The sequence below is a fragment of the Lactococcus sp. AK05 genome (assembly GCF_041026685.1).
GTDB classification, from domain to species: domain Bacteria; phylum Bacillota; class Bacilli; order Lactobacillales; family Streptococcaceae; genus Lactococcus; species Lactococcus lactis.
In genome coordinates this window covers 807,401-865,071 of sequence record NZ_JBFTEI010000001.1, presented here as the reverse complement: position 1 = coordinate 865,071, position 57,671 = coordinate 807,401, and the positions used below count along the sequence as shown (strand labels likewise).

The 57,671-nt window shown below is 33.9% G+C and carries 53 protein-coding genes and 1 riboswitch (2 of these 54 running past the window's edge); of the genes, 51 read left to right on the top strand and 2 right to left on the bottom strand.

The window, feature by feature from the left end:
- The 13 genes from thiD to AB6B24_RS04060 form a co-directional block, all read left to right on the top strand.
- Positions 1-313: the 3' portion of a bifunctional hydroxymethylpyrimidine kinase/phosphomethylpyrimidine kinase gene (gene thiD / locus AB6B24_RS04120; RefSeq protein WP_058204677.1), read on the top strand. 491 nt of this gene lie to the left of the window's left edge; 313 of the gene's 804 nt are visible here — the last part of the coding sequence; its start codon lies beyond the left edge, outside the window; it ends in the stop codon at positions 311-313.
- Positions 303-950 (top strand): thiamine phosphate synthase, encoded by a 648-nt coding sequence (gene thiE, locus AB6B24_RS04115; protein ID WP_311802687.1) that lies wholly within the window; start codon positions 303-305, stop codon positions 948-950. The genes thiD and thiE overlap by 11 nt, the downstream gene beginning before the upstream one ends.
- 189 nt (positions 951-1,139) lie before the next feature.
- Positions 1,140-1,271, top strand: coding sequence for a teichoic acid D-Ala incorporation-associated protein DltX (dltX, locus tag AB6B24_RS04110; protein WP_003130223.1), 132 nt, complete (start codon positions 1,140-1,142; stop codon positions 1,269-1,271).
- A 24-nt stretch (positions 1,272-1,295) separates the two neighbouring features.
- Complete coding sequence (gene dltA, locus AB6B24_RS04105) at positions 1,296-2,795, top strand: D-alanine--poly(phosphoribitol) ligase subunit DltA (RefSeq protein WP_311802685.1); 1,500 nt, start codon at positions 1,296-1,298, stop codon at positions 2,793-2,795.
- The gene (gene dltB, locus AB6B24_RS04100) at positions 2,795-4,018 is read left to right on the top strand and encodes a D-alanyl-lipoteichoic acid biosynthesis protein DltB (RefSeq protein ID WP_311802684.1); all 1,224 of its coding nucleotides are present in this window, start codon (positions 2,795-2,797) and stop codon (positions 4,016-4,018) included. The genes dltA and dltB overlap by 1 nt, the downstream gene beginning before the upstream one ends.
- A 43-nt stretch (positions 4,019-4,061) precedes the next feature.
- Positions 4,062-4,301: a D-alanine--poly(phosphoribitol) ligase subunit DltC gene (dltC, locus tag AB6B24_RS04095; protein WP_003130226.1), complete on the top strand. Its 240-nt coding sequence runs from the start codon at positions 4,062-4,064 to the stop codon at positions 4,299-4,301.
- A complete protein-coding gene (gene dltD / locus AB6B24_RS04090; RefSeq protein ID WP_311802682.1) occupies positions 4,291-5,577 on the top strand; it encodes a D-alanyl-lipoteichoic acid biosynthesis protein DltD in 1,287 nt (428 codons plus the stop codon). Before dltC ends, dltD begins: the two co-directional genes overlap by 11 nt.
- Before the next feature lie 62 nt (positions 5,578-5,639).
- Positions 5,640-5,800: riboswitch (M-box (ykoK) riboswitch) on the top strand.
- Between the two features lie 257 nt (positions 5,801-6,057).
- Positions 6,058-8,790: a magnesium-translocating P-type ATPase gene (mgtA, locus tag AB6B24_RS04085; protein ID WP_311802681.1), complete on the top strand. Its 2,733-nt coding sequence runs from the start codon at positions 6,058-6,060 to the stop codon at positions 8,788-8,790.
- A 92-nt stretch (positions 8,791-8,882) separates the two neighbouring features.
- A complete protein-coding gene (locus tag AB6B24_RS04080; RefSeq protein WP_311802680.1) occupies positions 8,883-9,536 on the top strand; it encodes a metal-dependent transcriptional regulator in 654 nt (217 codons plus the stop codon).
- Between the two features lie 154 nt (positions 9,537-9,690).
- On the top strand, positions 9,691-11,964 hold the full coding sequence (gene metE, locus AB6B24_RS04075) for a 5-methyltetrahydropteroyltriglutamate--homocysteine S-methyltransferase (protein ID WP_311802679.1): 2,274 nt from the start codon (positions 9,691-9,693) through the stop codon (positions 11,962-11,964).
- Positions 11,954-12,805, top strand: coding sequence for a methylenetetrahydrofolate reductase [NAD(P)H] (gene metF, locus AB6B24_RS04070; RefSeq protein WP_311802678.1), 852 nt, complete (start codon positions 11,954-11,956; stop codon positions 12,803-12,805). The genes metE and metF overlap by 11 nt, the downstream gene beginning before the upstream one ends.
- A 363-nt stretch (positions 12,806-13,168) precedes the next feature.
- Positions 13,169-14,191: a 3-deoxy-7-phosphoheptulonate synthase gene (locus AB6B24_RS04065; protein ID WP_017864532.1), complete on the top strand. Its 1,023-nt coding sequence runs from the start codon at positions 13,169-13,171 to the stop codon at positions 14,189-14,191.
- Between the two features lie 284 nt (positions 14,192-14,475).
- Positions 14,476-15,576 carry a lactate oxidase gene (locus AB6B24_RS04060; protein WP_311802676.1) on the top strand — a complete coding sequence of 367 codons (1,101 nt, stop codon included), beginning with the start codon at positions 14,476-14,478 and terminating at the stop codon, positions 15,574-15,576.
- A gap of 61 nt (positions 15,577-15,637) precedes the next feature.
- Here AB6B24_RS04060 and AB6B24_RS04055 read toward each other — a convergent pair whose 3' ends face one another.
- Positions 15,638-17,113, bottom strand: a complete 1,476-nt coding sequence (locus AB6B24_RS04055; protein WP_311802675.1) for an alpha-amylase — start codon at positions 17,111-17,113, stop codon at positions 15,638-15,640.
- A 237-nt stretch (positions 17,114-17,350) separates the two neighbouring features.
- On the opposite strand from AB6B24_RS04055, the gene AB6B24_RS04050 reads away from it, so the two are divergent.
- The 9 genes from AB6B24_RS04050 to AB6B24_RS04010 all read left to right on the top strand — a co-directional run bounded on the left by AB6B24_RS04050 (position 17,351) and on the right by AB6B24_RS04010 (position 28,241).
- Positions 17,351-18,253, top strand: a complete 903-nt coding sequence (locus AB6B24_RS04050) for a hexosyltransferase (protein ID WP_311802674.1) — start codon at positions 17,351-17,353, stop codon at positions 18,251-18,253.
- 216 nt (positions 18,254-18,469) lie between these two features.
- Positions 18,470-20,419: a sodium:proton antiporter gene (locus AB6B24_RS04045; protein ID WP_311804181.1), complete on the top strand. Its 1,950-nt coding sequence runs from the start codon at positions 18,470-18,472 to the stop codon at positions 20,417-20,419.
- Between the two features lie 209 nt (positions 20,420-20,628).
- Positions 20,629-20,940, top strand: a complete 312-nt coding sequence (locus AB6B24_RS04040) for a hypothetical protein (RefSeq protein ID WP_238991104.1) — start codon at positions 20,629-20,631, stop codon at positions 20,938-20,940.
- A 48-nt stretch (positions 20,941-20,988) separates the two neighbouring features.
- The gene (locus tag AB6B24_RS04035; protein ID WP_311804180.1) at positions 20,989-21,333 is read left to right on the top strand and encodes a hypothetical protein; all 345 of its coding nucleotides are present in this window, start codon (positions 20,989-20,991) and stop codon (positions 21,331-21,333) included.
- Between the two features lie 272 nt (positions 21,334-21,605).
- Positions 21,606-23,072 (top strand): helix-turn-helix domain-containing protein, encoded by a 1,467-nt coding sequence (locus AB6B24_RS04030; RefSeq protein WP_047206001.1) that lies wholly within the window; start codon positions 21,606-21,608, stop codon positions 23,070-23,072.
- A 367-nt stretch (positions 23,073-23,439) separates the two neighbouring features.
- Positions 23,440-24,936: a glycerol kinase GlpK gene (gene glpK, locus AB6B24_RS04025; protein WP_047206000.1), complete on the top strand. Its 1,497-nt coding sequence runs from the start codon at positions 23,440-23,442 to the stop codon at positions 24,934-24,936.
- Positions 24,937-24,972: 36 nt separating this feature from the next.
- Positions 24,973-26,802, top strand: a complete 1,830-nt coding sequence (gene glpO, locus AB6B24_RS04020) for a type 1 glycerol-3-phosphate oxidase (RefSeq protein WP_311804178.1) — start codon at positions 24,973-24,975, stop codon at positions 26,800-26,802.
- 52 nt (positions 26,803-26,854) lie between these two features.
- A complete protein-coding gene (locus AB6B24_RS04015) occupies positions 26,855-27,592 on the top strand; it encodes an MIP/aquaporin family protein (protein ID WP_038600887.1) in 738 nt (245 codons plus the stop codon).
- Positions 27,593-28,016: 424 nt separating this feature from the next.
- A complete protein-coding gene (locus tag AB6B24_RS04010; protein ID WP_311802663.1) occupies positions 28,017-28,241 on the top strand; it encodes a helical hairpin domain-containing protein in 225 nt (74 codons plus the stop codon).
- Here the strand turns inward: AB6B24_RS04010 and AB6B24_RS04005 are convergent.
- The gene (locus tag AB6B24_RS04005; RefSeq protein ID WP_153241783.1) at positions 28,225-28,410 is read right to left on the bottom strand and encodes a hypothetical protein; all 186 of its coding nucleotides are present in this window, start codon (positions 28,408-28,410) and stop codon (positions 28,225-28,227) included. The two genes, AB6B24_RS04010 and AB6B24_RS04005, sit on opposite strands and share 17 nt — an antisense overlap.
- 264 nt (positions 28,411-28,674) lie before the next feature.
- Between AB6B24_RS04005 and AB6B24_RS04000 the strand changes: the two genes are divergently transcribed.
- From AB6B24_RS04000 to AB6B24_RS03860, 29 genes are all read left to right on the top strand, one after another.
- Positions 28,675-29,352, top strand: a complete 678-nt coding sequence (locus tag AB6B24_RS04000) for a DEAD/DEAH box helicase family protein (protein WP_311802662.1) — start codon at positions 28,675-28,677, stop codon at positions 29,350-29,352.
- The gene (locus AB6B24_RS03995) at positions 29,336-29,509 is read left to right on the top strand and encodes an IS3 family transposase (RefSeq protein ID WP_369164223.1); all 174 of its coding nucleotides are present in this window, start codon (positions 29,336-29,338) and stop codon (positions 29,507-29,509) included. Before AB6B24_RS04000 ends, AB6B24_RS03995 begins: the two co-directional genes overlap by 17 nt.
- Positions 29,510-30,731: 1,222 nt before the next feature.
- Positions 30,732-31,667, top strand: coding sequence for a hypothetical protein (locus AB6B24_RS03990; RefSeq protein WP_311802661.1), 936 nt, complete (start codon positions 30,732-30,734; stop codon positions 31,665-31,667).
- Between the two features lie 256 nt (positions 31,668-31,923).
- Positions 31,924-32,379: a hypothetical protein gene (locus tag AB6B24_RS03985; protein WP_311802660.1), complete on the top strand. Its 456-nt coding sequence runs from the start codon at positions 31,924-31,926 to the stop codon at positions 32,377-32,379.
- Positions 32,348-33,241 carry a ParA family protein gene (locus AB6B24_RS03980; RefSeq protein WP_311802658.1) on the top strand — a complete coding sequence of 298 codons (894 nt, stop codon included), beginning with the start codon at positions 32,348-32,350 and terminating at the stop codon, positions 33,239-33,241. Before AB6B24_RS03985 ends, AB6B24_RS03980 begins: the two co-directional genes overlap by 32 nt.
- 45 nt (positions 33,242-33,286) lie before the next feature.
- The gene (locus tag AB6B24_RS03975) at positions 33,287-33,412 is read left to right on the top strand and encodes a hypothetical protein (RefSeq protein WP_268766202.1); all 126 of its coding nucleotides are present in this window, start codon (positions 33,287-33,289) and stop codon (positions 33,410-33,412) included.
- A 291-nt stretch (positions 33,413-33,703) separates the two neighbouring features.
- Positions 33,704-33,982 carry a hypothetical protein gene (locus AB6B24_RS03970; RefSeq protein ID WP_058208604.1) on the top strand — a complete coding sequence of 93 codons (279 nt, stop codon included), beginning with the start codon at positions 33,704-33,706 and terminating at the stop codon, positions 33,980-33,982.
- Between the two features lie 1,020 nt (positions 33,983-35,002).
- Positions 35,003-36,016, top strand: a complete 1,014-nt coding sequence (locus AB6B24_RS03965; RefSeq protein WP_369164188.1) for a hypothetical protein — start codon at positions 35,003-35,005, stop codon at positions 36,014-36,016.
- A 251-nt stretch (positions 36,017-36,267) separates the two neighbouring features.
- Positions 36,268-39,117: a SpaA isopeptide-forming pilin-related protein gene (locus tag AB6B24_RS03960; RefSeq protein WP_058208602.1), complete on the top strand. Its 2,850-nt coding sequence runs from the start codon at positions 36,268-36,270 to the stop codon at positions 39,115-39,117.
- A 54-nt stretch (positions 39,118-39,171) separates the two neighbouring features.
- The gene (locus AB6B24_RS03955) at positions 39,172-39,465 is read left to right on the top strand and encodes a YdbC family protein (RefSeq protein ID WP_058208601.1); all 294 of its coding nucleotides are present in this window, start codon (positions 39,172-39,174) and stop codon (positions 39,463-39,465) included.
- 11 nt (positions 39,466-39,476) lie between these two features.
- On the top strand, positions 39,477-40,208 hold the full coding sequence (locus AB6B24_RS03950) for a hypothetical protein (RefSeq protein ID WP_369164187.1): 732 nt from the start codon (positions 39,477-39,479) through the stop codon (positions 40,206-40,208).
- Positions 40,198-41,952 carry a VirD4-like conjugal transfer protein, CD1115 family gene (locus tag AB6B24_RS03945; RefSeq protein ID WP_311804548.1) on the top strand — a complete coding sequence of 585 codons (1,755 nt, stop codon included), beginning with the start codon at positions 40,198-40,200 and terminating at the stop codon, positions 41,950-41,952. The genes AB6B24_RS03950 and AB6B24_RS03945 overlap by 11 nt, the downstream gene beginning before the upstream one ends.
- Before the next feature lie 32 nt (positions 41,953-41,984).
- Positions 41,985-42,251 (top strand): hypothetical protein, encoded by a 267-nt coding sequence (locus AB6B24_RS03940; protein WP_311804547.1) that lies wholly within the window; start codon positions 41,985-41,987, stop codon positions 42,249-42,251.
- Positions 42,252-42,275: 24 nt separating this feature from the next.
- On the top strand, positions 42,276-43,094 hold the full coding sequence (locus tag AB6B24_RS03935) for a type IV secretion system protein (RefSeq protein WP_058208598.1): 819 nt from the start codon (positions 42,276-42,278) through the stop codon (positions 43,092-43,094).
- A 3-nt stretch (positions 43,095-43,097) separates the two neighbouring features.
- Positions 43,098-43,457, top strand: a complete 360-nt coding sequence (locus tag AB6B24_RS03930; protein ID WP_058208597.1) for a PrgI family mobile element protein — start codon at positions 43,098-43,100, stop codon at positions 43,455-43,457.
- Positions 43,411-45,765 carry a VirB4-like conjugal transfer ATPase, CD1110 family gene (locus tag AB6B24_RS03925; protein ID WP_058208596.1) on the top strand — a complete coding sequence of 785 codons (2,355 nt, stop codon included), beginning with the start codon at positions 43,411-43,413 and terminating at the stop codon, positions 45,763-45,765. The genes AB6B24_RS03930 and AB6B24_RS03925 overlap by 47 nt, the downstream gene beginning before the upstream one ends.
- 3 nt (positions 45,766-45,768) lie before the next feature.
- Positions 45,769-47,586, top strand: a complete 1,818-nt coding sequence (locus AB6B24_RS03920) for a CHAP domain-containing protein (protein ID WP_058208595.1) — start codon at positions 45,769-45,771, stop codon at positions 47,584-47,586.
- Positions 47,587-47,601: 15 nt separating this feature from the next.
- Positions 47,602-48,264, top strand: coding sequence for a hypothetical protein (locus tag AB6B24_RS03915; protein ID WP_311804571.1), 663 nt, complete (start codon positions 47,602-47,604; stop codon positions 48,262-48,264).
- A complete protein-coding gene (locus AB6B24_RS03910) occupies positions 48,257-48,514 on the top strand; it encodes a hypothetical protein (RefSeq protein ID WP_058208593.1) in 258 nt (85 codons plus the stop codon). Before AB6B24_RS03915 ends, AB6B24_RS03910 begins: the two co-directional genes overlap by 8 nt.
- The gene (locus AB6B24_RS03905) at positions 48,514-49,728 is read left to right on the top strand and encodes a hypothetical protein (protein WP_058208592.1); all 1,215 of its coding nucleotides are present in this window, start codon (positions 48,514-48,516) and stop codon (positions 49,726-49,728) included. The genes AB6B24_RS03910 and AB6B24_RS03905 overlap by 1 nt, the downstream gene beginning before the upstream one ends.
- Positions 49,670-50,818: a toprim domain-containing protein gene (locus AB6B24_RS03900; RefSeq protein WP_311805105.1), complete on the top strand. Its 1,149-nt coding sequence runs from the start codon at positions 49,670-49,672 to the stop codon at positions 50,816-50,818. Before AB6B24_RS03905 ends, AB6B24_RS03900 begins: the two co-directional genes overlap by 59 nt.
- Before the next feature lie 132 nt (positions 50,819-50,950).
- Complete coding sequence (locus AB6B24_RS03895) at positions 50,951-52,021, top strand: hypothetical protein (protein WP_311843552.1); 1,071 nt, start codon at positions 50,951-50,953, stop codon at positions 52,019-52,021.
- Positions 52,022-52,055: 34 nt separating this feature from the next.
- Entirely contained in the window at positions 52,056-53,588 is a 1,533-nt protein-coding gene (locus AB6B24_RS03890; protein WP_311805101.1) for a hypothetical protein, read from the top strand.
- Between the two features lie 92 nt (positions 53,589-53,680).
- The gene (locus AB6B24_RS03885) at positions 53,681-53,944 is read left to right on the top strand and encodes a hypothetical protein (protein WP_058208588.1); all 264 of its coding nucleotides are present in this window, start codon (positions 53,681-53,683) and stop codon (positions 53,942-53,944) included.
- 266 nt (positions 53,945-54,210) lie between these two features.
- The gene (gene mobC / locus AB6B24_RS03880; RefSeq protein ID WP_311804580.1) at positions 54,211-54,597 is read left to right on the top strand and encodes a plasmid mobilization relaxosome protein MobC; all 387 of its coding nucleotides are present in this window, start codon (positions 54,211-54,213) and stop codon (positions 54,595-54,597) included.
- A 2-nt stretch (positions 54,598-54,599) separates the two neighbouring features.
- The gene (locus tag AB6B24_RS03875; RefSeq protein ID WP_058208118.1) at positions 54,600-56,099 is read left to right on the top strand and encodes a relaxase/mobilization nuclease domain-containing protein; all 1,500 of its coding nucleotides are present in this window, start codon (positions 54,600-54,602) and stop codon (positions 56,097-56,099) included.
- Positions 56,100-56,117: 18 nt separating this feature from the next.
- Positions 56,118-56,735: a hypothetical protein gene (locus AB6B24_RS03870; RefSeq protein ID WP_311803358.1), complete on the top strand. Its 618-nt coding sequence runs from the start codon at positions 56,118-56,120 to the stop codon at positions 56,733-56,735.
- Positions 56,736-56,908: 173 nt separating this feature from the next.
- Positions 56,909-56,992 carry a putative holin-like toxin gene (locus AB6B24_RS03865; protein WP_143466232.1) on the top strand — a complete coding sequence of 28 codons (84 nt, stop codon included), beginning with the start codon at positions 56,909-56,911 and terminating at the stop codon, positions 56,990-56,992.
- Positions 56,993-57,430: 438 nt separating this feature from the next.
- Positions 57,431-57,671: the 5' portion of a DUF4238 domain-containing protein gene (locus AB6B24_RS03860; protein ID WP_311803359.1), read on the top strand. 809 nt of this gene lie beyond the right edge of the window; 241 of the gene's 1,050 nt are visible here — the first part of the coding sequence; the start codon lies at positions 57,431-57,433; its stop codon lies off the right edge, out of view.

The following is a 57,671-nucleotide window of genomic DNA, read 5'->3' as shown; positions in this document are numbered from 1 at the left end:
TATTCAAAAGTTAGGTGCTAAAAATGTGCTGATTAAAGGGGGACATGGCAATGGAGAACTGGTCAGAGATTATTTATTGATGACAGATGGTTCTGTCAGTACTTATGACTCTAAAAGATTACTGACAGAAAGAACACACGGAACCGGAGATACACTTTCTTCTTATATAACAGCTCATTTAGCTTTAGGAGAAGACTTAAAAGAAGTGATGCCAAAAGCTAAATTATTTATTACTGAAGCTATTTCACAAACAATTAATGTTGGTCACGGTCATGGACCGTTGAACCATTGGGTGACAATTAATGAAAAATAAAATTTTAGATCTGAGGGCCTATTTTATTGCTGGGCCACAAGATTTTCCAAAACTTTCAATTGATGATGCAGTCGATAAAATTTCTGTAATCATAAAAAGTGGAGTAACGGTTTATCAATTTCGTGATAAGGGAACAATTTATAAAAATAAAAATCAACGATTAGAAGTAGCGAAAAGACTACAAGGAGTAGCTCAGAAAGCGGCTGTTTCTTTTATTGTGAATGATGATGTTGAATTAGCGCGTGAACTGTCAGCTGACGGAATTCATGTCGGACAAGACGATGATTCTGTCAGTAAAATTCGCGAGCTGATTGGCCAAGAAATGTGGGTAGGACTTTCTGTCAGTAATGATATGGAATTAGAAAGCGCTCAAAAAAGTGGAGCTGACTATTTGGGAATTGGTCCAATTTATCCAACAAATAGCAAGTCCGACGCAGCAGAACCAATTGGGGTTGACCATTTAAGAAAAATGCTAGAGCATAATCAATTACCAACTGTTGGAATTGGTGGAATTACTGAAAATTCACTGACAGAGCTTTCAAAAATTGGTCTGGGTGGAGTTGCGGTAATTTCTTTGCTGACAGAATCCGAAAATTACAAAAATATGGTTCAAAAAATTAAGCAAAATATTAGATGAAAAAGATGTTGTACCCTTAAAAATACAACAAAACAAAATGATTCCGTTTTCTTTTTATTATATAAATTAAACTTACACAAATGTAAGTTTTTTTTCTTTAATAAATGTTATAATCAGAGTCATAAATGATATGAGATTAACTGAGTATTCTAAAAACCTCTTATTACTTTATATTTAAAAGGAGTTCCAATGGACAAGAAAAAAGAAATTCGTCTATTTTTGGCTAAAACAGTATTTTACTTTATAATTATTTTAATTCTGCTCTATCTTTATTCCTACAGTCATACTGGCGGAGCGCACTTTATCTATAACGAATTTTAGAGAGAATTATCGAAGGGGTTAATTATGAAATTATTAGAACAAATTTTTGAAATTGCAAAAAAAGAACCAGACCTTATCGTACTTGCCGAGCGTGAGCAGAAATTTACTTACCGTCAATTATTTGCCGCGGTTTCACATATCTCAGAACAAATCAATGAACGCAATTTAAATCAGCGTCCAATCTTGATTTTCGGTAAAAACGATTTTATCACTTTAGCAGCCATGCTTGCGACAAATTTAAATGGTCACGCTTATATTCCTGTTGATGCTCACACACCATTTGAGCGGACAGAAATGATTAAATCAGCGGCAAAACCAGCGGCGGTACTCACTACAGTTGAGCTGTCAGCAGATTTTGAAGCACTTTTTACTGACAGAATTTCTCTTGAACTTACTGACCAGATTTTGACTGATAAACTTCCAGCACTTGATTTTTCTAAAGCAGTTTCTGGAAATGACAGCAATTATATTATTTATACTTCTGGAACAACAGGAGTACCAAAAGGTGTTGAAGTCAGTCATGATAATCTTGTGACTTTCACCAATTGGATGAACAATGATTTTATGAAAATTGAAAATAATCAAATCTTGTCACAAGCCCTTTACAGCTTTGATTTATCAATTTTCAGCTTGTATCCAAGTCTTACAACTGGCGGAACATTAATTTCACTCTCACGTGACGAAACAACCAACTTCAAATTACTTTTTGAGCGTTTGAACAAAACGGTCATTAATACTTGGATTTCAACACCATCATTTGTTGATATTTGCTTATTGGACCCTTCGTTCACTGAGAAAGAACACCCTCAATTAGTTCAATTTATTTTCTGCGGTGAAGAATTAACAAAGAAAACAGCAGAAAAATTACTGACAGCTTTTCCGTCAGCAAATATATACAATACCTATGGTCCAACAGAAGCAACAGGAGCCATTTCGTCAGTAAAAATCACGAAAGAATTACTGACAGAAAATGACCGTGTCCCAATTGGTTTTGCCAAACCAGGTGTTGAATTAAAAATTATGGATAAGGAAATCATCATTGTTGGTGATTCGGTAGCCAAAGGTTACTTTGAAAATCCAGAAAAAACTGAGCAAGCCTTTTTCACAGTCGACGGAAAACCCGCTTATCATACAGGAGATGCCGGTTCAATTTCCGCTGACGGAATGCTTCGTTACCAAGGACGAATTGATTTTCAAGTTAAATTTAACGGATTCCGTATTGAACTTCAAGATATTGAAGCCAATATTCAGAACTTAAAAGAGATTGAAAAAGCAGTAGTCTTACCGAAAACGAATGACCAGCATAAAGTCACCGCATTAATCGCTTATTTAGAAACAGAAAAAACATTTGAAGACCGTGCAGCAGAACGCGCCTTCACAAAAGAACTCAAAGCTGAACTTTCAAAAACAATTATGGATTACATGATGCCAACTAAGTTTGTTTATCTTAAAAAGTTCCCATTGAATCAAAATGGTAAAGTTGACCGCAAGGCACTCGCCCAAAAAGAGCGAGGTGACAACTAGTGCAACCCTATTCAACACCCTTTTACTTCGTGATTTTAGGACTTGCTTTAATTCCTATCGTTATTGCCCAGCTTCTGGGCAAAAAACTCATGTGGTATCAAGTCCTATTGACCATCGCTTTTCTTTGGCTGACATTTTCGGGAACAGTGACAATTTGGGCATTAATCGGCTTCGGAGTCTTCCAGACTATCATTGTAAAATTCTATGAGTGGTATCGAGTAAAACAAAACAAGAATCAGAGTTTTGTTTTCTACCTCATCATTCTGCTCTCTATTTTGCCATTAGTGATTGTCAAAGTGCATCCTCTGTTCAATCCAGGACCTGGACCAGGTTCAATTCTTGGATTCTTAGGAATCTCTTACATCAGTTTTAAGACAGTAGCCATGATTATGGAAATACGAGACGGACTTATTAAAGCCGTTCCTCTTAAAGAATTTCTATATTTCCTCTATTTCTATCCAACGATTTCATCAGGACCAATTGACCGCTTCCGACGTTTTGTTAAAGAACTAAAAGCACCAGTTGTCACTGAGAAATACCTTGATTTATTAAATAAAGGAGTCTTTAGAATTTTCCAAGGTTTCCTTTATAAATTCATCATTGGATACTTGATTGACCAATATTGGCTACATGGCATTGCAATCTCTGCAACGATACACCCAAGCTTTTTGAATGTTTCATCATCAATGTATGCTTACGGACTCTATCTATTCTTTGACTTTGCTGGCTACTCACTCTTCGCTATTGGTGTCAGTAATTTAATGGGATATGACCTCCCACACAACTTTAACAAACCCTTCTTAGCTAAAAATATTCATGACTTTTGGCAAAGATGGCACATGACCTTGAGCTTTTGGTTCCGTGACTTTGTATTCATGAGATTAGTGAAAACATTCATGGTTAAAAAATGGTCTAAAAATATGGTAACCATCTCAAATATTGGTTACCTCGCAAATATGTTACTCATGGGATTCTGGCATGGTTTAACTTGGTATTACATCCTTTATGGTTTCTACCACGCCATGTTAATGATTGGGTATGACGCATGGAAACGTCTGAAGAAACGTAAAAACTGGAAAATTCCAGATAATAAATGGACAAATGCTATAAGTATTTTCATTACATTTAATCTAGTATTTATCAGTTTCCTTATTTTCTCAGGAATACCAAATCACATCATTATGCACTGCATAGATCCACATTTCCCACTTCCTAACTTCTAAAAGTCGTTAGGCATATCATAAAAAAACATTAGGAGAAACAAAAATGAAAGAACAAATTTTTGATATTATCGAAACCGTATCAGGCACAGACGAATTCCGTGAAGACTTAGACATGGATTTATTTGAAGAAGGAATTCTTGATTCAATGAGAGCTATCATGCTCATTGTTGAACTAGAAGGTGCTTTTGATATCAGTCTTCCACCCTCAGAAATGGACCGTGAAGATTGGAATACAGCAAATAAAATAGCAGCACGCGTTCAGGAAAAAAAGGATGAAAATTAAAATTTTTAGAGCCATTGGCCCATTAATTGCAGCTTTAGCCCTTGTTGGCTTACTGATATTTCTTCCAATAAATGTTGGTATGAAATATTCGAAAGACCAACTTGTTAAATTTGCTCAATCACCACTAAATACTCCAAGCTTTACAGGCTATTCAATTAAAAAACAAGCCTATTCAGACCCTGAGTTTTTACCAGTTCTTGGTTCATCAGAATTGGAACATGTGGATTCTTTTCACCCAAGTGCCTATTTCAAAAAATACAGTTCCGGTTTCACACCATTTTTAGTAGGACAACCAGGAACAACTACTTTAAGCCACTTTTTCTACATGAATTCTGTGGAAAATGAGTTAAAAAATCGTAAAATTGTTTTTGTCATTAGTCCACAATGGTTTTCAAAACAAGGAATTGTTGAAAGTGAATTGAAAAACTTTGTATCCAAAGGTGAAATTTACGGTTGGTTAAAAGAAGCAGACCCTAAAGCAGATACCACAACTCAACTTGCAAAACATTTATTAAGATTTAGATCGCTTAAATCTGAAGAGACGATTTATAATTCTCTTGAACGTTTAGCAGATAAAAAACCATTGACTACTCTACAAAAAATGACTGTGGCGACCAATCTTCAATTTTGGCGAAAAGAAGATTTACTCTTCTCAAGCATTTCACAATTCACTGCGCAACCTCTTGGACTTACACCAAAAATCAATAAGTTTGCTAAAGAATTACCCAAAGATCCAACCTCTGAAAACTTAGAAAAATTGGCAGTTGACCAAGGAAAAGATAGTTCAAATAACAATCCTTTCCAAATAAATAATCAAGTTTGGGACAAGAAAATAAAATCTAAATACAAACATCTAGAAAATTTCAAAAAACATGTTTCCTATTTAGAAAGTCCAGAATATCAGGATTTCCAACAGCTCTTAAATGTGTTTGCCAAAAATAATAATGATGTTTTATTTGTTATTCAACCAGTAAATGGCTCATGGTCATCTTACACTGGAGTATCAAAAGCAACACTCGAAAATTTCAGCTCTAAAATTAAAACGCAATTGCGTAGCCAAGGCTTTTATCAAATTGCTGATTTAACAGATATGTATAACACGCCTTATGCCTCTGGGGATACTATTCATTTTGGTACTAAAGGTTGGTTAGCCACAGACAAAGCGATTGAAAAATTCATGAAGACACCAAGTAAGGTCAACTATCATATTGATAATTCGTTATTTTTATCAAAAGATTGGGCGATGAATGGTGCAACAGAGTCTATTATAAATTAAATAATAAAAAAGATTGACAAAAATAGAAAGAACAGTTATAATTATTTTGGTTATGCCATAAGCATAGCCGTCGGTAGGTGAGGCTACCGCAGGGATACGGGTTGCTGCCGCAGAGTCGTGGAGACACGATGAGAGGGCCAACAGTTCACGTCGACAAACAAGGCGTGAAATAGTGCAACAACATTGCCCTGCGGAGCTAAAGCTTGAACGATAGCTTGTAACTGATTCACTCTATAGTAGTGGTATCTTTTTTGGAATTATTCCCTTGCCTACGTTTAAGTTTTGTAGGCAAGGTTTTTTTATATTTAAAAAGGAGGTGAAAACGGAAATGGAATCCCAGAGTATTAATAGTCCCGAGCCTGATAGGCCGCAGATAATTAACGTGATAAGAGCAATTTTCCGTTTTTATCACCTTCTTTAAAGTGCCTAACGTTTGGGACTGTACACGCAAAAATATTATAGAATATGAGGTACAGACCAATGAAAAAACTTAGAAAAACACTCGAAAACACAAAAAGAGCCACAACATTTGTAGATAACAACGAAATAAAAGCAAGATTAGAATTTGCAAAAACTTCTACAAAAGAAGAGCTATTTCAAAAATTTAAAACATCAAATAAAGGATTAAGTGAAGAACAAGTAGAAATCTCTCGTGAACAATATGGAGATAATACGATTACGCGTGGTAAAAAAACTTCACTCATCAAACGGCTTTATCAAGCATTCATCAATCCTTTTACCATTATATTGTTTGTCTTAGCATTAGTTTCAGCTTTTACGGATATTATCTTAGCAGCTCCTGGTGAGAAAAATCCACAAGGACTCATTATCATTACTACAATGGTTTTAATCTCAGGAATTCTGCGTTTCGTTCAAGAGACTAGAAGTGGAAATGCCGCTGAGAATCTTTTAAAAATGATTACGACGACGACAAACGTTCATAGATTAGAATCAGGAAGTCAAGAGATTCCTATTGAAGAGGTTCTCGTAGGCGATATTATCCATCTATCAGCTGGAGACATGGTTCCAGCTGACCTTAGGATTATTCAAGCAAAAGACTTATTTATCAGCCAAGCCTCTTTAACTGGTGAAAGCGAACCAGTAGAAAAACTAGATTTAGCTACTGATGAAAAAGATGATTCAATCACAGAATCAGTAAACCTAGCCTTCATGGGTTCAAATGTCATTTCTGGTAGTGCTTATGGAATTGTAATTGCTACTGGTGATGCGACCATTTTTGGTGAAATGGCAAAAAGTGTAACCGAAGACTCAACTCAAACAACTTTTGAAAAAGGCGTTAACTCAGTTTCATGGGTCCTCATTCGCTTTATGTTAGTTATGGTTCCATTTGTCTTATTGATCAATGGTTTCACTAAAGGTGATTGGATGGAAGCCGCACTATTTGCTTTAGCAGTTGCTGTTGGTTTAACACCAGAAATGTTACCAATGATTGTGACAACTTGCCTAGCAAAAGGTGCAGTCACAATGTCAAAAGAAAAAACAATTATCAAGAACCTAAATTCTATTCAAAATCTAGGTTCAATGAATATTCTCTGCACTGATAAAACTGGAACATTAACACAAGATAAAGTAGTATTAATGCGCCATTTAGATATTCATGGGCAAGAAAATATTCGAGTATTAAGACATGGATTTTTGAATAGTTACTACCAAACTGGTTTAAAGAATTTAATGGATTTGGCAATTATCGAAGGAGCCGAAGCCAAGCAAGATAAAAATCCTGAACTGGGTGGTCTAAGTAGTAAATATACAAAAGTTGATGAAATTCCTTTTGATTTTGAAAGACGGCGGATGAGTGTCGTAGTAAAAAGCAATACTAATGGAGCGACTTCAAAAACGCAAATGATTACTAAAGGTGCAGCTGAAGAAATGTTAGACATCTGTACTTTAGTCGAAGATAAGGGAAATGTTGTTCATTTAACTCCTGAACTCAGAGCATACATTCTGAAAAAAGTTGATGAACTTAACGAAGAAGGAATGCGCGTGATTTTAGTCGCTCAAAAAACAAATCCTTCACCAGTAGATACATTCTCGGTTCAAGATGAATCTGAAATGGTGTTAATGGGTTATCTTGCCTTTCTTGATCCACCCAAAGAATCTACAGCAAAAGCAATCAAAGCACTCAATAAATATGGAGTATCAGTTAAAATCTTGACTGGTGATAACGATAAAGTTACTCGTTCAGTTTGCAAACAAGTAGGGCTTCCAGTTGATAAAACTATTTTAGGTTCTGATATCGACCAATTAGATGATAATGAATTGGCAAGGGTTGCCAAGGAAGCTTCTGTTTTTGCTAAGTTATCACCTCAACAAAAAGCCAGAATAGTAACAACACTTAGAGATTCAGGCAATAGTGTCGGCTATATGGGAGATGGTATTAATGACGCAGCAGCAATGAAATCATCTGACGTTGGAATTTCAGTAGATAGTGCAGTAGATATTGCCAAAGAGTCAGCTGATGTTATTTTGTTAGAAAAAGATTTAATGGTCCTTGAAAAAGGAATTATTGAAGGAAGAAAAACATATGCTAACATGATTAAGTATATAAAAATGACAGCAAGTTCTAACTTTGGTAATATGTTCTCGGTTCTAATCGCTAGTGCATTTTTACCATTTATCCCAATGCTATCTATTCATATTCTCTTACTTAATTTAATTTATGATTTCTCTTGTACCGCTATTCCTTGGGATAATGTCGATGAAGAATATTTGGTTGTTCCAAGAAAATGGGATGCAAGTTCTGTAAGTAAATTCATGTTGTGGATTGGCCCAACAAGTTCCGTATTCGATATTACAACTTATCTCCTAATGTTCTTTGTGATTTGTCCAGCAACATTTGGACCATTTAGCTCTCTTGTTCCTGGAAGTGCAGCATATATTGGATTTATCGCGCTCTTCCATACTGGCTGGTTTGTTGAATCAATGTGGACTCAAACCTTGGTTATCCATATGATTCGTACTCCTAAAATTCCATTTTTACAAAGTCGTGCTTCGGCTCCACTAACAATCTTAACTTTCATGGGAATCATTGGACTTACAATTATTCCATTCACAAGCTTTGGACATTCAATTGGTTTAATGGCTTTACCAATTAACTTTTTCCCATGGCTAATTTTAACAGTAGTGATGTATATGATGCTTGTCACCATATTTAAAAAAATATTTGTTGCAAAATATGGTGAATTACTTTAAATAAAAAATAAAAGTGGTGATAATTTATCCCACTTTTATTTTACTTTGATATAGTCTATGCTATAATTAAATCAAGAAAAGTAAGGTAAAAAATGAAAACATCAAAAAATGAACAAGACTATCTAAAGGCTATTTATAGCCTAAAAAATGAAAGTAATGGATCTGTTAGTATTAATGCCATTGCTCAAAAATTATCAGTATCATCACCAAGCGCCACTGAAATGATTAAACGATTAGCAAAAAAAGAACTTGTTATCCATAAACCTTATTATGGGGTATCACTCACAGAATTAGGAAAGTACGAAGCACGATTTATTTTAAAAAGTCATCGAGTTTGGGAAACTTTTCTTTTTGAAAAGGTTGGGTACACAATGGAGGAAGTCCATGATGAAGCTGAAAATTTAGAACATGCTTCATCGCCTAGATTGATAGAATCTCTATATGTCTTAATGGGCTATCCAGCAACTGACCCTCACGGATCAGAAATTCCTACAGAATCATTTTGGCTGAAAAATGAAGTGGAACTAACGCTTGATGAGGCACAAGTTGAGCAGACCTACCATGTTACTTTGATAGATGAAGAAGGAAAAAACTTTTTCAAAAAATTAGAAATTTCACTTCCACATCTTATTAAAGTAATCGATATATTAGAAGATAAATCAATAATTATTAAAGAAGATAGAGAAAGTTCAATTGTTATTCCGCCATTTTTACATGATAAAATCCACTTAATGCAAAGAAGATAATGAAATACAAAAAGTCCAAGGAGTTTACTGGGGCTTTTTATTATTTTCTGATTAACCTATAGTTTTAAACTATAGGTCATCATATTAAAAATGTATTATTAAAGTTTTATTAAATTTGATAAGATAGACCTATTAAAAATTGGAGACTATGACTATGAAAAAATCAATTATTGCTTTCCCACGTATCGGTTCAAACCGTGAATTAAAATTTGCTCTTGAAAAATATTTTCGTAAAGAAATTACAGAAGAAGAATTACAAACAGTAGCCAAAGAAATTCGGTTGGAAAATTGGAAAAGCCAAAAAGAAGCTGGAATTGACTCACCTATTTCCAATGACTTTTCTTTCTATGACCAAACCTTAGATTTATCAATTGCTCTTGGTGCAATTCCAGAGTCTTATAAAAATTTAGAATTAAGTGAACTAGATACCTTATTTGCATTAGCGCGTGGTTTCCAAGATGAACAAAATGACGTAAAAGCAAGACCAATGAAAAAATGGTTTAATACAAACTATCATTATTTAGTTCCAGAAATTAATAAAGATACAATTATTAAAGCAAATTTTTCAAAATTATTAAATGAATATAAGGAAGCAAAATCAGCTGGCTTTGAAACCAGACCAACAATTATTGGCCCATATACATTTTTAGTTTTAGCAGATTACAAGTCAGGAGCCACGAAAGATACAGTATTATCTGATGTTATTGTAGCTTTTCAAACTCTACTAAAAGAACTTAATCAACTAGGAGTAGAATGGTTACAGATTGAAGAACCAGCACTTGTTTTAGACCAAACTGAAGAAGAAAAAAATTTATTTGTGACTATTTATGAAGAACTACTTAAGAGTAAAAACAACCTTAAGATACTTCTTCAAACATATTTTGGAGATGTTCGTGATAGCTATAAAGAAATAGTAAAGCTTGATTTTGATGGTATTGGTCTTGATTTTATAGAAGGAAGAGATTCGTTAGCTCTTATTCAAAAATACGGTTTTCCCAAAGAGAAAATACTTTTTGCAGGATTAGTAAATGGAAAAAATATTTGGCGTAATAATTATCAAAAGACACTTGAGCTACTAACCGCTTTAGATGAAGTATCAGATATCGTAATTAATACAAGCTGCTCTTTACAACACGTTCCAGTAACAGTTAAAAACGAAACTAAATTATCAAAAGAAATCCTTAAACACTTTTCATTTGCCACAGAAAAATTAAATGAAATTGATGAAATTTCCGATATTTATTTTAATAAAAACACTTCTTTTTTGAAGAAGAATGTCGAACTTTTTGAAAATGAAAGAGTTCGTGAAAATTCTAAACTTAAGCAAAAACTTGATAAATTAACAGAAAAAGACTTCACTAGAGAACCTTCACTAGTTGAAAGACGAGTAAGTCAATCTCAATCGCTTAATTTACCGCTTTTACCAACCACAACCATCGGTTCATTTCCTCAAACGGCAGAGGTGAGAAAAGTTCGGCTACAAAATAAGCGAGGAGAATTAAGCCAAGCAGATTATGACACATTCTTAGAAGAAAAAATAAAAGAATGTCTTAAACTCCAAGAAGATATTGGATTAGACGTTTTAGTTCATGGTGAATTTGAACGAAATGACATGGTAGAGTATTTTGGAGAAAAGTTAGAAGGTTATGTTTTTACTCAAAAAGCATGGGTTCAATCTTATGGGACACGTTGTGTCAAACCTCCAATCGTGTGGGCTGATGTCACTAGACCGGAAGCTATGACCGTCCGTTGGTCAGCCTATGCTCAATCTCAAACATCTAAACCAGTAAAAGGAATGCTGACAGGACCTGTAACGATTCTAAATTGGTCTTTTCCGCGGGAAGATATTTCGTTAAAAGCAAGTACTTTACAATTGGCATTAGCTGTTCAAGAAGAAGTTCTTGACTTAGAAAAAGCTGGCATTAAGATTATTCAAATTGATGAGGCAGCATTGAGAGAAAAGTTACCTCTGCGCAAAAGTGATTGGTATAAAGAATATCTAGATTGGGCAATTCCTGCCTTTCGTTTAGTTCACTCTAAAGTAAAACCGGAAACGCAAATTCATACGCATATGTGTTATTCTGAATTTGAAGATATTATTCCATCCATTGACGCAATGGATGCTGATGTAATTTCTTTTGAAGCAAGTAGAAGTGAGCTATCAATTATCGATGCATTGAAAGCTCACCATTTTCAAACTTTGGTTGGACCTGGAGTCTATGATATTCATTCTCCAAGAATACCTAGCGTAAAAGAAATACAAAATCAATTAGAAAAAATATTGGACAAATTACCAATTGAACAAGTTTGGGTAAATCCTGATTGCGGTCTTAAAACACGCGGTAATGCCGAAACCATTCCTAGTTTAAGACACTTAGTTGAGGCAACTAGGGTGTTAAGAAAGGGAAAGGTTGAATATGACAAGTAATTCCAAAATTCTTTCTTTTGAAGTTTTTCCACCTACAACTCAAATTGGAAGTACCAACTTGGTAAAGACCTTGGATAGCCTAAGAACTCTCTCGCCAGATTTTATCAGTGTAACTTGTAGTAACAATAATTATGATAATATTGGAGATACAACTATAAAGTTTGCTGATTATGTAAACAATACACTAGATATTCCAGCGGTTGCTCATTTACCTGCCGCTTATTTAGATAAAGCTCAAGTGATCGAAATTTTGGAACGGTTAAAAGATAAACAAATCAAAAAAATTCTTGCTTTAAGAGGTGATATCAGCGTTGAACCGATGAAAGATGATTTTAAATTTGCAAGTGATTTGGTTAAATTTATCAAAGATTATGATGATAGTTTTGAAGTTTTAGGTGCATGCTACCCCGATATTCATCCCGAATCAGTAAATCGAGTGAGTGATTTTCATTATCTTAAAGAAAAAGTAGATGCTGGTTGTGACAGATTAATCACGCAACTATTTTTTGATAATGATAGTTTTTATGATTTTCAAGAACGATGCGCAATTGCTGAGATAAATACTCCGATATTCGCCGGAATAATGCCAGTAATCAATCGAAATCAAATTCTTCGTCTATTAAAAAATTGTAATACGCCATTACCAGCAAAATTTATTAGAATACTCGAAAAATATGAACATAATCCTATCGCTTTAAGGGATGCTGGAATTGCTTACGCCATCGATCAAATCGTTGATTTAGTAACAGAGGATGTTGCTGGAATTCACCTCTATACGATGAATAATGCAAATACGGCACACTCCATCCATGCTTCAATTTCTTCTTTATTTACCGTTTGATACATAATAAAGTTTATGTAAAAAGAAATTTTGAAATAAAATTAAGAAAAAATAGATAAATAATTGACAAATCAAAAAATTTTAATTATACTAACTAATAATATTAAATATCGAGGTTCCAAAATGATTAACAACTTTAAAAAATTTTATTTTTTCTTTATGAATGATCCACATTAGTTTTTGGCTAATAAAATGTGGGTCCTCTTTGATGTTCGTTAATCATCTAGGGGATAAAGAAGACGTCCCCTGGGACGTCTTTTTTTATTATAAAGGAGGCACATAAAAAGTAAAATAGAAAAAATTTATTGCAAGTAAAATATTATTAAGTATTTTTACTAAAAAACTATAGAAAAAAGGTAAAAGATGACTTTTAAAGAACTCAGTAACAAAATTAACATTAAAGATGTAAAAGAGCTAAATCATTTAAATGATGAGCAACGAGAAAAGAAAGAAAAACGTGATAAGGAACTTGAAGCGATAATTAAGGGTGAAGACGATAGAATTCTCTTAGTCATTGGCCCCTGCTCATCAGATAATGAAGCTGCAGTTCTAGAATATGCTCACAGATTGTCAAAACTTCAAAAAGAAGTAGAAGATAAAATTTTTATTGTAATGCGTGTTTATACTGCAAAACCGCGGACAAACGGAGATGGCTATAAAGGTCTCATTCATGAACCTGATGCAGATGGACATACAGACCTTATCAATGGGATAAAAATGGTTCGTGACCTTCACTATAAAGTAATTACTGAAACTGGTCTGACTACAGCAGATGAGATGCTATACCCAGAAAATCTACCATTAGTTGATGACTTAGTAAGTTACTATGCAGTTGGCGCTCGCTCAGTTGAAAATCAACAACATCGCTTTGTTGCCTCAGGAATAGATGCCCCAACAGGAATGAAAAACCCGACATCAGGGAATTTAAAAGTTATGTTTAATGGAATGTATGCAGCCCAACAATCTCAAGATTTTCTATTTGGGAATGCTGAAGTAGAAACATCAGGAAATCCATTAGCTCATGCCATCCTTCGTGGTGGACAAGATGAAAATGGTAAAAACCATCCAAATTACTATACAGATAATCTTCTTGAAAGTATCGAAATATACGAAAAAATGGGCTTACAAAATCCATTTATTGTCATTGATACTAATCATGATAACTCTGGGAAGAAGTATATGGAACAAATAAGAATTGTTCGTCAAACATTAGTCAATCGTAATTGGGATGAACAAATTCATAAATATGTCAGAGGATTTATGATTGAATCATATCTTGAAGACGGTCGTCAAGACAAACCAGAAGTATTTGGAAAATCAATCACTGACCCATGTTTGGGTTGGGATAAAACAGAAGAACTTATTAATGAAATTTATAATTCGTGATTGTAAAATGAGAAGGGAAGAGTGAGAAACTTAATAGAATATTTTCATATTCTGTTCAAATAGAAAATAAATTTTTCTATCAAAAGTAAAGAACCAAACCTTATCGTACCACCTTTTAAAATAATAATATAAAAGAGTAGTTTTGCTACTTTTTTAATTTATCTTTTTATATAAGTTTTAGTTTATAAAAAAATAAATCTTTCATTTGTGTATTTTTTAAAAATAAGATGTATAATATATTTATCATCTACAGATGTAAACTTTACAAAAATAGGAGAACTAAGATGACTTATAAAACTAGTACTGAAAACAAAGCGTTAGAAATTGTAAATGTTAAATCACTTGAAGGTAAAGTGAAACAAAGTATGGAGGCTGCGGGAAATAAAGGTGCCTTTGGCTATATTCGTGGTGGCTCTGAAGATGAGTGGACACTGAATGAAAATACATCAGCATTTAACAAAAAACAAATTATGCCTCGAGTATTGAGAGGAATTGATTCTGCAGATTTAAGTACTTCACTCTTTGGTATAAAACTAAAAACACCAATTATCCAAGCGCCAGTTGCCGCCCAAGGCCTTGCTCATGAAGAAGGAGAAGTTGCAACTGCTAAAGCGATGGCTGAAGTTGGCTCAATCTTTTCAATTAGTACTTACGGAAGTACATCAGTGGAAGACGCCGCAAAAGCAGCACCAGATGCACCGCAATTTTTCCAATTATATATGAGTAAAGATGATAAATTTAATGAATTTCTTTTGAAAAAAGCTGTATCAGCTGGAGTTAAGGCGATTATTTTAACCGCTGATTCAACATTAGGTGGCTATAGAGAAGAAGACATTGTCAATCATTTCCAATTTCCTTTACCAATGCCAAATCTAGCTGCTTTTTCAGAAAGTGATGGAACGGGCAAGGGAATCAGCGAAATTTATGCAGCAGCAAAACAAGGTCTTGTTTTAGAAGATATTCAAAAAATTAAAAAAATAACTAATCTTCCTGTAATTGTTAAGGGGGTTCAATCTCCTATTGATGCAGATGATGCCATTAACGCTGGGGCAGACGGTATCTGGGTTTCAAATCATGGGGGACGACAATTAGATGGAGGACCTGCTTCAATTGATGTCCTACCCCTCATCGCCAAAAGTGTTAATCATCGAGTCCCTATTGTTTTTGATAGTGGAGTTAGACGTGGGGAACATGTCTTCAAAGCTTTAGCACAAGGAGCAGATGTCATTGCGGTAGGTCGTCCAGTTCTTTATGGTTTGAATTTAGGGGGAGCCAAAGGCGTTCAATCTGTTTTTGAACACTTAAACAAAGAGTTAAGTATTACTATGCAACTTGCTGGAACAAAAAATATTGAAGAAATCAAACATACCTCATTGATTGACTAATAGTTTAAATAAAAAAAGTACCTTATTAGAGGTACTTTTTTTATCCTATTTGATAAAATAGTTAGTTTTGAAAGTTCATTTGATCAATTTTTGAAACAATTTCCTTATCTACCCAAACCGAAACACTTCCATCATTGACATAAAATTCAGCTCCACCATTTTGATCCAGCGTAATAGGTATTTCATGTCTTCCAAATAAATCTATATAAACTTTACCTGCATACGCCTTATCAATTATCATATATTTTGAGCCACCATTTTTATTAGTTAAAATACATGATAGTCCATATTCCTTATTATCTATTTTTAAAATATTTGTCCATCCAATAACATCAGGATGATCAAAATAATCATTCTCCCTTAAAAACTCAGAGTCTTTACGCAAGGCTATCATAGTTCTTAAGTTATCACCTACAGGATTAACATTATGTGAGGGTATTCCATATAAATCTCCCCAAAAGACAGTAGGAGTTCCTTTTTTGCGAAGTAAAATTAAGCTATAAGCGTGCTCTTTAAACCAAGCTGGAATCCAAGATTGAAGAGCCTGTCCTTCTTGAGTATCATGGTTATCAACAAAAGTGACCGAGAGTTCTGGTTGGCTGGCAGTGAGTGTGTGATCAAAAAGAGTACGCATATCAAATTCTCCATTGGTTGAAGAGGCCTCTTTCAGATTAAAGTGTAGTGGTACATCAAATAATTGTATTTTATCACCGGATTGTTCTAGATAATACTCTAATTTGCCAAGATCATCAGACCAGTACTCGCCAACAATAAAAAGTTTTTTATCCAATTGCTTCGCTCTCTGTTCAAGCCATTTATCAAAATATTTGAAATCAATATGTTTAATTGCATCTAATCGAAAACCATCAATTTTTGTCATTTCTGAAAACCAATGTCCCCATTTTTCAAGTTGTTCTACTGTTTCGGAAACACTAAAATCAAGATCAGCCCCCATTAAATAATCAAAATTACTATTCTCTGAATCTACATTCTCATCCCATTCATGTCCTTCAAATTCAAGAATTTCTTCTTGATTTTTCCTTTCATCATAATCAATTCCCGTAAAGTTGTGCCAGGTCCATATATAATTGTCGTATTTTCCTTGTCTTCCTGGAAATGTAAATTTGGTCCAAACTTCAACAGTTTTATTATTTTCGATGTTATGAAGATGGTTATCTTCTGCTTTAATATCAGCTTCAATAGTTTCTGTTTCATCAGCACCCATCATGTGATTAAAAACGATATCGGCATACACTTCAATATTGTTGTGATGTAGTGTATTAATTAAATCAAGATATTCATCTTTAGTCCCATATTTTGTAGGAATTGTCCCTTTTTGATCAAATTCCCCTAAGTCGAATAAATCATAGGTCCCATAACCAACATCTTCAACTCCAGAAGCTGCCTTGGAAGCTGGAGGTAACCACAATCCTGAAAATCCTAACTTTCCTAAGTCAGGAATATTCTCTTTTATATTATTCCAGTGCTGAGAATCTGAGGGTAAATACCATTCAAAAGCTTGAAGGATTGTTTTCATAAAATCATTTCTCCTTTTTCAAATTGATACAATTCTTTTCTAAAAACTAGCGCTATTAATAATTAGTATACACAAAAAGGAATCTGAAGGACAGCAGAATGATCTAGAATTAATTAGAATATTCAAAAATATAATACTATCATCATTGGTGAATGTATTTTTTGTAAGACGATATTTTTGAATATTCTGAAATTTAATCATACAATGAATTTATACTGAATTGAAAGGAGTTAGAACATGAAAGAAATTTCTTACAGCAAAATACTCTTAGTAGCTAAAAATGCACATCTTTATTTTTTCGATACCTTAAATAATATTGATGTAATTTCAGGACGCCGATTAGTCCATTTTATAAAAAGTGATGTGGGGAAGCATCGGCTTGCCCGTTATCAGCTTATTATATTTTTAGATTCAGGTTTTAAAGCTAACTATCCTAATATTATAAAGGATTTTACCGAGGCAAAGATGATTCTATTTTTTTGGAATCATTTGACTCAAAAATATATTGATTTGCTACAAACCTCTAGAGAAATAGGAGTAATTGATTCCTACTATAGTTTTGACCCTATTGAAGCAAAAAAATATGGGCTCTATCATAATTCTACTTTTTATACTCCTTGTATAAATTTACCTCTTCAAATACCAGATTATGATTTGTTTTTTGGAGGAAATGATAAAGGAAGAACTCAACTTGCACATGTTATTTTAGATAAATGTGCAAGTTTAGATATTTCAATATTACTTTATATCATTAATGGAGAAAAAGGTTTTAAAAATAAAGGATATTTACCCTATCCAAAATTTTTAGAGTTCTTAATTAACAGTAATGGTATTCTTGAAATTATGCAAGAAAATCAGACAGGTTTGACCTTGAGAACAATGGAGGCTATTTTCTTTAAGAAAAAATTAGTTACAACAAATAAAGCCATCAAGCATTACCTATTTTATCATCCAGATAATATTTTTATTTTGGGAGAGGACTCACTAGAGAACTTATCTAAATTTTTGGAAAGAGACTATCATCCACTAGAACATGAGAAAGTCAATTTTTTTGAAAGTCAAAATTGGTTAGATAGATTTTTATTTCCTGAAAAGGAATTACTAAATATTGAATATCGCGATAGTTTACTGGATGGTTAAAATGTTTAGCAAAATTGCTAATGGCCAAATTAAAATAAATAAAAAGACATCAAAATAGATGTCTTTTTATCATTATATTAATAATCTAAATAACTTTTATATACTATGAAAATGACAAATCGTCTTGTATATTTCATAAATTTTAATACTAGGCTTGGAAACCCAATCTTGAACATGTTATACTGTAAAAGTATAAAAATTAGGAAATGGTGTTTTATGTCAGCTATTAGTTTTGTTGCTGTGATGATGATTGGTGTTATCGGGGCAAATATAATCAAAGAGTTTTTTCCACAAATTTCAGAAACTTTTATCTTGATTGGTGTGGGCCTTATTTTGAGTTTCCTACCAGAATTTCAAAATTTTGAATTGGAGCCAGAGTTTTTTATGATGTTAATCATTGCTCCATTAATGTTTTATGAGGGAAGTAAAACTTCATTAAAAAAAGTACGGAAAAATTTTAGAGGAATATTTTTTCTATCAATTACTTTAGCAGTGGTGACTGTACTTTTGGTAGCAGTGCTTACAAATAATATAATGGGTAGCTGGATTTTTCCTTTAGCTATCTGTTTTGCAGCAATTGTAACGCCAACAGATGCAGTTGCTGTAAAATCAATAATTTCTGGGAAGAAAATGCCCGAAGGGGTTAATGAAGCCGTTGAATTTGAATCTTTATTTAATGATGCAACAGGGTTAGTTTTACTGAGCTTAGGATTATCTGTTTTAGAGAGTGGGCATTTCAGTATTTGGGAAGGACTTGGTCGCTTTATATTTGTCTCAATTGGTGGAATTATAATTGGTTTAGTTGTCGGTGCTCTACTGGTACGAATTAGGACGGCAATCAATCTCAGAGCAACTCGGCCAGAAGCTACCATAATCCCTATTTCAATTCTAACCCCCTTCTTTATTTATTTGTTAGCAGAACATTTTGGAACTTCCGGTGTTCTAGCTGTAGTTGCTGCTGGGTTGATTCATAATTTTGAAGGAGATATGCTCAAACTGACTTCAACAAATGTTCAATTAACGAATAATACAATCTGGGAGATTTTAAGCGATATTCTGAATAACTTTGTTTTTATTCTCTTGGGTGTAAGTCTATTTGGAATTTGGGACATTTTTAAATCACTTGGTTGGAAAGAATCAATTGTACTATTTTTGATAAGCGTTTTAGTTTATTTGCTTATGTTATTTATAAGAAAATTTTGGACTAATAGAAAAGGAAATAGATCAATTGAACACTTTTTCTCTGATGTAAAAGAAGAGCGTAACAGTGATTCAACAATTTTTGCTTTGTCAGGTGCCCATGGAACAATGACATTAGCAATGGCTTTCTCTTTACCGTTGAATACTAGTATTTTGAGCAACGAGAATAGGGAAATTATTATTACAATGGCCGCTATCGTTATTCTTTTAAGTCTTATTATACCAACACTGATTCTCCCAAAATTATTACCGGCACTTGGAGGTGAAAGTACTGATAATATAAATCAGGTTCGTAACGATATGGTTGATTATGCGATTCTTCATATGGTAGAAGAAATTGAGGATAGTAAAGTTCGTAGTAGTCTTACCAAACAACTACAATCACAAAAAGGATTACAAATCCCTGACCACACTAAGAGTAGTAAATTAATGGATGAGATAATAAGTTGGCAGGAAACATTACTTGATACAACAACTATAAAAGCACAATTTTCATCTAAAGTTATTGACTATTTTAGAATTTATCTAGAAAACAGCAGTAAACATTCAACTAGTAAGAAAATAAGACGATTATTCTCCAAAAGACGACGTGGCAGAAGAATAGACTCAGTAGAAATGCAAGAATTTGCGACAATAAGAACTGATATAAGCCGACTAGAAAGTAGTTTATATCAACAAACAATCGAAAAATTAAGTTCTCTTGAAAAAGAGAGATTAGAAAATAAGATAACTGACTTTAGTGATATTGAAGAAGTAAAACATATTTTGGAAAACAGGCATTACCGTATTCGCAACGAAATTCAAGAAGATACAATTATTCCAAACGAATTACTCATAGAGGCATTTCAACTTGAATATCAATTTGTATTGAACCAGGTAAAAACTGATGTAATTTCTAAAGAAACAAGTAATAAACTTTTTAAAGAGATTAACAATGCGCAAGTCTTACAACTTCAAAAACAATAAAAAGCCTATTGAGGCTTTTTCTAAAATAACTAAATATATTACCGATAAAGTTGATTCGCTGTGTTGGACTGATTTTATTATTTCATTGATAATAAAAAAAACACTCTGTTCTTTTTAACAATATGCTACAGCAAGTAATGCTGCTTAATGAATTTACAAAAATTTAAAAGATTGTTGCTAGAGATATTGATGCATGGAGGTAATGATAAATGAAATTAATACTATCATCAATTTTGTTAGGATTCGGTGGATTTGATCCAGTAGGAGCAGTTCTTATAATGGCTGCACTAGCAAATGGAACAAAGAAAAAACAAGTATATTTATTTTCTTTAATGGCTTTACTTTCCACGGTTGTTTTCGGATTAATATTTTCATATGGTACTAGTTTAAGCATGAATTATTTTATAAATATAATGAATCATATTCCAGATATGGCTTATGTAATCATAGGTTTTTTGATATCCATTGTATGTGTTGCTTTGTTTATAAGATCTACCTTTCTGAAAGGAAATAAAGAATGAGGAGATGATCAGAAAAAATCGAAATTTATGAAATTTGCAAAGAGAAGTATGCCACTTACAGGTTTTATTTTTGAGTTTTGGGCTATGTCAGATCCTACTTTTTGGGCAATGGTTGCACTAAGTGCAAAAGAGGGGAATATATTATTAACAATATTGTGTTTAACAATTTGGATGTTGTTAGTACAGATTCCTTTATATATTTTAGAAGTATCATTAATATTTAATGTCAATGAAAAATTGATTAAAATAGCAAGTAGGTATTTAGACAAAAATAACCGAAAAAAATTAAGTAATGCCACTAGAATAATAATATCATTATTTTTATTAGGTATTGGTATTTATTTTTTTATTGATTCATTGGTATATTTACTAAAAGGGATTTGGTTATATTAGTTTATATATATTATAGTGAATTAATATAAAACATGTTTAGTGTTTGATAAAAAGATTATAATCTAAGTTTATCTAGTCACTTTTATAGTTTAGTCGCAAAATATAGAAGTTTAAAAGAAGAATAAGGCTTTTTGGTCATATTCTTTTTAGTGTCCAATTTACTATGTCCATACTGAGCAATTTTTAATAACAAAATATAGGGGAGTGATAAAATAGAATGAGAATATGAAAACTCCTACGAAAAATATTAATTTAGAAAAAGAGGAACGACTGTGAATATTGAAGTTTTACTTGAAAAGAAAGAACAAATACAGGTTAAGATTTTACGTCAGTTGTTCCTCAAACATGATAAGCTAACTGCGCAGGAACTATGTGATTGGGTAAACCTCTCTCGCCCTTCGGTTCAGAGTTACTTGGAGGATATATCTTATATAGGACAGATGATTGGGAAACCCATGGAAGTTATTCGTCAGAACAATAAACTCGTTCTAAACATGTCGGAATCACAAACTTTAGATGAAGTCATCAGTTTTTTAATTCAAGATAGTATCAAATATCGCCTGATTCTCTTATTTTTAGAACAAAAAAATTACATGATTTTTGAATTAGCAGAACTCTTGCTACTCAGTGAGTCTACTTTGTTTCGCAAAATCAAAGAACTCAATAAACTTTTATTGGAATTTGATATTCAAATCAAAAATAATAAATTGATCGGAGAAGAAAGTCAAATTCGCTATTTTTACTATCTGCTATTTGATTCGCTTCATCCTAAATTTAGACCAGATTTGCTGCAAGTCACTAAGTTTCAGGTTGAATTTGTACAGCAACTTGAAGAAACATTAAAAGTAAATTTTTCCGAAAGTAGCAAAGATAAACTTTATCGGTGGTTGGCAATCACAGAAAGAAGGCGGAAACTTACAGATATCCAAATTACTAAATCTTTGGAAATGAAGAAAATATACCAAGATGATCATCTCTATCAACTATTGGATTATCTTTTTTATCAATATATTTATGATAATCAGAGCAAGGATAACTGTGAGACAATTTTTTTCTACAGTTTTCTCCAATCTTTTTTCATTCTAGATAAAGAAAGTTATTACCGTTTTGATATTTACCGCAGTAAAAAAATTCCAACTGTTCTCTTGAATATTTCTTTAAGAGAGCGAATGTTAAACCACTATCGTCCCCATCGTTTAGGTTTAGAAGAGGAGAAATCCATCAGTTATCAGTTAGCTCAAGTAAACAATAAATTCACCTTTTTCCAAGGTAGCCTCTTTACCAAAATTCAAGAAGATTTGATGCTGCATAAACAAAACTGGGTTGATAAGAGTTTTCAAGATTTACTGGATAACCTCAAAGATATTGCTTTAAGTTATATACCCAAAGAGCAGGATTTACCAGAACTCATCTTTGGGTATCGCAATGCCTTGATGCTGCTGGAGCTCTTATCTGCTCAACAATTGACGGTGGCTTATGATTTGTCTGATACACCTGCCTATCAAATCCCAATGGAACATTATCTGAAAAATAACCTCAGATCTGTTGAAAAGATAAAATTGGAGCATTACCAAGAAAGCCAGAGCTATGATCTGCTTATCTCAAGTAAAAGAAATGACAGTCGAAAGCTTGTCTATATACTTTCCGAGTTTTCCAGTGATTATGATTTTGAAGAATTATTGTCGCATATTGAAAGCTTAAAAAAAGAAAAATTTCAAAAAAAAGCAATTTTGAATTAAGAATAAAACACGAAAGAGGGGTACTCTCTCCTCTTTTTTTATGTTTTCACGTGAATATTATTTTCCATTTATGAAGATATTACTACGGCCCCATTATTTAGCATTTTCTCGCTGAATTTATTACAGAATAGATGAAGAATTAAGAATAGTAACTCAAATAAGGTTAAAATTATTAGGGGTAGAGAATCTCTTTCATTATTTCCTAGTAAGCACAAACTACCCAAATTCGAGTAATTTTTAATATTCGAATCTGTTTTTTATTCTCGACTGCCATTTTTTTTTTGAAATTGATAAAAAATGAAAGTTTCTATTCATTTTAAAATGCTATAATATAAGATATAGAAAGCGTTTACAAAGGAGAGAAAACATGACAGAAACTTCTTACATTATGGCAATTGACCAAGGCACAACAAGCTCAAGGGCTATTATATTTGATAAACAGGGTAAACACATCGGAAGTTCCCAAAAAGAATTTACACAGTACTTTCCTAAAGAAGGTTGGGTGGAACATGATGCCAACGAAATTTGGAACTCTGTTCAATCTGTTATCGCAGGAGCATTTATTGAATCTGGTATCAAGCCTGTGCAGGTTGCTGGTATTGGTATTACTAACCAACGTGAAACAACCATTATTTGGGATAAAAAAACAGGTATACCAATCTATCATGCCATCGTGTGGCAATCACGTCAATCTGCCGATATTGCAAATGGTCTTAAAGATGGAGGACATGATGAACTCTTCCACAAAAAAACAGGACTTATTGTCGACTCATACTTTTCAGCCACAAAAATTCGTTGGATTCTTGACCATGTTGAAGGAGCACAAGAGCGGGCTGAACGAGGCGAGCTGCTCTTTGGAACAATTGATACATGGCTTTTATGGAAGTTGACAGATGGCGATGTACATTATACAGACTACTCTAATGCCAGCCGTACTATGCTCTACAACATTCATGAGTTAAAATGGGACGAAGAAATCCTGAATATCCTGAATATCCCAGCTTCAATGCTTCCAGAGGTTAAATCAAACTCAGAAGTTTATGGTGTGACTAAAGGCTTCCATTTCTTCGGATCTGAAGTACCAATCTCAGGTATGGCTGGTGACCAACAAGCGGCATTATTTGGTCAAATGGCGTTTGAACCAGGGATGATTAAAAATACTTATGGTACAGGTTCATTTATCGTTATGAATACGGGTGAGAAACCACATATTTCCAAAAATAACATGCTCACAACAATTGGTTATGGTATTAATGGAAAAGTTTATTATGCCTTAGAAGGAAGTATTTTTGTTGCAGGTTCATCAATCCAATGGTTACGTGATGGTTTGAAGATGTTGGATCGTGCCAGTGATTCTGAAGAAGTTGCACTCCAGTCTATGAGTCAAGATGAAGTTTATGTGGTTCCAGCTTTTGTGGGCCTTGGCGCACCATATTGGGACCAAGAAGCGCGTGGTGCAATGTTTGGATTGACCCGTGGAACGACAAAAGAAGATATTGTAAAAGCAACCTTACAAGGCATAGCTTATCAAGTTCGCGATGTAGTCAGCACCATGAAAGAAGATACAGGAATCGATATGTCTGTACTCAAAGTAGATGGTGGCGCAGCAAATAATGAATACCTGATGCAGTTCCAAGCTGATATTTTGAATATCCCTATTCAACGTGCGGGAGATCTTGAAACGACAGCGCTCGGTGCAGCCTTCCTTGCAGGTCTTGCAGTTGGTTTTTGGAAAGATTTAGAAGAACTTAAAGAATCTTATGAGCCTGGTAAAATTTTCCAGACACAGATGCAAGAAGAACGTAGAGAAGAACTTTATGCTGGTTGGAAAAAAGCTGTGAATGCAACACGCGCTTTCAAATAATAGTCAATCAGATAGTAACATAAAAGGAGAATAGAAATGGCTTTTTCTAAAAAAACAAGACAAGAAGCAATCACAAAAGTTCAGAATGAAGAAATGGATTTGCTCATTATCGGAGGAGGTATTACTGGTGCTGGATTGGCTTTACAAGCGGCAGCAACAGGCATGAAAGTTGCTGTACTTGAAATGCAGGACTTTTCAGAAGGAACATCGTCACGCTCAACGAAACTCGTGCATGGAGGTATACGTTATCTAAAAAACTTTGATGTCGAAGTAGTTTCCGACACTGTTTCAGAACGTGCTGTTGTTCAAAGCATTGCGCCACATATTCCTAAGCCAGACCCGATGTTACTCCCTATTTATGATGATGAAGGCAAAACAACTTTTGATATGTTTTCTGTTAAAATCGCCATGGATTTGTATGATCGGTTGGCAGGTGTTGATGAAGGTTCTCCGTATGCCAATTACACCATCTCACCAGAAGAAGTGCTACGCCGTGAGCCGCTCATTAAAAAAAAGGGTTTGCAAGGCGCAGGGATTTATCTGGACTATCGTAACAATGATTCACGTTTGGTGATTGATAATATTAAAAAAGCTGTAGATGACGGCGCACAAGCCATCAGCAAGATGAAAGTGATTGATTTTATCTATACTGATGGACAAATCTCTGGTGTTCGGGCACGTGACTTATTGACAGATGAAGTCATTGAAGTAAAATCTAAACTTGTGATTAATACAAGTGGTCCTTGGGTAGATAAGATACGTTACTTGAACTTTACTCGCCCGATTGTTCCAAAAATGCGTCCTACAAAAGGTGTCCATCTCGTGGTTAATGCTGCCAAATTACCTGTGCCTCAACCAACATATTTTGATACAGGAAAACATGATAAACGTATGGTTTTTGCCATTCCACGTGAAAATAAAACATATTTTGGTACGACAGATACGGATTATCATGGCGACTTTACCGATCCAAAGGTTACTCAAGAAGATGTGGACTACCTTTTAGATGTCATCAATTTCCGTTATCCTGGAGCAAATATCACGATTAATGATATTGAATCTTCATGGGCTGGATTGCGCCCATTGCTAGGTGGAAATTCGGGTTCAGATTATAACGGAGGTGATAACGGTGCAGTTTCTGAGACTAGCTTTAACGCTGTCGTAGAGGCTGTGCTTCGCTATAAAAATAAAGCAGCAACTAAAGCCGAAGTAGAGCATTTATTGAACAATATGGAATCAAGTCTTTCAGAAACGGCAGATGCACCATCTTCCGTTTCTCGTGGGAGCTCGCTTGAACGTGAGAGCGATGGTTTGATTACTTTAGCTGGTGGGAAAATCACTGACTACCGTAAAATGGCAGCAGGTGCGATGGAGCTTATTTGTCAAATACTTATTGAGGACTTTGATTTGAAATATGAACCAATCGACTCTAAAAAATACCAGATCTCTGGTGGTGAATTTGATCCAACTAAGGTTGAAGAAGTCGTTGCTGAAAACATGAAAATCGGTGTTGTTGCAGGCCTTACAGAAGAGGAGGCGAAATACATAGCGGACTTTTATGGAATGAACTCACTCCAAGTTTTTGCCTATGCTTCTGAAATGAAACCTTATGAAGGCTTATCTTTAGCAGAATCAGCGCGTCTGCGCTATGCGCTTGAGGATGAAATGATCTTGACACCGGTAGACTACTTGCTTCGTCGCACTAACCATATTTTATTTATGCGTGAAAGTATAGATACAATCAAAGTTCATGTCGTCAATGTCATTGCGGACTTCCTCGGTTGGTCTGTAGAAGAAAAAGCAGAACAAGAAAAAGCTTTGGAAAAAGCGCTTCGTGAATCTGACTTGTCAGACTTGAAGAAATAAAAAGAGTTCGAAGATAATTAAAACAAATAAAAAATAGAAATAAGGAGTCAATATGCACTCAGAAATGGTACAGCTACTTGGTGAATTTTTAGGAACATTTATCTTAATACTTCTTGGTAACGGGGTCGTTTCAGGCGTTGTCCTGAACAAAACGAAAGCAACAGGAGCGGGTTGGGTTGCTATCACTCTCGGTTGGGGATTTGCAGTAATGATGGGGGTTTACATTTCTGGATTTATGTCGCCTGCCCATTTGAATCCAGCAGTAACAATTGCAATGGCAATGATTGGGAGCTTTAGCTGGAGTTTGGTTATTCCTTATATTATTGCGCAAATGCTTGGTGCAATGGTCGCCAGCATTATCCTCTACCTAATGTTTTACCCTCACTATGCTGAAACAAAAAATCCAGCAGATATCTTGGGCACTTTTTCTACAGGTCCTGCTCTTCGTCAGACAAGCTCAAATTTGATTAGTGAAATTGTAGGTACTGCAGTATTGACGACAGGAATTCTCGCCTTCGGTCAATACGCTATTACGCAAACTTCGGGTGTCTCCCCCCTTTTAGTAGGTGCCATTATCACAGCCATTGGTTTATCACTTGGTGCAACGACAGGTTACTCTCTAAATCCCGCACGTGACTTAGGACCTCGCATCATGCATGCCATCTTACCTATCAAAGGTAAAGGAGATTCAGACTGGTCTTACGCATGGATACCTGTTTTAGGTCCAATCATTGGTGGTAGCTTAGGTGCCCTTCTTTTTAATATGGTTATTCAATTTGCAAGTAAATAAACTGAAATAATATACAAAAAAAGAGTTAGAAAGAGTTCTAACTCTTTTTATTAAAAATAAATGAGCCATAAGAAAAAATTTTCTATAATCAAAGTCACATAATCAATTGAGAAAAAATTTAATTCAAATATAATTATTGATGATTATGGAAAGTCTGCCCAGCATGTTTAAGTGTTTCCTACTTGTACTTGATTTCTGTTGTTAGATTATACAACCTGGTATTGGTAGTTATCTAAGGCCATTCCATAGAATCGACTTTTATTGATAAAGTAGGAGAAAATTTTGAGCTTCATCTTAATAATTTTTCAAAATTTAAGTTTTTAAACGAGAAAACCAAAACTATTCATCTATTCTTTTAGGAAAAGAAATTATCGGTCAACTCTCAAAAGAAAATGAACGTATCCCTGCTAGAAAAAATTATGGAATGAACTATGTGCATGACTTATTTGAAGCAACAAACTTACTAAGTCGTCATGGAATTAGTGGGCAAGAATCTTTCAAACATCTCGGAGAAGAGTTTATCACAAATATGGAAAAGGTAGAATTAGCACTTGAACAATTAGATAAAGAAATACTTACTCAAACAGAACGAGTGAAATTCAATCAAGGGAATCCTCAACTCATTGAACAGCTCAAACAATTACAATAAGAGCAACAATTTTGTCATTGCTTCCTGTGATTTTAGGGTTGGCTAGTCTTTTGGCAAGTGGCGTTATTTCACTTTTTTTGTCACAAATTGGCTTTAAATTGTTATGGACACTGTCCGCAATTTTAACTGCTTTAGCAATAATATTGCTAGGAATAATTAAAAAAATCATATAGCAGTATCTCAAATCACACTTCTTATCATAAATCATTATCCGTAATTTACTTCGTTACCTTCAGCGTAAGCAGCTTGGCGAATTGGTAAGTGAAATTATCAGGAAATAGATGAACAGATTATCGTGATACGAGGAAAGACGCAACCTTTCAACTAGTATGAAAAAGAAGTTAATCTTAGGCTTTAATGTAAAAAATCTTATACCACCAGTTTCTTCTCAACCTCTTCTTATTAGACAGATACTTACAGAGTAGAATTAGAAATGACTAGAACCTATGCGGTTATTGATAAATATGGTTATAGAAACTCACGGAAAAATCAAAGTTACCCTGCAGACAAATTAGCAACCACTCTATTAAATCAACGTGCTCCAAAAATTTATCAACCTGACCCTGATGACCCTACTGGCAAGAAAAGGACTCTTGATTCAGAAGTCACAGCAACTATTCAAGAAAGAGGGACTGAACTTGCGTCTCAATTTGAAGAATGGGTCATGAAATCGCCTGAAATAGTTAAAATTTATAATGAACGTTATAACCGTTCTATTGTAAAACCTTATGATGGTTCTTCTTTAACAGTCAATGGTCTTGCAAAACAATATCAACTCAGACTTCATCAACAAAATGCTTTTATGCGGATTGTTCAAGAACGACGTGCAGGGCTTGCTCATGAAGTGGGTTCTGGTAAAACTTTAACCTTGCTTGCTTCGTCGATGAGACTTCAAGAATTAGGTGTTATTTCTAAACCAATGTTCGTTATTCCTAAACCACTTGTAGAGCAATTTGGTAGAGAAATATATAAGTATTTCCCAGAAAGTAAGGTACTCATAGTAACTACGGATGACTTTACGAAAACAATAGAAAAAGATTTATTAGTAGAATTGCCAATGGAAACTATAATGCGATTGTCATTGTGGACTCTCAATAGGGAATTGTTATGATAATGCCTGTTGTGAAAACTTTTGTTCTCATCTTAAATCGGAGCATTTATATCTAAAAAAGGCGGAGAACGAAAATGAACTGATTGACGATTATATTGTTTGGTACAATGAAGATAGGCCACAAGAAAAGCTAAATGGAATGTCTCCAAAATTTTAAATATCAATACACTATATGATAAACTCTCCATAAAATTTAAAAATTTTGTTCCCCTATAATCTTCTCGCTTGACCTAAAGTTAGCTTTAGGTATTATAATAAAGTTGTAAATATAAATTCTTTAGATATATTAGAGGAGAAAGATGAGTAATGAAATAAAACTAACTTCAAATTGGGATAAAGTATTTCCAAAAAGCAATAAAGTAAGTCATAATAAAGTGACTTTCAAATTTTAGTATCCATTTTAACTGATGCTTGACATAATGGCTTGTAGAGGCATTTTTTGTTATAATAATGGAGTAGAGCTTATCATTAATACAAGTAATAAAAAATGACCGTTCTACTTAGCAGGTAATCGGTCATTTTTGATTGAAGTATTGCTACCGTTTTATGATTTAATTATATCATAAATCGAGATTTAGTAAAGTCAAATTTACTCAACCCTTTATGTGAAAAATCAAGTTTAGAAACTAAAAAAGTAAAAGTACGGTATTTAGTAATGGCTCAAAAAAGAAAAGACAACATTTCGTTCCTCAACATCTCCAAAGAAATTTTGCATTAGATAAAAAAGAAAATAGAGTTAGAATCTATATAAAAAAAGAAAAAAATTTGCTGATGTGTCAATTAAAGACAATCTTCAAACATCTTATTTTATGGAAAAACAAAAACTTCGGAAAAACTATTTTGAAAGATAATTAAAACAAAAAGCAGGAGAGTAACGTGTCACAAAAACCTTATAATATCAAGGTTTACGAAACCTTTTGAAAAGGTGTGACACAGAACTCCTATATGTTTTAAGTAACATCTTTCCGAAAAACTTTAATTACTTTTACAACCCCAAAAGAAGAAGAAGCTATAAGAATTACATAACACCCCTAACTGAAAATAATACAAAACACCATTCAATAATACTTTGAATGGTGTATTTTTATACACAAAATATACAAAATAAATCACAAATATACATTTTTCGATTTAATTGGTCATTATTACTTAAAATGCTAGGTTCGATTCCTACATAAATCATTGAGCAGTTGCTCATACTAAATGCTATCTGCCATAATAGCCTTGCGGGTCTGCGCCAACAGTACTTGCATTTGCGAAATTCTGTGTTGACTTAAGTCAATAAGGACGATAGAGGCTCGAATCCTCGATTTCGCTTTAAAACTTAATTCTTATCGTATCTTGGCGGATACGTTTAAGTTAGAAAATGGAAACATATTATGGCAGTTAAGAAATTTAAAAAACAAAAAGGCTATGAAAGTCTAAATAGAGAATTTTTGCAAAGAAATGATTTAAGTTTAGAAGCTAGAGGGTTACTAAGTTATATGGAAAGTATGCCAGATAATTATATTTTTCATAAAACAAATCTTTATACATGTTTTGAAAAAAATAAAAAAACCTCAGTTGAAAGAATTTGGAACGAACTTCTTGACCAAAATTTCATAATCGCATATTCCAAAGGAAAAAAACCTAAACAACAATTTGAGTATCTTTTTAGTCATGAAGGATTTTCAGAAGAAACGATTCAGGAATTAAATGAAGAGTACTTATCAACTGGTTGGGATATTGCTTATCGTTCTGGAACGAATAGAAAGCCTGCTTCATACTATCGAAATAAAAAATTGGTAGTAAATAAACAAAAGTCAAGTGACCCTAAACCTAATGTTAATCAGGGTGTTGAAAATCAACATACTGATAACCATGGGATTTCTATGGGTGTTGATTTTGAACAGCATAAAACGGACAGCACAAAATCAACAGGTATTAAATCTATTAATAAAGGTTTACTAATAAATGGTGAAGAAGAAGAAGAAAATAATAAAGAAATTTCAGAAGTTCAAAATAAACTTAAAAAAGCAAAAATGGATTATCTTGAATGTTTTCCATTTGAAAAAGAATTGATTGAATCTCTTTTGAGAACAAATTTTTCTGAAGATGTCAAAACCGACTTAATGGACTTCTTGTTTACCACACGAGTTGGATTTGATTTAGATTACTCTGACCCAGAACAGGCATCAATTGCATTTGCTGAGTTGGTTAAAGAACAGTTGATAGATAATAAATATAACAGTAGACAAAACTATTTGAGTTACTTCAGAATAGGATTACAACAGAAAATAGCAACAAGAAAGGCAGTCTCTTCTGTACATTATTAAAACAGAAAAATGATAAAGACTTTGACCTAAGTATGTCAATAAACTGCTTATCTAAACAATTGTTTAGAGATGCGGACATCGCTTAATAGCAAAAGCTCAAGCTCACTGGTGAGACTTCCTGTAATGTGGAGTACACCACTCTGTCTCACCACTGTGTAAGATAGCTTGAATGTGGGTTGGAATCCCTCTGTCTGCTTAGGAAGAATACAGGCTTCCTTGTCTAATCGACAGAAATCTTACACAAAGGAGTCATCAAATGGCTAATAACGAACAAGCAAATTCATTTCTTGATTTTATGCGAGGAGGTAATACTGATAGTGATACTGACCTCAATACTATTGAAGCAGGTCTACCTGCAAATCCGAAGGAGGACAATGGTCAAGAATTAAATCTAATTACATCAAATTGGGAAACAAGACCTCTTGTAGGCAAAAGTAATACTGATACTGAACTCGAAAATAGTGAATCGAGAAGTATCAAACCAGTTCTAATTAATCCAATTAGACCTGTTGAAAAATCTAAACAAAGAAATTTTGGGTTAACTGATAGACAATATAGTGAACTATTGCAAGCAGCCGCTGATTTTGGATTTGTTAGAACTGCCAAAGGTGGTGAAATAGTGCCAAATGCAAGTGCTTTTCTTCAGAAAATTATTGAGTTAAAAATATGGGAAAATGTAAATGGAAATGAAGAGGGCAGAAATCATGAATGATATAAAAAAAGTTCAAGTGATTTCAGCAAATATTACTAAAGGTGGAGTCGGAAAAACAACGATTATTTATAATAGTGCATATTTTCTAACGATGCTAAAGCTTAAAAAAGTATTAATTGCTGATTTCGATTTCCAGATGAACCTCACTAATAGATTTATTCCAGTAAGTCAACGAAAAGATTTAATCAAACCTGAAAATGATGTATTAAATTTCTTTAAAAATGACACTATTCCTGAGCCGATTCTAGTTGATAATAACCTTTGGTTGATACCAGGTAATCCAAAATTAGAGGAGCTACTGGATGATGTTAAGAATGGAAAACAGCGTAATTACCTTCTTCAATGGTATTACAGCAATATGGAAAAACTTTCTGAACAGTATGATTATATTTTATTTGATACCCACAATGACCATAATATGATTACTGATAACATTCTTGCTGTATCTGATAAAGTAATAGCAATAGCAGACGTTGACGGAGATAGCATGTCAATGCTTGCTGATGAAGTTAATCACATAAATAAATTGAAAAAATTAATTGTCAATCCAATAACTGGAGAGTCTTTCGTTAATACTAAAGTAGTAAAAATTGGTAATAAGATAATTGCGGATGCAGCTAAAAACCCTGATACATCAACTGCGAATGTTGACCATAGAAATTTCGTTAAAGCATTTAACCAAATGATGGAGGTTGATGATTCATTCCTGGGTTACTTCTGGGAAAGAGGGCCTCTTGCTAAAGCCAAAACAGAGAATAAATCTATGTTTCACTTAAAAAATGATGCAAGATACAACAAGAAAAATAATATAGAGTTCTATCAAAAATCAGAGGAGCTTTTTGAAAAGATATTTTCATCTTGATGATAAGTATTAATTGAAAGGGGAGCTGGTGAAAAACGATAAAATATGTACCCAATGTGGTCTCATCACTTACCAACGGATGATAACATTTGCAAATATTGTCAAAAAGGAAAACCAGAGAATGAGATGACTGATACAAGAGGTCACGTGGTTCCAATGCTTGGATTGTAAAAGAAAATAATGAAAAATATTAGTGAGCAGCTCTTAGAAATCTTCATCAGTATACTAGGGATTGTATCTTCGGGAGCATTATTGTTTATTATATCTATTTTATTTATAGATAATACTATCGATGAGATACGTTTTGAAATACGTAATAACAGCCTTTTAAAATTTTTGTTAATTGTTTTGCCTATCGTGATATGTTTTATTGCTATTTACTATCTACATATTATCAAATTAACTTAAAGCAGGTAATACAGACGATTTATTATAAAAAATAGTGAAGAAAAGGAGTTTTGAATGACAAATATATATTCTAAAGGTGCAATATTGCTTCCGAGACAATTAAGAAGTCTCAATGGAAAAAAAGTAATGTTCATGACTGGTGAAGAAGGTAACATTACTTATCCCTATATCCTTATCAAAAGAAAAAATCAATACCATCCAGTCAATATTGAAAATAAACGCGTTTTTCAAGAAATAAAACAAATCAAAAATGGTCGAGTGATTCTTGCTGAAAGAGTTAATCATAATTCTCCTTTATACTCTACAGGAAAAGGAAGAACTCAAAAAAAATAAATTAAACTAGGAAATAGGCTCAAAGGGAGCGCTAGAAAACTACTGGCAGAGGTTCGATTCCCTTATTTCCAATTTCCCTCTTTGCGGAATATTATACTAAAGAATATTACAACTTTTTATGCTGAATATTAAATAAAAAGAAGTAGGAGAAGCACAAGACTCCAAAGCAAATGGACTTTGAACTTTGACAATTGAATAGTCGGCATTGACTCGGTTAAGATGGTATTAATTGAGCTTGGTCAATGACCGCCCCCCTCATCAGCGTGACTACTAAAGGGGGCAAAAGGGGAGTGTTAATTGATTAAGTTATCTTCTTCCCTTTTGGATGAAATCACACCGTGCAAAAATTTAACACGTATATGTACAAGAGTACTTAGTCCACACAGAAAAGTCGGAACTCTAATTATTAGAGAATGAGAAAGACAGGACGACTAGATGTGAGAGAACATTGGGATAAAACCTACTGCCTGAGGGTAAGGGTGAACATAGTCACAATTGAGATTGCTGAAAGCAATGCTAGTTAATTCATGCTGTGAAGCATTGAGAGACAGGTAGACCATTCGTTTCAGTATATTATTTAATATATTTAGTTTCGGATAATATCTCTGAGTTTGGGGTTAGCTATAAACCTTGCGCAAAATTTTAATAACGTCTGATACAGACGACCAAAAAAATGTAATGATAACGATTAAATTTTAAGTTTTGTTTAAAAGAAAGATCAATATGATAGAATAAGAGGTGAAATTGACAGTACAAAACAATAAATGTTTTAATTTAAACTAAATGATGACAAATATGTTATCAACTTTAAAAGTGAGAGGAATCGAATATTATGAGAAGAAATGATGGATTTAGCCTATTTGGTCTAATTATTTATATGTTTTTGGGAGTGTTTATGATATTATTCTTTCTACTCAAACTCTATTACAAATTATTATGGAAACTTTTAAAGTTTATCTGGAAAAAATGTGGCGGAAAAACCAAAGAAGAAATTGATTTGTGTCATTAAGGAGAGATTTTATGAAAAAATTTACTAGAAAACAAATGATTACTGCAGGTGCAGTTGTAGTATTAGGGATTGGTGGAATCACTGTAGGGGTAGTTAATCATAATAATAATGTTCATGCTCAACAAGTGGCTAAAACTAAAGCTCATGATGCGCAAGTTAAGGTTGACAAAAAAGCAAAAGCTGAACAATTAGTTAAAGAAAAAAAAGTAGCCCAACAAAAACAAGTAACGGCACTACTTGCTACAGCGACCAAAAATCCTACTGATGCATCAATTAAAGCTGTCAATGATGCGATTGCTAAATTGACTGACCAAAAAGAAAAAACAAAAGATGATGATTTGGTTAAAGTACTAAATAATCGTCTTTCACTTATCAAAAAAGCTCAAGCAGCAGTTAAAGACTATCAAGCACATGCGACGGATGCCAATAAACAAAAAACAGCACAGGCGGCAATTAATGCTTTAACGGATAAAAATGATGCTAGCGTAAAAGCTCAACTCCAAAAACTGTTTGATGAAAGCAACAAACAAGCGCAAGAAGCTGCCAAAGCTGCTCAAGCCAAACAACAAACATCACAAGAATCTAAACAAACAAAAGTTGTAGATTCATCTGATCAAGAAATCGCTCCAACTCCTCAAGAAAACAACTCTAATAGTTCGGATAGCTCCACAAGCTCAAACGTAACTCCTTCTTACAACGGAGGCGGAACAAGCGCTAATACAGGTACTAACACCAATTCCAATGGTTCTAATCAAGGGAATAGTAATTCCAATAACGGAAATAGTAACTCAAACAACAACTCAAATAATAGTGGAAATAATGTTCAACCTACCCCAAGTCCTCAACCAACTGTTAAGTATATGGGGTGGGTATCAGTAGATGGCGTTGTAAAATATAGTCAAAACTTTGATAGTGATGCCCAAGCAACAGCTTATGCTTCTGGTGTTTATAACAGTAAAGAAGTCGAAGATTTGATGTTTGCAGGGCATTCCATCAGTTGGGGAGTTCGTCCAGTTCAAGTTTAGTAATCATCTAAAAAGAGTATATAGCTCAAAGGAAACAATCCTTTGAGTTTTTTTATTTCAAAAAGAAATCAAAGATTAATTAATAGATGTTGAAGAGTAGTTAGGAACTGTTAAATCTTATTGTTAAAGTTTAGTGAGGGTTCGATTCCCTCTACTCTTGTTGGTTCATAAGAGCCTAAAATAAAACTAAGCTGACCTTTGGTCAGTTTTTTTGATTGGATTCAATCAAAAATAGAAAGGAAATTTTTACTATGAGTAAAAATGAAAAACCCAAAGTTTATTTGGATTGGAAAACAGGGAAGCGATTCGCTTTAGTAGGTGGAATGTTACTTTTGATGACTGGGGTAGGAGTTCTTTCAGCTAATGCTAAGACTTCACAGGATACGAAAGCAAATATTAGTTCAGTCTTTCCAGATTTACCAACAGATTCACATGTAAATTACAAAGACGCTGAACCAATTCTTCATATCACCTTAGAAGATGGTTCTAATTCGACGTTAACAAAGTTATTCTTAGATGATAATACGCCAGTCTTTTGTGTAGGTCTCGGAATCGCTTTGGAGTCTAATTCTGTTACAGCGCAAGCAGATGCGACAAATCAGTTATTTGCTAAGCTAACTAGTGAACAAAAAGCTATCGTTAACAACGTTGCATTTATGGCTCGTCAAAAAGGAGATACAGAATCTTATGCTGAAGGTCGAGTTGCAATCTATTATTTGATGGATCAGTATGGTGTCGCAAAACATAAAGTTGCTGACTTGAAAGCTGTAGACGGTTCTGAAGTTCAAGACATGCAAAAAGTCAAAGATGGTGCAAATGATTTAATTAAAAAAGCTGAGAAAATGCGTGAACTCCCTAGTTTTAATGGTCAAACGATTCAATTAATTCAAGGAGTAGAAAAGACAGTTACTGATACTAAAGCAGTTCTCCCTAATTTCCCTTATGTAAAAAATAATGTTCCTGGTCTTACAGAGAGCGTATCTGGAAATAATTTAAAACTTAAAGCAGATAGTAGTGTTGCTCATGGTAATGTAAAAAACGCAGTACAATTTGTTAATAAAAGCAATGGTTTTACTGATAATGACCTTCCATATTTCATTTACTCTACCGATGGCGATAAAACTGGAGATAAGAGCCAGTCTGTTATTGCCACTAAAGACCCTTCAAATGCTCTAGCAGGCCTTAATGTAAATGTTATCGGTTTAGGAGAAACCACATTACTGAAGCATGATGCAGACACTTACAGTACAGATACTCAGGGTGAGGCTCAGTTAACTGGTTCAGTTTGGGGCTTGTATAAAGCAGGCACAGATACGCTTGTTAAGTATTCTGACGGACAAGATGGCTACCCTGTTACCGTGACAAACGGAGAAAAAGTCGATGATAAGCAAGTTCAATTGAAGTTGACTGATTTGACTAAAGGGGTTGGTGTTAAAAATCTCGATAACAGCGCTGATTATGAGTGGGGCGAAGTTAAAGCACCAGAAGGCTACGAATTATCAACAAAACGTTTTAAAGTACATTTTGATGATAAAGATAAGTTTGATGACAAAACAAGCAACTACATTGATGATGTGACTGCTCTTGACCGTGTGTTGCGCTTTAACTTTGGTTATATTAAAGCACAAGATGTCAATGGTTCATTGACTGGTTTAAATGGACGTGCCTTTCGACTTACTCCACAAGGAGATACAAAAGGTGACCCTATTGAAGTAACCTCATCTCAAAGTGAGGATGCAAGTGGGTTCATCAATAATGGACAAGTTAATTTTTCAAATATTAATTTTGGAGATTATTTGCTTGAAGAACTCCCTCAAGACAACGATAAACTTCAGTTAATCAATCCAATCTCCGTTACCACAAATACGAACAAGGACAAAGATGGTAATATTACTGGTTATACGGTTGAATTTAAAGATACAGTTACCCAACAAGTGATTACGACTCTTGATGTTCCAATTTCCAAGACAACTGATAACAATACCATGTTTAAAGTTAATCTAGGTACTTTGGTGGATAAACCTGTAACCCCTGTTGTTCCAACAATTAAGACACAAGCACATTCTAAAGACGGAGACAAGATTATTCAAATTAATGAAGTCTCTGAAAAAACTCCAATATACGATATTGCTGACTTTACAAACGTGCTTAAAGGGGATCAAATTTTATCATATGTTCATCGTGTAGTAACCGATAAAGATGGGAAAGTGACTTCTGATAAACTTCTCCAAACTATAAAATATGTAGCTGATGACGAAACGGTCAAAACACAACAACATCGCTTTGATACAACTGTTGACACTACTAAAGATTTTGACATTCCTGACGATTCTAAAGTCACTTACGTGTTTACTGAAAATGATTTTGATGCGTCCGCAAATCCTGAAATTGACGAACCTAAAGCCAAACATGATGACTTAAAAGACCAAGACCAAACGTTGACGGTTGATAAAGTCACTCCGTCTATTGATGTTGAGAAAGCAAATGCTAAAGTTCCTGATGCTGGGAATGGTAATCACACAGATAAAGATAACAATGTTGGAGTTAATGACCATGACACAGAAGATACATATTTTGAAGTTAAGCCAAATGCTGAAACCAAAATATTCTTCCGTGGTACAAATAATGGAACTGAGCCTTTAACTCATATTAAAGTTGTTGACAAAACTACTAATGGTTCAGTTAATATTAAAGGCATGACTTTTACGTACAATGATAAAAAGTTATCTGTCAATAAAGACGGAGAATTTGAACTTGACGGAAAACTTTTAGTTTTACAACCCAAAGAGTCTGTTATCGGTTCAGGAACGCTTGATGCACTACCAGAGGGCGAACTACATGGGGACAAAGTAACAATTGATGGAATTGGAGTTTACTCTAAGAAACATGTATCAGACGATGATAAATGGTATGGAAAAGTAGATGAAAAGCTAAAATCAATTGTAGAAAAAGTCGCAGGTTCACTTCCAACAACTGGTGAAGGCAAAGCTGCTTTAGGTATTTCAATCTTTGGTGCAGCTTTATTAGGTTTTGCCGCATATCTTAAACGCCAATGGATTGTTACTACTTATCGCAGGGTTATTGGTAAGATTCGTAAATAATTAATGTAAAGCTGAAGTATATTCAGCTTTTTAATTTCTGAAAGGAAAAATATTATGGTTTTAGATTTAACAAATAATAACACACAAAGTGATTTTAACTTTGAAAAAACTGAAGAAATTGCAATTCTTGACCGTTCAAGAAAAAATTGGACAACTGAATTAAATTTAGTTTCCTATAATGGCAATAAATCAGTGATTGATTTACGACAATGGTCTCCTGAAGGAAAAATGGGAAAAGGTTTAACTTTAACTGAACAAACCGCAAAAAATTTGCTGCTAGCGCTAGAATCATACTTCGGTAATGAGCCAATTCAAGAAGCGGCTGCTGAAGAAGGATTCAACTATTAGAAAGATAGAAAATGTCTGAAGAACAACAACAAGCCTTTCATGCTATGACAAGACAAGTCCCTCAAAATTTGAGGGATTTGTTTCGTATGTTGATGGCTGTTAGGCGGTCTGCCAATCAGCGCCAAAGACAAAGAGCTTCAGGTCAATTGGATAATAATCAATTTAAAGAGCTTAGAAGTAAGCTTGGGTTAGAAACAACTCCTGAAATGGAAGCTCAATTTCTAAGACAAAATGATTTGCAGCGAAGAGCAACAATGGATTCATTAAGCCGACAATTTAATGAAATGAAGCAAAGTTCTGGTGAAAAAGACTTAGATTTCATGATGCGTGATGGTAAAATGCTTGCTGAACCGCAGCTTTTAAATAAATCTGTGAATCTTGATCAAGTGAAACAAGTTCTTGCTGAATATGAGATGCAATTTCATATCAAAGAGCTTGAGAATGGCGAAAAAGAACTTCATTTTTTTGCTAAAGATGCCAATGTTTGTGCTAATGCTTTAGATAAAGCAATGGAAGATATCTCAAAAAATCCTGAAAAAGCGACTCAACCTAGCTTTGAATCTGAAGTTAAAGTCTCTAAGCAAAAAGAAGCTGAGGAAATTAAAGCAAAACAAGCTGAAAAACAAAAAGTACAAGAAGCTAATAAAACAGTTGAAAGCAATCAAAATTCAACTGTTGGTAGTGGAACTGTAGATGCCACTATTGAAAATCCATTTGAAGGAGGGATAGATATTGGCGAATAAAAAAAGCATTATTCCTCATTTTGTTTTAGGGATAGTCATTGGTTATCTAGTCAATCGTATTATTGAACTCTATCAGTCGGCTAAACCACCCAATCAGCTTATTGCTGCAATGGAGTTTCCTCAAGCCATTATGCAACACCCTTTATCATTCTCTCTTGAGAAAGCACCAATATGGGGCTTTTTAGGTACTTTAGCTTTAATTGTTCTAATCTATTTCTTGAGAGATAGTAGAGAGTATATGCCTGGTGCTGAATATGGGACAGATAGATTTGCAACCCCAAAGGAAAAGAAGCTATTTGCCAATAAAAATAAATGGGACAACATTATTTTGGGTAATGGCTTGTTTAAAAGCTTGAGTGAGCTATCTAACGCAATGTTTCAAAGAAATAATAACGTGATGCTTATTGGTGGGGCAGGTTCTTGGAAAACTACTTCATTTTCAATGAGCAATATTGCGCAGATGAACTGCAGTTTCTTGATGACAGACCCTAAAGGCCAAACAATCCATAAAGTAGGGGCTATGCTTGAATCTCATGGCTATAAAGTGCTACAAGTGGATTTTGACACTTTAAAAAATACAGACCATTTCAACCCCTTCGCCTATATTCACGATGAGGTTTCTCTTAAAAAAGTCATCAAGATGTTGATCGATGCGACAAATGCAGATCATGAAAAAAAGGGAGAGCCCTTTTGGGATAAAGCTGAGGAGCTACTGATTACTGCTTTAATGGCTTATCTTTATTATCGTTATCGAGGAGATGATGTTAAGCCAGGAGATGGCGTAATGCCTAACCTTGCTCAAGTCGGTGAGATGATTCGCCTGCTGAAGAGAAAAGACCCTGATGTAAAAAGTACACTTGAAAACATGTTTGATCGCTTTGCTGTGGTATTTGGTAAAGACAACTACGCATATTTACAATGGGAAAATTTCAAAAATAACTTTGAAGGAAAAACTCACGGTAGTATTCTTGCAATTTCAATCACACGCTTCAGTATTTTCGACTTGAAACAAGTTAAAGAATTTATTGCTGATGATAATTTGGAAATTGAAAAATGGTGTACCGAAAAATATGCTGTCTTTCTAAAAATTCCTGATATTGATGATACTTTCAACTTCTTACCGTTGATGGTGTTCTATCTTGCCTTTCGTATTTTGGAAAATAAAATTGATAATGATTTCAATGGAGAATCGCCAATTCCTATTCAGTTTTTCATGGATGAGTTTGCGAACCTTGGAAAAGTACCACTTATCAAAGAGGTGCTATCCGTCTTTAGGAGTCGGAAAATGTCGGTTGTTATTATGCTCCAAAATATTAATCAGTTAGTGAAAGTTTATAAAGACGATTGGAAGTCTTTCTTTGGAACTTGTGATAGTTGGGTTTATCTATCAGGTTCAACTGAGCCTGAAACGACAAAGTGGTTTTCAGAAGCTGCAGGGAACAAAACGATTTACAAGAAAACAAGAGATAGAAACGGAATTCGCTCTGAACCTATGAAGAGGGAAGTGATTCAACAAGGAGAGGTAGGGAATCTCCCTCGTAAAAAAGCTTTGGTCAAAATTGCAAGTTTTCCAATGTTTAAAGTTGATAAATACAACTATAAAAAGCATCCAAATGCTAAATATTTTGCTCATAAACCAACTGATAAAAATTGGTATGAGGTCAAACGTTATAAAAATGCCCTAGAGGCTTATAATGCAACGCATCCTACCAACAGCGAAACTATTGAAATTGAATGGATTTAAAGAAATAAAAAAAGAAAAGGAAACTAAAATAAATGAAAAATCTTACAGATAAATTGTCTACCGTAACACTTGCGACCAACCCAGGAAGTAACATTGCTCAAGACCTGGTGTGGTTAATCTCAGGAGGGGGGGTGATGCTTGCCATTTGGGGTATTGTTCAACTTGTTCAATCTGGTCGCCAAAACGACAGTCAAGGGAAAATGGAGGCATCCTGGTTAATCTTAGGTGGAATTCTTTTGATGGCTGTTGGTGCAGGTTCAATGATTACAGGTGTCTTTTCAAACCCACCAGGGAACTAAGAGAGAAAGAAAGAGGTGGCCAATATGAATTTGGTTGATATTTTTTCTAAGACACTAAGTGATTATAATAAGAGTTCTTTTGACTGGGTAAATAGTATTGTAACGAATGCAACGATGCAGGTGGGATTATATATTGTAGGAATTCTCCTAATGCTTGAAATTGCAAAAATATATGAACGTGTAAATAGTTCCAATTCAGGAGTTGTAACGCTAAAGATGTTTCAGGCTATTGCCTGGCAAGCAGCTTTAGCAGGGATTATGGTGGCACTTTGGCCATACCTATTCCAATTTTTAATGTTAATTGGAATAGGTTTTGTTAAGTTGATTGCCCTTTTTGCTGGTTCAACACTTGATCTAGTCAATCCGCCTTCTGTGGATGCGCCAAAAAATGTCTTAGATGGTTTAGCAGGATTAGCTTCACTTGTCGTGAATCCTGGTAATGCTTTGTCGTACGGCTTGGCTTTTGCGGTTGCTTTTGTAGTTCAGCTCGTTGCTTATGTCATGATTTGGGTTATCATAATTCTTCGATTCTTCCAACTTTATGTCTTATTTGCATTAGGGCCAATTCCAATGTCATCTTTTGCTTCAGAAGAACATCGACAAATTGGAATTACATATATCAAGAAAACTTTAGCTTATATCTTCCAACCTGCAGTTATTATGATTGTAATGGGAGTTTATAGTTTCTTGTCAAAAATTGCAATAGATATGGGAGATGCACTTGGAATGTTAAAAGGTCATGATGGTTTAGTTGCATTAACAAAAAGTATTGTTTTTGCCATCGTATTTATTATTATTCTTTGGCAAACGCATCGTATTTCATCAAATCAATTTGGAGTTTAAAAAATGGAAATAAAAGTCTTTAAAGACCCTAAGTCGAGGGATAAAACGACTGGTGGATTTACTTTTGCTCAATGGTTATCGTTATTTACGATAATCATTTTTATTATATTCGATGCTGTCAATAGTGTTTATGCTTTTGTTCCAGGGGCGTTATCAAAACTGGCAATGTTTATTTTTATTGCATTAGCGGTTGGGAATGCACTATATCGTCCACATGGAATGAAATTTACGACCTGGTTGAAACTTTATTATCGTTTTAACATCACAACACAAACACGTATCTACAAAAAAGAAGGGATGAAAAAGTACAATAAAAATGATTTCAAAAAACAGAAAAAAATTAAAGAATCAGACTTCAAATAAAAAGAAAAGTAAAGCTGCTACTACTCAAAACAGCTTAATGTATACTGCTCTATTTGAAAATGGAATGATGCACGTTGTCGATAAGACATTTTCAAATACCTATGAATTGGGCGCTATTACTTACAGCACAGCAACAGATGAAGAACAAAAGAATATTCTTTCTCGCTACAATGCTGCAATTAATCAACTCTCTGAAACAGAACATTTTCAACTTACACTTTTGGTTACAAAAAATCCAAAAGACCACTATATGAAAGAAGCGGCTTACCTTTACCAAAAAGATGGCTTTGATGATCTCCGAGAAGAATTTAACGAGATTATTGAAGATAATTATGACCGTGGGCGTAATAATTTCAACGTGGAACGTTATATTACACTTTCAACTGAAGCTGATAATCAACGTAAAGCAATGCATCGTTTAGAATCAGTTTCTGATACGTTTGCGGAAGAATTAAGAGAAGTTAATTCACCTCTCGTTCGTCTTAATGGGATGGAACGATTAAAAGTCTTGAATAAACTTTTACGCCCTGGTAAGCCAATTTATGGCAGCTATGAAGATATTGCACGTTCAAATCGTACAACAAAAGATATGATTGCACCAGATTTCTTAGAATTTAATATGCGAACAAAATTAGATTTTCAAATTGATGACAAATTTGGTGAAGTGCTTTATCTGCGTGAATTTCCTCGAAATCTCTCTGATGAGCTATTCAAAGATTTAACTGAAGCTGAAGTTGAGATGGCAATTACCATTCATGGAACGCCTTATTCTATTTCTGATACAAACCAACGCTTGAGAAACGAAGTGACCGACGTTGAAATTGAAGTAATTAAGCGTGAAATGAAAGCCAGTTCACGTGGATATAACACACAACATATTGCTAGAACGACCAAAGAATTGAAAGCTGACCTTGATGAGCAAATTGAATTTGTGAGTGAGACTGGCGATAAACAAATCTCTTCAACGTTTATGGTTTATGTTTGGTCTGACTCCAAAGAGCAGCTCCAACAAGATATTTCAAAAGTAAAATCTGTAGGAGACAAATATGGTGCTGTTTTTGATCCATTTTATCTTACTCAGGAAATGGCGCTCAACTCCTCACTTCCACTAGGAAAGAATTATATGGATTTTGAGCGAATGTTTCTTAGAGATTTAATTACTCCAAATATTTCGATTAACTCGCCTTATACAAGCATGGATGTGCAACATGAAGGTGGAACGTATTATGGTATTAACCAACTTTCTAAAAATAACATCCTTATCAATCGTAGTGGAGAAGAAATGGCCAACGGTAACGGTGGAATTATGGCTGTTTCTGGTGGTGGTAAATCATTTGCAGGTAAAACAGAGATGATTTCAACGCTCTTAAAAAATCCTAAGGATGAGATTATCATCTTAGACCCTGAACGTGAATATAGTCCGATTGCTTATCGTCTTAATGGGGTTGTCGTGCCAGTCGCTCCTGGTACAAATACAGCTATTAATATCATGGAACTTCCTGACTCTAAGGATATTGCAAAAGATGATAATCCAGTTGCCCTAAAAGCTGACTTTTTAATTAGTATCTTTGGCGACCTTGTGGGTGGCTTGTCCTCAACTCAACGTGGGATTGTTGATACAATAACCACCACAACTTATCATAAATATTCAAATCCTAGCTTACAAGATTGGTACGAGGAATTAAAAGCTGATGCTCGACCACAAGCACAAGAACTTGTTGGGGAATTGGAAATTTATGTGACTGGTTCGTTAAACATGTTTGCCAAACCTACGAATGTCAATACAGATAGTCGTTTGACAATCTATGATATGCACTCTCTCAAGAATGAAATGTCAGTTCTTGGATATATGGTTATTTTGGATCGTGTGTGGAATAAGGTTGCAGCTAATAAACGTAAAGGGATTACTACTCGTGTTTATATTGATGAATTCCAAATCATCATGAACCCAAGTCAAAATGAATTATTGCGAACAAAAGCTGCAGACATTTATTCTCGTATCCGTAAGTATGGAGGTATTCCAACATTTATGACTCAGTCTGCAGAAACAATGTTGAGTACAGAACAAGGGCGTTCTATCTTGTTTAACTCAGATTTCTTAATTCTTTTGGAACAAAAGCTTGATGTTTATAAATCAATCGTTGATAAGTATGAGTTAACACCAAAACAAGCCAGTTATCTGAAAAACCCAGGTAAAGGGAAAGGGTTAATTATTGCAGGAGGAAAAGTGATTCCGTTTAACAATACAATTCCAACAGGTACAAAGCTTTTTGAAATTATGGATACAAAAGTAAAAGTGAGTGAATAGCCTATGCCAATAGATAATCGTACTAAGATGGAACGTCATCTAAAATCTGATAAAAAACAAGTTTTCTATCGTATAGAACGTGATGGTATCAAAAAAGCGGCTCACAATGGTTCAAAGGGAGTCGCTTTTTCTGATAAGTATAAAAAGGGATTTCAAAAGCAAAAATCTAAAAATGAGAAAGCAAGTACTCATTTTAAATCTAAATCAAAAATTAATAGCCAACCTGGTAAAGAGAGTATTCCTAACGGATTTACTTCTCAATCTACACGTGCATTTGGTTCAAAAAAGGCGCTATCAAAGCCTTCTCAAAAACATAGCGGAGGAAAGGTAGCAAAAGTAAGCAAAAAACAAGGGAAAAAAATAGTTACTCAACCCTTGATTCAGCAACTTGATGAAAATGAGTCAACTGAAGGTGTAAAAAACCTGAAGAAGGCTCAAGATAATGTCCAATCTACTTATAAGACCACTAAAAAGGTCAAAGGTTTTTTAACGAAACATGAAAAATTTGGTCGTTCTGTCAATAGTCAAACAAAGCAAGATTTTCGCTTTCATACCAATAATACGCCAAAAAAATCTAAGATTGAAAAAGGACTAAACTCAAATCCATTTATCAAGCCAAATAGTAATGCTTCGCTTGGTAAATCATTAGTCCAAAAGATAACTAATTCCATTCAAAAGGTTGCTGTAGCGGTAATGAATAAGCCAACAGCAATGATTGGTGGCGCAGTTGTTGTCGTGGGTGTACTATTCTTAGGGTTAATCTCTATTTTCTTTCCTGCGATTATGAACTCAAATAATCAGCAGGCAGAAACCTATGGGGTAACTTATGTTAAGCATTGGAGTGAAGATGGAGATGCCTATTATTCTGATTACCTGGCACAACGTTACGGAATTACTGCAGAGCAAATAGACGGTTTTATTAAAAGCCAAGGATTTACTGGCCTAGATAGTCGAGCAAGCGGTACGGAGTTTTTAAAACTTCAAAGTGAATCAAACATTGATGTTCGAATGCTTGTTGCGTTTGCTCAAATGGAGAGTTCATACGGTACAGCAGGAGTTGCTAAAGAGTACTCAAAATCAAATCTTTTTGGATATGGGGCAGTAGATAATGACCCTGATCAGGGGGCATCCTGGGACAATGATAGAGCTGTTACAGATTTTAAAGCTACTCAATATGATAAATATAGTAACACCTCACTTTATATCATGGATTTACGTGCTGCAGCCTATCACTCAGGGGCTTTAAAACCAGGAGAAGCAGTCTATTGGACAGCTATAGATTCTGGCAAGCAACGTGCAAAAGTTGCTGAAGCGTTCGATAAATATATTGATGAGCATGGCGGAACACCTGCTCCACCTAACGGATATGGGCCAGTAGATGGCGGTGGGGGTAGTGCCAATGTTGAAGTCTTAAATAAGATGCTTGGCCAAATTATACCAGGAGACTTTGGAGGCTTAACAGGTCAATGTTACGCAGTATCAGCCTATTATGCGCATAGCATTAACTCAAATATTATTTTACGAGGTGGGGTTGCTGCTTCAGATATTGGTTCAGACTATGATTGGAAAGGTTGGGGTTGGACAGTTGTTAATGAGCCTAAATACTCACAAATTAAAGTTGGAGATATTATCAACTTTAAACGTGGGGCAAACATGGGTACATGGAATACAGATGCTGAAAATGGGCATACTGCAGTTGTAGGAAAAATCTTAGGGAAGAATGAATTAATGATCTATGACCAAAATCCTACTCCATTAAAAACTTGGACTTACACGTATAATTCAGGGGTTGCTTCAGTAATCCATCCACCTAAAAAATAAATAAAGGAAAAACCTATGATTGATAATAAAAAGCGCAGAAATATAATTGTCGGAATCTGTTTAGTAGTGGCTCTCGTTGTCATTGCGATTGTATTTGCGGTGGTTAACATTTTCAATGGTAATCATAAAGCCGCTATTCCCACTCCTAAAACATCTATTTCTACAAAACAAAGCACAAAAGAAACATCAGAAAGTATTGAAAAGGAAAGCACATCTAGTGAGGAACAGGACACAGATAAAGAGGCTACTCCAAAAGAAAATCTTCAAAATTTCATCAAATCTTATGTTACTTATGACTTAAATGATAATTCAATTCAAAAACGTGCCTCATATCTTGAGACACTTATGACTCTTCAAGCCTATGCAAGCAGCTACATTTCCCAAGATGCTCAAACATTAAGTGCTATGGTTAAAACGTATAAGAAAACAAAGCAAATTAATACTTCAAATTCTACTCAACTTGTGGCTCGAAGCTACAAAAAAGGGAGTATTTATCAAAGCTCTGATGATAAAAATAAATACTTTGTTGAAATTGAATATTTAGAAACACCAATCTACCAAAAAGAAGGTTATATGGTAGATAGTAAATATGATGTTACGATGGATGAAAATAAAGTAGCCGCAATTAATTTAACAGAGAGTAAAAATATACCAGGAGGAAATGCAAATAATGGCTAAGGTATCAAAGAATAAACTTAATCAGCTTAAAAGCAAGTTGAAAAAAGAAGAAGATAATTTAATTAAGATTCAGGAAAATATTAATGATTTAAAAAAGCAAATTGAATCTGAACAAACTGAACTTTTCATGAAAACACTAAAAGAAGCAGGGGTAGATTTTGAGGAAGCAATTGATACTGTTCTTTTGATTAGCAGCGATCAACAAACAAATCCTCAATTACCAAATCGTTCGATGGAGGATAGTATCTAATGGCTATTATGAGAGTATTACAAGACCGACTTTCATCTTTTACTTATGAATTGTCGGATGCAAAGAATTTTGAAGAAAAAGAATTACATAGTTATAAAGACCTGGTTGAACATGTAAAATCTGAAAATCTAAGATTGCTGATGGAAAACACTAAAGGTCAAGTGACAATCACGAAAGTTGACCGTGCCTTATATGCAAAAGCATATTATGGTCAATCTTTCTTTCTACCACAAAATGAGTCAACTGACTGGAATAAAGAATTAGTAGCATTCAAAACTAAAAAACCAATTCCATTTGAAGTTTCAAAACCTAACGTGGAAGAAGAGGTGAAAGAGTTGGAAATAGTCGAGACTGAATCATCTAGCTCCTCTACAATTAGTCCTACTGTAGAAGTTGAGGAAAAATCAGAAACTGCAGTACCTACAGAAGATACTCCACTTAATCCGTTTGAAAATGAAAATGATTTTGAAGAGGAAGCTCTCCCACTTTCTACCCCTTCGTTTAATCTTTCATCTCTTATTGAGAAGTACGATCAAGCTGAAGTAACTGAACCAGTTGTAGAAAAATCTAAAATTACTCCTTTCCCCCCTGCAGCCGCAAAAAATTTCTCAGATTTTATCAATAACTTTAAAAGTCAAGGGCTTGACCAACTCTCACAATTTGTTAAAACCAAAAATCAAGAAATGTATGATGAAATCCGTCAGCTTGATCATCGTGCAAATATCAGAGAAGAAGTCACTTCTAACCTTAACAAGAAATATTCAATTGAAAAACAAAACATTCATACTGAATGCCAAGATGAATTAGATAAGCAAATACAGGCTGAAAAGCTTAGACACGAGCAAGCCATCCAAACAATCAGAAGTGATATTGAAAACAGTCAATCTGAAAAAGTTACAAAGCTAAAAAATCGGTTTATTCTTGCTAAGGAAAATGAAATTAGTCGTCGATTCAAATTAGAAACAGAAGAATTAGCTGCCATTTTGAAAACCAAAAAAGCTGAAGCAGCACTTCAGCAAGAAAAATTAAAATCTGAACTGCAGGCTTTTCTTGATAAAGCCGTTAAAGAGGCTCAAATGAGCCAACAAACCTTAGATAGCAAGTTATCTGAGCTAAATGTAACTATTCCTGAAGAAAAACATGAGGAGGTAGAACATGGGGTGGTCGAAAGACAGCGAACTCAAGAAGCTAGCGAAATCGAAGCGTATAATTGATGTCGCCTACGCTTTAGGAATGGACTTAGTTAAATCAGGGCGCAACTATACATGGAAATCTCATCAAGGGAGTTTCATTATTTCGCCAGAAAAGAATATTTTTTCTTGGTTTTCTCAAGGAACAGATATGCGTGGCAAAGATTCAATCGCCCTGGTACAACTTATCAAAGGCTGCTCCTTTAAAGAGGCGTTAGAATTTATTGCAGAATCAAAAGCTTCGGTATTTAAAGAAACAGCTCAAGCTCAAAAAGAATTCGAGTATAATCTGCCAGAACACTCAAATTTTTATTTTGCAAGGCAATATTTAAAAGAGGAAAGAGGTCTATCGGATGATACGATAGACTTTTTCTTGCGCCAAAATGTCATGGCCTTGGCAACTAATAAAAATTATCAGGATGGATTTACAGAGCCTGTTATTGTATTTAAAAATTTTGATATTAATGGAAAAATGGTAGGTGGTGCAAGGCAAGGTATATTTTATAACAAGAGACGTCATCCAGAAAAAGGAAGAATGAAAAGGACTTTATTTAGAAGTGATGGAACATCAGGAACTTGGGTAGATATTGGTACTAAACAACAATTTAAATGTTCAACTCCTGAAAATCCTTTTAAACTTATAGTTTTTGAAGCTCCAATTGACATGATGAGTTACTATGAACTTCATAAAGAACAGTTGGATAATTGTCGTTTAGTTGCTATGCACGGTATGAACGAAGCGATTATTTCTCGAAATGTTCTCGAAGCACTTTGTCTCAATGAGCAAGAAATGAACCGAGTAAAAGGCACGGAAAGTGCTACTAGTTTCCTTAAAAAACTTGATGAGCTACAGTATAGTAAAAATCTTGAGATTGTGATTGCAACTGATAATGACTCTGCAGGTCACCAATTTTTTGATTCAATCAATTTGCCTCATACAAAAGTCGTTCCACACTTTGCACCATTACGTGAAGGAAGCTTGAAAGCCGACTGGAACGACCAATTGAAACAGGTTAAAGCATCTCAAAAATCAGTTGAACCAGAACTAGCAAAAGCTGTCAGTCCTGAAGCTAATCGTTCAGAATTTCCATCCATCGCAGAATTAGAAATGTAAAAAGCTCTTGAATAGTTCAAGAGCTTATTTTTTGACAATAAAAAAAAGAGTCGCCTCACCTAATGGAACAATCAAGGCTTGTTCTGCCTGTACGACTCTCTTTATATATATTATATCAAAGGAAAACAGGTAATGTCAATCTACAAAAACTATAAACTGGTTACTCTTGACCAGCGTTTCATTGCTGAGACAATCGCAAGAACTGGTAGTGAGCAGCTCTTAGATAAACTAACAAGAAGTTATGTGGGACTTTATGATAACCAAGAAAGTTGGTATCTCCCCTTACGTGCAAATATTGGAAAAAATAAGCCTCCAGGGGCTTTTTTTGAAACGCCTTTTCCAACCGATAACCCTCACTTTAAAAGACCTGGTATTGACTTTGAAAAAGCTTTATTTGTTCTTGATGAGTTTATCATTCCTATTCGGAACACGTTGCCGCAAGAACAGGCCAAACTCATTAATGAACAATCAAATATTATATCAGATGACTTTGAGCGATATGTTTTAAAACTAGAAAACATTTCAAAAAAGTCACCAAGTTATCGTTTCTCAACTGTTCCATTATTCCCTGATGGAATGGAAAAAATAAAACAAATCACCTCAAAAGAAAGAGAAGAAACAATGGAAAATGAATTAAAAATCCAAGCAACAAATGAAGAAATTATAGAACTGACAGAAAAGCAAAAGTACATTAATCTCCTTAAAATGGCAATTGAAGAGGGAGAGATTTCAGAAACACAAAATTTAAATGAGGCAATTTACCTCATTGATGACATAAAAATTAGTGGAGATTTTGATTATGGCGTTAGAGGGTTAGACCATAATGTTTTGTTGCTTGATGACCAAAACTGGGTGGATATTCTACAATGGGGAACTATAATTGTCCCTGAAACATCGAGTTATGTTAGTGACAAATCAATTTCTGAACTCGAAGAAATTGGTTATCATGCTGTTCCATTAGTTGAAAATCATAAATACACAATGGAAGAAAATGACCTACAACTTATAAATGACCTTGCTAAATTAAAAGAATCTGCCGCAGCATTAAATACTTCTGTTAAGGAATCAGATGCTGAAAAATTCTCAAAATTATCTCCAAATCAACGACAAGCCATTCTTTCAGAACTTGCTTCTCAACAACATCATTCTTCTGAATATCATCCAAATAAACCTGAAATTGAAAGTCCTGATTTTGAGATTTAAAAAAGGTTACATCAAAAATTAAGGAGAAAATTCAATGGATAATCCAAAAAATAGTCAGTTCTTTCCTGATAACTATGATAGAAATACGCTAGGTTTAAAGAAGAAGTTGGTTAGAAAATATAATGTTAAAGATGATTTTTCGGCCTTAGATATTTCAAAAAACGCTTATATTATTTATGACTGGCTATCTGAACGTAAAGTAGAGAATCCAAACGCAAGTAGTGTCTATTTCTTTGATTATGCTGCTCAAACGCTTGGTATTCCTTACCAACTACTTACTGAATCCTATTCCACTCAAACACAATTAACTGAAGAAGATTTATTTAAACATTCAACTAAATTTAATACTAAATTAAATGAAATGAATCGTACCAAGTCCACTTCTTCAAAAATTGAAATACCAAACTTCAACGAAAAGATTGAAGAATATTTTAGTCAAAAACAAATTTCTGAGCTACTCAAGCAGCTTTCAATCCCAGGTACAAATCTTTCTAAAAGTAACCTCAAACGCTATAATTTAAACTGGTTACTTTCTGATATTATAAAAAGTGTTTGGAAAAACATAACAGTCAATTCTAGTTCTGAAGAACAAGAGACACTAAAACAATACTTCAGAAAATACTTTTATAAAGATAAGCAAGAATACAGCGAACAATTTCTTGCTCTTACAAAGAATAAATTAACTACTCTGATTGAAAAAGAAGAGGTTCAAAAACTCGAACCAGATTCTGAACTGCTTAAATTATTATCTCAAGAGAAAATTAATACTGATTCCCTTAATAAGTATATTAAACAGAAGCGCTCTTCTCTCACATCGTTAAGTTTTTACAAGCAATTTCTAGTTCATTTATCGCATGCTTTTTATTTATCACCACAAAATATTTTTCTTTTGACTGGACAACTCCCTACATACTCAGTTGTAAAAACACCTCTTGAATGGAAGTACTGTGAACAAGAAATAAATCAGAATGCACAACCAATTTTTCTGTTTGGAGATGATAATAAATCAGTCATTCCCTTCTTTGATTTTAAAGATACAAGTGGAGAAATGATTTTATCTGAAGCTACATTTGATACAAGAGAACTGATTAATGACCTGAAAAAAATCTATCAAATTGATGTTAATTTCAGCCAATATTTGGGAAATGTGACGCATCAAATTATGAGTGATCATACTTTAATGGTATCTGCAGCTCTTAATGAGAGTAGTTCTTTTCAAGAAATTATTGTCGGTTCTACTGGAATACTTTACAAAAATTTGTCTGAAATTGAAAAAGCAAGCGTCAACTTTTGTATCTTAAAATCCTTCGGAATTGACTATCAGGCACTCGATGAAATTTATAAAAATACTAATCCGAAAAAGATAAATATTGAGGAATCCCTGAATAGAATACGAGCTTGTGTTGACCAATTTCAAACTCAAATTTCTACTGATTATGTTGTTAATAAAGTTGAGACAGAATTTGAATCTTTTGAAGAAGAGATAAGACTTTCAAAAGAGATGGAAGCGAATGCCCTCTCAAATATGCAAACTGTGAAACAAGAAAAAGCAGAAAATAAAAATTAGGATTCACCTACCAATATTACAGATATTGGTAGTATTATAGATTTAGAGCTTGCAAAAGAGCACAATTCTACAGATGAAGAGGACGACAAAGAATGATATTTAGTGATCCCTATGTTCAAGAAATCATCTGTCAAATTTTGAATAAAACCCCTTCTCCTTCTCTAAATATTCCGATTCAAAAAAATATGATTGGACAGATTCAAGAACAGCGGAGAGTTTTAGAAGATATAAGAAGTAAGAATTTGTTGCCTTATATTTTAAAATTATCTGCTTTAGAAAATGAAATAAAATCAATGAATCACTCAAAATATGAAGAAGAAATTGAAAAGATATTTGAACAATCAAAACTACATTGAATATTGTGACTTGCAAAAAGGGGCTTGGGGAGTATCCCCAAAAACAATCACAAAAATTAAATAAAGTAGCCAACCTTGGTTGGTTATTTTTTTTAAACTTTTTATGATTGAAGCAAGGTACTAGTACCTTGCTATGCTTGCCAGAGTAGAGGGTTCTCCCCCCTGAGGGGAGACGGCGAAGCTCCCTCGCTCTTGCAAGGCGTAGCCTTGCGCCGCGATTTTTTTGCACTCATACATTATAAAACTACTCAAAGGAGGTTTGATAAGTGAAGAAAAAACTACATAGAAATAAGCCATTATTTATTTATGTTACTGAAGAAGAGAAAAAGAAAATCTTAAATAACATGAAAAGAGCAAATGCAAAAACCATAACTAATTATGTTCGTGAGCTTGCTTTAAATGAAGGGGAAATTATTATTTATAATTTTTCCGAATTAAAAGATTCTCTTTCTGAGACTGGAAAATATGTTTATGAACTAAACAAAATTGGAAATAATGTGAATCAGATTGCCAAAAAAGTGAATGAGTCCGATGTAGTTGCGACTGAAGATGTTCAGTACCTTTTATCACAAGTTGAGCAAATGAAGAGTAACTATGAGACCACTTTTAAGCTTTTATTAAAAGAATTGAATAGAGTGATGAGGTCTAATTAAATATGCCTACGACTAAATCTTTAACTATCCAAAATGAAAGAAATCTTCAAAGAGCAATTAAATATATTTTGAATCCTGAAAAAACAATGGGACAAACTTTGACAAGTGGTTATAAAATTAACTATGTCAATAATGCAGATTTTGAAATGAAACTGACTCGAAAAATGGCTCGGTTAGCACTAGGTCAATCGAACAAAAAATCTGATCAAGAAGTTGTGGCTCGTCACATTATTCAATCTTTTGATCCAAATGATAATCTTACTCCTGAAGAAATTCATGAGATCGGCAGACAAACAGTTTTAGAACTCACAGGAGGGAATCATGAATTTGTTATTGCCACTCATGTTGACCAAGACCATTATCATAATCACATTATTTTTAATGCGACCTCTTCAGTTGATTTAAAAAAATTTCGGTGGCAAAAAGGAACGACAAATCTTCTGAGAAATATTTCAGATAAAATAGCAGATTATCATGGGGCAATGATTTTAGATGCTCCAAAAAGAACCTCTCATGCCAAGTATGAAAAATACAAAAGAGAAAATAATTATCGTCAAATTTTAAAAGAACGATTAGACTTTTTGTTAAGACACTCAATAAATTTTGAGGACTTCAAACAAAAAGCCCATGCACTTAATATCCAAGTCGACGAACATCACAAGTCAAAAGATTATGGCCAAGTCATCAATTATCAACTCACAGATTTACCTCAACAACGACCTGCACGTGATTATACTTTGAATAAAAAAAGTCGAAAATATTCTTTTGATAAACTTGTAGAACGCTTTGAGAAAAATCACATCGAAGGAGTTTATCACATTGATCAAATCAATCAAGCCTTTCAAGATGAGCATCAAAAACTTGAACAAGAACCTGATCTTGAATTTGTGATACAGCCCTGGCAAATTGAAAAAGATACAATGAATGCCATTTATGTTCGTGTTGAATATGGGCGCTATGAGGAAGGTGTGATTAAAATTCCTGATTATAAATTAGATAAATTAGAAGATGGCTCTTATAAGGCTTACTTCAAAAATAAAGATTCATTTTATTTTATTAATGATGAAGCCAATAAAAGTAAATTTTTAAAAGGAACTGTTCTTTCTAAAATTTTATCTGGTGAAAGTGGCACAATACTTCAGCGCAAAAATTCTGCCATTCAAAATGTACGTGAAATGGTTGCAGCATTGAACTTAATTTCAGAACGCCAGGTTAATGGTGAAAAAGCAGTTGAAGTGCTTGGTCAAAAATTTATGAATGATGTGGAAAAAATCAAGCAAGCCTTAAAAAATTTAGATGATCATATCTTAAAACAGAATGAGCAATTGAAATACGAAAATCCAACTGAAGAGAATAAACTCAAAATTAAAGCTCTTCAACTTGAGCGAAAAGATTTGCAAGCTCAATATCAAAAAGTAGTTAAGAAAATGAAAACTTACGATGCAGGGCAGGAAATTGTCCAAGAAAAACTTAAAGAAAAGACTCAGGATATTCCTTTGTAGTCTTATGGAGAAAAAAACATGAATTTTATCGATGTCAATCAACAAATTAGCAACTTCCTAAACCACTTTCCTCATCTATCAGAAGAAGAAAAGCTTACCTTCTTACACTTCAATCAATTCCATCAGCATCGGCCTATTGATGAAATTTTAGAAATCTATGTTCAAAATCCTGATGCACGTGTACTTAAAACGATTGGGGAATGGCAACATTTTTCAAACGAATCTTTTGCAGATTTTCATTCCAAAGAAGGAGTAAAAATTTGGGATAACAATGGCAACTTGAAAGAAGTGCTTTATGATGCATCGCAGGTTATTTTAAATACGGAAATTTCAATTCCTTCTTCAATTAATGATGAGCCACTCTTATTTATTGAACTTGCGAGCCAGATCGACAAAAACATCTCTGAAGTTCAAGACATTTCCAAGGAACAAAAAAGTTTGGCCAATCACCTTGCCCTTTATAACCTTTTTGATTATTTGGGGTTCTTTTTAGATAGTGAATCCGAATATGAACACTTTATTTCGATCACTCTTAAATCCATGAAAAAAATCCCTTCAGGGGAAAAACTCCTGTCAATCTTTTCTTTAGCAAACTCCTGCTCAAGTCATTTAACACAGTCTCCCTATTCTGCATAGTGGAAATTGTAATTAAAACATTAAGAGCCTACAAGTTTTGGATTGTAGGCTCTTTTTTTGTTATAATGATTGAGTAGAAGTTTAAATAGACGGTGGCTCTGAAAGGTCGGTGATGCTTATGAGAATAAGTTCAAAATCTGACAGAAAGGAGCGCTCTTATCGTGGATGTAGCCATGTTAGTTATCGCAGCTTGCGGTTTTCTAATCAGTTTGCTTACATTTATCGTTTTGTTAATCGAAAAGATAGCAAAAAAATAAGAACCGTCTTGACTTTGGCGAGTTTAACGGTTCTTAACTGAATATATTTGCCACCGACTTTTAATCGGCTACATTTGGACTTGTATTGAGCAAGTCCTTTTTATACTTATATTATATCACAAATCAAAATTTAGTAAAGATAATGTGTCACATAAAGAAATTCCATTATTACTTCAAAAAAATAATATTTTATAAGTAATGAGAGTTAAAAAAAGAAATATACAAATTTAAATAATCTGTGTCTTTTTTGATACAATTAATATGTATTAAAAATATAAATAAAGTACACTATGAACATTTTTGAAAATATCAAAGATTTAAAAGAAATTAAGAAAACAGTGAATATTTAAAGAGAATTCTATCATAAATTCTGCAAGATATTAGAAATAGAAGAAAGAAGAGAAATTGAAAGATTTGAAATAAAATTGGAGAAGATGAATGAGCGAAATAAAAAAAAATAGACACCATTATGTTCCTAAATTCTATTTGAAAAATTTTACAAATAATAATAAATATATTTGTACTTTTGTTGTTGAGAAAAATAAATATATAAGAAATGGCTCTATAAGAACGATGGCTCAATCTCACAATCTTTATGGGGATACTAATGAAGTTGAAGATAAGCTCTGTGAGATTGAAATGAAAGCTTCAAAAATTATAAAAGATATTATTCAAACTA

Coding starts and splice junctions, on each gene's coding strand:
- AB6B24_RS03970 (WP_058208604.1), top strand. CDS start 33,704: ATGACAAATATATATTCTAAAGGTGCAATATTGCTTCCGAGACAATTA.
- AB6B24_RS03875 (WP_058208118.1), top strand. CDS start 54,600: ATGCCTACGACTAAATCTTTAACTATCCAAAATGAAAGAAATCTTCAA.
- thiE (WP_311802687.1), top strand. CDS start 303: ATGAAAAATAAAATTTTAGATCTGAGGGCCTATTTTATTGCTGGGCCA.
- AB6B24_RS03895 (WP_311843552.1), top strand. CDS start 50,951: ATGTCAATCTACAAAAACTATAAACTGGTTACTCTTGACCAGCGTTTC.
- AB6B24_RS04055 (WP_311802675.1), bottom strand. CDS start 17,113: ATGAAAACAATCCTTCAAGCTTTTGAATGGTATTTACCCTCAGATTCT.
- AB6B24_RS04035 (WP_311804180.1), top strand. CDS start 20,989: ATGCCACTTACAGGTTTTATTTTTGAGTTTTGGGCTATGTCAGATCCT.
- AB6B24_RS03975 (WP_268766202.1), top strand. CDS start 33,287: ATGTACCCAATGTGGTCTCATCACTTACCAACGGATGATAACATTTGC.
- AB6B24_RS04045 (WP_311804181.1), top strand. CDS start 18,470: ATGTCAGCTATTAGTTTTGTTGCTGTGATGATGATTGGTGTTATCGGG.
- metE (WP_311802679.1), top strand. CDS start 9,691: ATGAAAAAATCAATTATTGCTTTCCCACGTATCGGTTCAAACCGTGAA.
- AB6B24_RS03890 (WP_311805101.1), top strand. CDS start 52,056: ATGGATAATCCAAAAAATAGTCAGTTCTTTCCTGATAACTATGATAGA.
- dltD (WP_311802682.1), top strand. CDS start 4,291: ATGAAAATTAAAATTTTTAGAGCCATTGGCCCATTAATTGCAGCTTTA.
- AB6B24_RS03950 (WP_369164187.1), top strand. CDS start 39,477: ATGTCTGAAGAACAACAACAAGCCTTTCATGCTATGACAAGACAAGTC.
- metF (WP_311802678.1), top strand. CDS start 11,954: ATGACAAGTAATTCCAAAATTCTTTCTTTTGAAGTTTTTCCACCTACA.
- AB6B24_RS04065 (WP_017864532.1), top strand. CDS start 13,169: ATGACTTTTAAAGAACTCAGTAACAAAATTAACATTAAAGATGTAAAA.
- AB6B24_RS03955 (WP_058208601.1), top strand. CDS start 39,172: ATGGTTTTAGATTTAACAAATAATAACACACAAAGTGATTTTAACTTT.
- AB6B24_RS03915 (WP_311804571.1), top strand. CDS start 47,602: ATGATTGATAATAAAAAGCGCAGAAATATAATTGTCGGAATCTGTTTA.
- AB6B24_RS03910 (WP_058208593.1), top strand. CDS start 48,257: ATGGCTAAGGTATCAAAGAATAAACTTAATCAGCTTAAAAGCAAGTTG.
- AB6B24_RS03940 (WP_311804547.1), top strand. CDS start 41,985: ATGAAAAATCTTACAGATAAATTGTCTACCGTAACACTTGCGACCAAC.
- AB6B24_RS04005 (WP_153241783.1), bottom strand. CDS start 28,410: ATGATTTTTTTAATTATTCCTAGCAATATTATTGCTAAAGCAGTTAAA.
- AB6B24_RS04015 (WP_038600887.1), top strand. CDS start 26,855: ATGCACTCAGAAATGGTACAGCTACTTGGTGAATTTTTAGGAACATTT.
- AB6B24_RS04010 (WP_311802663.1), top strand. CDS start 28,017: ATGAACTATGTGCATGACTTATTTGAAGCAACAAACTTACTAAGTCGT.
- AB6B24_RS04080 (WP_311802680.1), top strand. CDS start 8,883: ATGAAAACATCAAAAAATGAACAAGACTATCTAAAGGCTATTTATAGC.
- AB6B24_RS03905 (WP_058208592.1), top strand. CDS start 48,514: ATGGCTATTATGAGAGTATTACAAGACCGACTTTCATCTTTTACTTAT.
- glpO (WP_311804178.1), top strand. CDS start 24,973: ATGGCTTTTTCTAAAAAAACAAGACAAGAAGCAATCACAAAAGTTCAG.
- glpK (WP_047206000.1), top strand. CDS start 23,440: ATGACAGAAACTTCTTACATTATGGCAATTGACCAAGGCACAACAAGC.
- dltX (WP_003130223.1), top strand. CDS start 1,140: ATGGACAAGAAAAAAGAAATTCGTCTATTTTTGGCTAAAACAGTATTT.
- AB6B24_RS03990 (WP_311802661.1), top strand. CDS start 30,732: ATGGCAGTTAAGAAATTTAAAAAACAAAAAGGCTATGAAAGTCTAAAT.
- AB6B24_RS03865 (WP_143466232.1), top strand. CDS start 56,909: ATGTTAGTTATCGCAGCTTGCGGTTTTCTAATCAGTTTGCTTACATTT.
- AB6B24_RS04050 (WP_311802674.1), top strand. CDS start 17,351: ATGAAAGAAATTTCTTACAGCAAAATACTCTTAGTAGCTAAAAATGCA.
- AB6B24_RS03985 (WP_311802660.1), top strand. CDS start 31,924: ATGGCTAATAACGAACAAGCAAATTCATTTCTTGATTTTATGCGAGGA.
- dltC (WP_003130226.1), top strand. CDS start 4,062: ATGAAAGAACAAATTTTTGATATTATCGAAACCGTATCAGGCACAGAC.
- AB6B24_RS03980 (WP_311802658.1), top strand. CDS start 32,348: ATGGAAATGAAGAGGGCAGAAATCATGAATGATATAAAAAAAGTTCAA.
- AB6B24_RS04040 (WP_238991104.1), top strand. CDS start 20,629: ATGAAATTAATACTATCATCAATTTTGTTAGGATTCGGTGGATTTGAT.
- AB6B24_RS03870 (WP_311803358.1), top strand. CDS start 56,118: ATGAATTTTATCGATGTCAATCAACAAATTAGCAACTTCCTAAACCAC.
- AB6B24_RS03965 (WP_369164188.1), top strand. CDS start 35,003: ATGAAAAAATTTACTAGAAAACAAATGATTACTGCAGGTGCAGTTGTA.
- AB6B24_RS04060 (WP_311802676.1), top strand. CDS start 14,476: ATGACTTATAAAACTAGTACTGAAAACAAAGCGTTAGAAATTGTAAAT.
- AB6B24_RS03900 (WP_311805105.1), top strand. CDS start 49,670: ATGGGGTGGTCGAAAGACAGCGAACTCAAGAAGCTAGCGAAATCGAAG.
- dltA (WP_311802685.1), top strand. CDS start 1,296: ATGAAATTATTAGAACAAATTTTTGAAATTGCAAAAAAAGAACCAGAC.
- AB6B24_RS03930 (WP_058208597.1), top strand. CDS start 43,098: ATGGAAATAAAAGTCTTTAAAGACCCTAAGTCGAGGGATAAAACGACT.
- AB6B24_RS03935 (WP_058208598.1), top strand. CDS start 42,276: ATGAATTTGGTTGATATTTTTTCTAAGACACTAAGTGATTATAATAAG.
- AB6B24_RS04000 (WP_311802662.1), top strand. CDS start 28,675: ATGACTAGAACCTATGCGGTTATTGATAAATATGGTTATAGAAACTCA.
- AB6B24_RS03925 (WP_058208596.1), top strand. CDS start 43,411: ATGATTTCAAAAAACAGAAAAAAATTAAAGAATCAGACTTCAAATAAA.
- AB6B24_RS03960 (WP_058208602.1), top strand. CDS start 36,268: ATGAGTAAAAATGAAAAACCCAAAGTTTATTTGGATTGGAAAACAGGG.
- AB6B24_RS03885 (WP_058208588.1), top strand. CDS start 53,681: ATGATATTTAGTGATCCCTATGTTCAAGAAATCATCTGTCAAATTTTG.
- AB6B24_RS03920 (WP_058208595.1), top strand. CDS start 45,769: ATGCCAATAGATAATCGTACTAAGATGGAACGTCATCTAAAATCTGAT.
- mgtA (WP_311802681.1), top strand. CDS start 6,058: ATGAAAAAACTTAGAAAAACACTCGAAAACACAAAAAGAGCCACAACA.